At 58.8% G+C, this 43,084-nt stretch carries 35 protein-coding genes, 1 tRNA gene and 6 pseudogenes; 24 read left to right on the top strand and 18 right to left on the bottom strand.

Annotation, left to right across the window (positions count from 1 at the left end; all coding sequences use genetic code 11):
* The 3 genes from tnpC to tnpA form a co-directional block, all read right to left on the bottom strand.
* A partial coding sequence (gene tnpC / locus ACYP5B_RS53545) for an IS66 family transposase (protein ID WP_459575646.1) occupies window positions 1-1,378 on the bottom strand: 1,378 nt, incomplete at its 3' end.
* A 36-nt stretch (window positions 1,379-1,414) separates the two neighbouring features.
* On the bottom strand, window positions 1,415-1,762 hold the full coding sequence (gene tnpB, locus ACYP5B_RS53550) for an IS66 family insertion sequence element accessory protein TnpB (protein WP_459575647.1): 348 nt from the start codon (window positions 1,760-1,762) through the stop codon (window positions 1,415-1,417).
* Window positions 1,756-2,163, bottom strand: a complete 408-nt coding sequence (gene tnpA, locus ACYP5B_RS53555; RefSeq protein WP_459575650.1) for an IS66 family insertion sequence element accessory protein TnpA — start codon at window positions 2,161-2,163, stop codon at window positions 1,756-1,758. The genes tnpB and tnpA overlap by 7 nt, the downstream gene beginning before the upstream one ends.
* A gap of 16 nt (window positions 2,164-2,179) precedes the next feature.
* Here tnpA and istA point away from each other — a divergent pair, with 16 nt between their 5' ends.
* Both istA and istB read left to right on the top strand, forming a co-directional pair.
* Entirely contained in the window at window positions 2,180-3,679 is a 1,500-nt protein-coding gene (gene istA / locus ACYP5B_RS53560) for an IS21 family transposase (protein WP_459575676.1), read from the top strand.
* An 8-nt stretch (window positions 3,680-3,687) separates the two neighbouring features.
* Window positions 3,688-4,443, top strand: coding sequence for an IS21-like element helper ATPase IstB (istB, locus tag ACYP5B_RS53565; protein WP_447430023.1), 756 nt, complete (start codon window positions 3,688-3,690; stop codon window positions 4,441-4,443).
* Between the two features lie 102 nt (window positions 4,444-4,545).
* Here istB and ACYP5B_RS53570 read toward each other — a convergent pair.
* Window positions 4,546-5,157 (bottom strand): annotated as a pseudogene (locus ACYP5B_RS53570) (DUF4158 domain-containing protein); the annotation flags it as partial.
* A 1,096-nt stretch (window positions 5,158-6,253) separates the two neighbouring features.
* Here ACYP5B_RS53570 and ACYP5B_RS53575 point away from each other — a divergent pair.
* From ACYP5B_RS53575 to ACYP5B_RS53595, 5 genes are all read left to right on the top strand, one after another.
* Window positions 6,254-7,042 (top strand): DNA adenine methylase, encoded by a 789-nt coding sequence (locus ACYP5B_RS53575; RefSeq protein ID WP_459575651.1) that lies wholly within the window; start codon window positions 6,254-6,256, stop codon window positions 7,040-7,042.
* A gap of 9 nt (window positions 7,043-7,051) precedes the next feature.
* Window positions 7,052-8,242, top strand: coding sequence for a metallophosphoesterase family protein (locus ACYP5B_RS53580; RefSeq protein ID WP_459575652.1), 1,191 nt, complete (start codon window positions 7,052-7,054; stop codon window positions 8,240-8,242).
* Complete coding sequence (locus ACYP5B_RS53585) at window positions 8,239-10,140, top strand: ORC-CDC6 family AAA ATPase (protein WP_459575654.1); 1,902 nt, start codon at window positions 8,239-8,241, stop codon at window positions 10,138-10,140. Before ACYP5B_RS53580 ends, ACYP5B_RS53585 begins: the two co-directional genes overlap by 4 nt.
* Window positions 10,137-11,105 carry a hypothetical protein gene (locus ACYP5B_RS53590; RefSeq protein WP_459575656.1) on the top strand — a complete coding sequence of 323 codons (969 nt, stop codon included), beginning with the start codon at window positions 10,137-10,139 and terminating at the stop codon, window positions 11,103-11,105. The genes ACYP5B_RS53585 and ACYP5B_RS53590 overlap by 4 nt, the downstream gene beginning before the upstream one ends.
* A gap of 153 nt (window positions 11,106-11,258) precedes the next feature.
* Complete coding sequence (locus ACYP5B_RS53595; RefSeq protein WP_459575657.1) at window positions 11,259-12,071, top strand: TIR domain-containing protein; 813 nt, start codon at window positions 11,259-11,261, stop codon at window positions 12,069-12,071.
* Window positions 12,072-13,287: 1,216 nt separating this feature from the next.
* Here ACYP5B_RS53595 and ACYP5B_RS53600 read toward each other — a convergent pair.
* Entirely contained in the window at window positions 13,288-13,506 is a 219-nt protein-coding gene (locus tag ACYP5B_RS53600; protein ID WP_459575659.1) for a GIY-YIG nuclease family protein, read from the bottom strand.
* A gap of 120 nt (window positions 13,507-13,626) precedes the next feature.
* On the opposite strand from ACYP5B_RS53600, the gene ACYP5B_RS53605 reads away from it, so the two are divergent.
* Window positions 13,627-14,217, top strand: coding sequence for a reverse transcriptase domain-containing protein (locus ACYP5B_RS53605; protein ID WP_459575660.1), 591 nt, complete (start codon window positions 13,627-13,629; stop codon window positions 14,215-14,217).
* A gap of 618 nt (window positions 14,218-14,835) precedes the next feature.
* On the opposite strand, the gene ACYP5B_RS53610 is transcribed toward ACYP5B_RS53605, so the two are convergent.
* The 7 genes from ACYP5B_RS53610 to ACYP5B_RS53640 form a co-directional block, all read right to left on the bottom strand.
* Window positions 14,836-15,612: a DUF3800 domain-containing protein gene (locus tag ACYP5B_RS53610; RefSeq protein WP_459575663.1), complete on the bottom strand. Its 777-nt coding sequence runs from the start codon at window positions 15,610-15,612 to the stop codon at window positions 14,836-14,838.
* A gap of 108 nt (window positions 15,613-15,720) precedes the next feature.
* Window positions 15,721-15,909, bottom strand: a complete 189-nt coding sequence (locus ACYP5B_RS53615) for a hypothetical protein (protein WP_459575665.1) — start codon at window positions 15,907-15,909, stop codon at window positions 15,721-15,723.
* Window positions 15,910-15,963: 54 nt separating this feature from the next.
* Window positions 15,964-16,641, bottom strand: a complete 678-nt coding sequence (locus ACYP5B_RS53620; protein WP_459575666.1) for a hypothetical protein — start codon at window positions 16,639-16,641, stop codon at window positions 15,964-15,966.
* 94 nt (window positions 16,642-16,735) lie between these two features.
* Complete coding sequence (locus ACYP5B_RS53625; protein WP_459575667.1) at window positions 16,736-17,341, bottom strand: hypothetical protein; 606 nt, start codon at window positions 17,339-17,341, stop codon at window positions 16,736-16,738.
* A gap of 315 nt (window positions 17,342-17,656) precedes the next feature.
* On the bottom strand, window positions 17,657-17,869 hold the full coding sequence (locus tag ACYP5B_RS53630) for a hypothetical protein (protein WP_459575669.1): 213 nt from the start codon (window positions 17,867-17,869) through the stop codon (window positions 17,657-17,659).
* A gap of 368 nt (window positions 17,870-18,237) precedes the next feature.
* Window positions 18,238-18,606, bottom strand: a complete 369-nt coding sequence (locus tag ACYP5B_RS53635) for a hypothetical protein (protein WP_459575670.1) — start codon at window positions 18,604-18,606, stop codon at window positions 18,238-18,240.
* Window positions 18,607-18,823: 217 nt separating this feature from the next.
* On the bottom strand, window positions 18,824-19,069 hold the full coding sequence (locus tag ACYP5B_RS53640; RefSeq protein WP_035858884.1) for a hypothetical protein: 246 nt from the start codon (window positions 19,067-19,069) through the stop codon (window positions 18,824-18,826).
* Window positions 19,070-20,656: 1,587 nt separating this feature from the next.
* Between ACYP5B_RS53640 and ACYP5B_RS53645 the strand changes: the two genes are divergently transcribed.
* Complete coding sequence (locus ACYP5B_RS53645) at window positions 20,657-20,980, top strand: H-NS histone family protein (RefSeq protein WP_081861975.1); 324 nt, start codon at window positions 20,657-20,659, stop codon at window positions 20,978-20,980.
* Between the two features lie 204 nt (window positions 20,981-21,184).
* A tRNA-Gly gene (locus ACYP5B_RS53650) sits at window positions 21,185-21,258 on the top strand.
* Window positions 21,259-21,409: 151 nt separating this feature from the next.
* On the opposite strand, the gene ACYP5B_RS53655 is transcribed toward ACYP5B_RS53650, so the two are convergent.
* Window positions 21,410-22,069 carry an XpsR family transcriptional regulator gene (locus ACYP5B_RS53655; RefSeq protein ID WP_459575671.1) on the bottom strand — a complete coding sequence of 220 codons (660 nt, stop codon included), beginning with the start codon at window positions 22,067-22,069 and terminating at the stop codon, window positions 21,410-21,412.
* Window positions 22,070-22,480: 411 nt separating this feature from the next.
* Window positions 22,481-23,149 (bottom strand): PAS domain S-box protein, encoded by a 669-nt coding sequence (locus ACYP5B_RS53660; RefSeq protein ID WP_200876669.1) that lies wholly within the window; start codon window positions 23,147-23,149, stop codon window positions 22,481-22,483.
* Window positions 23,150-23,572: 423 nt separating this feature from the next.
* Here ACYP5B_RS53660 and ACYP5B_RS53665 point away from each other — a divergent pair.
* Window positions 23,573-23,822: pseudogene (locus tag ACYP5B_RS53665) on the top strand (DNA-binding protein); the annotation flags it as partial.
* 201 nt (window positions 23,823-24,023) lie between these two features.
* Here the strand turns inward: ACYP5B_RS53665 and ACYP5B_RS53670 are convergent.
* Window positions 24,024-24,308 carry a hypothetical protein gene (locus ACYP5B_RS53670; RefSeq protein WP_160172217.1) on the bottom strand — a complete coding sequence of 95 codons (285 nt, stop codon included), beginning with the start codon at window positions 24,306-24,308 and terminating at the stop codon, window positions 24,024-24,026.
* 140 nt (window positions 24,309-24,448) lie between these two features.
* Here ACYP5B_RS53670 and ACYP5B_RS53675 point away from each other — a divergent pair, with 140 nt between their 5' ends.
* The 3 genes and pseudogenes from ACYP5B_RS53675 to ACYP5B_RS53685 all read left to right on the top strand — a co-directional run.
* On the top strand, window positions 24,449-24,655 hold the full coding sequence (locus ACYP5B_RS53675; RefSeq protein WP_035858896.1) for a DUF2188 domain-containing protein: 207 nt from the start codon (window positions 24,449-24,451) through the stop codon (window positions 24,653-24,655).
* A 67-nt stretch (window positions 24,656-24,722) separates the two neighbouring features.
* Window positions 24,723-25,067, top strand: coding sequence for a DUF2188 domain-containing protein (locus ACYP5B_RS53680; RefSeq protein WP_081861970.1), 345 nt, complete (start codon window positions 24,723-24,725; stop codon window positions 25,065-25,067).
* Between the two features lie 118 nt (window positions 25,068-25,185).
* Window positions 25,186-25,618: pseudogene (locus ACYP5B_RS53685) on the top strand (ISKra4-like element ISBte2 family transposase); the annotation flags it as partial.
* A gap of 300 nt (window positions 25,619-25,918) precedes the next feature.
* On the opposite strand, the gene ACYP5B_RS53690 reads toward ACYP5B_RS53685, so the two are convergent.
* Window positions 25,919-26,767: an IclR family transcriptional regulator gene (locus ACYP5B_RS53690; protein ID WP_051647936.1), complete on the bottom strand. Its 849-nt coding sequence runs from the start codon at window positions 26,765-26,767 to the stop codon at window positions 25,919-25,921.
* Window positions 26,768-26,988: 221 nt separating this feature from the next.
* Here ACYP5B_RS53690 and ACYP5B_RS53695 point away from each other — a divergent pair, with 221 nt between their 5' ends.
* The 9 genes and pseudogenes from ACYP5B_RS53695 (at window position 26,989) to ACYP5B_RS53735 (ending at window position 37,758) form a co-directional block, all read left to right on the top strand.
* Window positions 26,989-29,049 (top strand): hydantoinase/oxoprolinase family protein, encoded by a 2,061-nt coding sequence (locus ACYP5B_RS53695; RefSeq protein WP_035858899.1) that lies wholly within the window; start codon window positions 26,989-26,991, stop codon window positions 29,047-29,049.
* A gap of 4 nt (window positions 29,050-29,053) precedes the next feature.
* Window positions 29,054-30,664, top strand: coding sequence for a hydantoinase B/oxoprolinase family protein (locus ACYP5B_RS53700; protein ID WP_051647938.1), 1,611 nt, complete (start codon window positions 29,054-29,056; stop codon window positions 30,662-30,664).
* Between the two features lie 107 nt (window positions 30,665-30,771).
* Window positions 30,772-32,085, top strand: a complete 1,314-nt coding sequence (locus ACYP5B_RS53705) for an MFS transporter (protein WP_035858901.1) — start codon at window positions 30,772-30,774, stop codon at window positions 32,083-32,085.
* A gap of 95 nt (window positions 32,086-32,180) precedes the next feature.
* Window positions 32,181-33,512 carry an NAD(P)/FAD-dependent oxidoreductase gene (locus ACYP5B_RS53710; protein ID WP_035858904.1) on the top strand — a complete coding sequence of 444 codons (1,332 nt, stop codon included), beginning with the start codon at window positions 32,181-32,183 and terminating at the stop codon, window positions 33,510-33,512.
* Window positions 33,513-33,746: 234 nt separating this feature from the next.
* Window positions 33,747-34,215, top strand: a pseudogene (locus ACYP5B_RS53715) (aminotransferase class III-fold pyridoxal phosphate-dependent enzyme); the annotation flags it as partial.
* 23 nt (window positions 34,216-34,238) lie between these two features.
* The gene (gene gabD, locus ACYP5B_RS53720; protein WP_035858906.1) at window positions 34,239-35,696 is read left to right on the top strand and encodes an NADP-dependent succinate-semialdehyde dehydrogenase; all 1,458 of its coding nucleotides are present in this window, start codon (window positions 34,239-34,241) and stop codon (window positions 35,694-35,696) included.
* A 222-nt stretch (window positions 35,697-35,918) separates the two neighbouring features.
* Window positions 35,919-36,527, top strand: coding sequence for a plasmid pRiA4b ORF-3 family protein (locus ACYP5B_RS53725; protein WP_081861971.1), 609 nt, complete (start codon window positions 35,919-35,921; stop codon window positions 36,525-36,527).
* A gap of 36 nt (window positions 36,528-36,563) precedes the next feature.
* Window positions 36,564-37,382 (top strand): annotated as a pseudogene (locus tag ACYP5B_RS53730) (ISKra4-like element ISBte1 family transposase); the annotation flags it as partial.
* Between the two features lie 43 nt (window positions 37,383-37,425).
* Window positions 37,426-37,758: an IS1096 element passenger TnpR family protein gene (locus ACYP5B_RS53735; RefSeq protein ID WP_459575678.1), complete on the top strand. Its 333-nt coding sequence runs from the start codon at window positions 37,426-37,428 to the stop codon at window positions 37,756-37,758.
* Between the two features lie 48 nt (window positions 37,759-37,806).
* Here ACYP5B_RS53735 and ACYP5B_RS53740 read toward each other — a convergent pair.
* A pseudogene (locus ACYP5B_RS53740) lies at window positions 37,807-38,091 on the bottom strand (SOS response-associated peptidase family protein); the annotation flags it as partial.
* 647 nt (window positions 38,092-38,738) lie between these two features.
* Window positions 38,739-39,158 (bottom strand): hypothetical protein, encoded by a 420-nt coding sequence (locus ACYP5B_RS53745; RefSeq protein ID WP_051647942.1) that lies wholly within the window; start codon window positions 39,156-39,158, stop codon window positions 38,739-38,741.
* An 836-nt stretch (window positions 39,159-39,994) separates the two neighbouring features.
* Here ACYP5B_RS53745 and ACYP5B_RS53750 point away from each other — a divergent pair.
* Window positions 39,995-43,084 (top strand): bifunctional diguanylate cyclase/phosphodiesterase (locus tag ACYP5B_RS53750; protein ID WP_459575675.1); only part of this gene is annotated, 3,090 nt, incomplete at its 3' end.

Raw genomic sequence — 43,084 nt, forward strand, 5'->3', positions numbered from 1 at the left:
CGGCGGCACGCCCGCCACGCGGCGAGCCCACGAACATAAAATTCGCTCTGCCAACGGCAATTGGGCGGATGGCGCGCTCGAGGCGATTGTTGTCCGGCTCCAGGATACCGCTTTCGGTGTAGCGCACGAGGGCCTGCCAATGTCGTAGTGCATAGCCGAAGGCCTGCTCCAACGGCTGCTTGGCCAGCAAGCCATGGGCATTGCCTAGCAGCCACTGGTGGAACTGGGCGAGCAGCGGCACGGATTGCGCCTGCCGCACGGCCAGTTTGTGATCCGGTGGCTTGTCCTTGATGCCGGCCTCGATGGCATACAACTGGGCGATCCACGCCAGCGCCTGCGCGGCCAACCCAAGCGCCTTCTGCACCTTGGCGATCTCAAAGAAGCGTCTCCTGCAATGCGCCCAGCAACCGACTTCGATGATGCGGCCGGTGCGATAGAGGGCATCGTGACCACTGTAGGCGTCGGCCTGCAGGTACCCCCGATAGTCGCGCAGGAAGGTGAGTGGATGGGTGGCGGCACGGGATTCGGCGAACTCGAACATGACCGCCGGCGGGTGATCGACCCACAGCCCGTTCTCCTGCCGCTGTCCGGCTCCGAGGTAGCCCCACAGGTGTGCCTGCTTGGTGGTGGCGCGCCCGCGTTCGAGCAATGGCAGCGTGGTGTCATCAAGGTGCAGGCGTGGTGCTTGTAGGATGTGAATGCGCAAGGATGGTAAGAGCGTCTGCAGCAACTCGGCCGACCCCAGCTTCCATTCGCACAGTGTGGCACGCGGCAGATGAATGCCCAGGCGGGCGTAGCCCATCTCCTGCCGGTGGATCGGCAAGTGGTCCACAAAGGTATTGACCTGGATGTTGGCGAGCAGGCCCGCGCTGGCGTTGCTCTTGGGTAACGGCGAGGGCTGCGCGGTGGCGGTCACGATGGTGGACTCACCATTCTTCATGGCCGCATACTTGAAGCGGATGTGCTCGATCACGCTGAGCTTTGCCGGCTCGTAGTGCAGCGTCTCGCTGCGCTCCTCGCCGATGCGCTGCAGTGAATCGAAGGCGGCCTTCTCTGCCGCGGACAGATCGTATTCGATCCGCGTGCGCGGCAGATCCTTGGGCAGTGCCGGGCGCCCCTTGCGGGTGTGGCCCGCCACCTTGATCTCTGCGGCGGTTGGCGGTGACGGCAGATCGAGCGGTACGGCAAAGAGTTCAGCCTGACACGGCAGACGCTCGGAACTGGCGCCGAACTGCGCGCGGTTAAGCTGCGCGATCTGGTGCTTCAATATCTCCAGTTGCTCCCACAGCGCTCGGGCGACCCGGTTCTGCTCCAGCGCGAGGGTACGTACCGCCTCGAGATCGGCTGGCAGGTCGGAGGGTGTCAGTACCGGAAGCATGGCGCCATGATGCGCCAGCGCCGGCAGGTTTACAAGTCACAAGATGCGCGTGGCCGTGACAGTGCGGTGGGGCCGAACCGCAGGGATCTCGATGCCTTCGAGCCAAGCGTTCAATTCGGCCAGCGTGAAGCCACGCTGGGCTAGCGTCGCCGGCGAAGGAAACCGGCCGCGCGAAAGCCGCTTGTACCACAACGCGAAGCCGGTGCGGTCCCAATACAGAATCTTGACCTTCGATCGATCGCGCCCGACGAAGACAAACAGGTGGCCCGACAGGGGACTCTTGGCCAGCAGCGGCTCCACCAGATATGATAGGCCGTCGATGGACTTGCGCATGTCGACCGCGTCACGGCAGATGAAAGCCTGCACATCGCCGCTGATCAGCACCGGCCTCCTCCCAACTGGCCCAGCACGAAGCGCACGATGCGTTCGGCATGCACCCCGGCCATCTCGATACGTGCGCCGCCGAGCGTGACGACCACTTGGTCGCGTGACTTCGATGGTGCCGGGTCGCTCGCCGGCAGGACATTCGGTAGCGCTGTCGTTGCCGCGGCGATGAACGCCGTATCCGGGGTCACTGCCATGGGCGGCGTCACCGGTGGCTCGTGGTTCAATCGCTTGCGCCACAGACCGAAGGTGCTAACGGCCAAGCCGTGCTGTCGGCAGAAGGCGCGGATGCTCCCGCCGCTGTTCCGCCATTGCGCCAGCAGATCGCGCCAGAAAGCCTCATCGTGGCGGTCATACCTTGCCCCGGCTCGTCCCCTCTTACCTTCCCGCTGATCGGCCATCGCTTCACTCCCAGAGATCGTGAAGCTCCTACCTTCTCATCGCCGCCCTCTACTCGCCAGACGGGTTCCGCTGACGGTTACGCAGTACGCGGCGATGGCGAAGGCGTCGGGACTGGATTGGCCGCTGGCAGAAAGTCTTGACGAGGACGCCCTGGAGCAGCGGCTGTTCGGCGCGCAGAAGCCGGCCAACAGCGCGGGCGGTCGAGTGACACCGGACTTCGCCTACTTGCATCGCGAGTTGCGCCGCAAGGGCGTGACGTTGCAGTTGCTCTGGGAGGAATACCTGGAGGCGAATCCAAGTGTCCCAATCTACCAGTACACACAGTTCTGCTGTCGCTACCGGGACTGGGCGGCGACGCTCAAGCGGTCCATGCGCCAGCATCACAATGCTGGCGAGAAGCTGTTCGCGGACTTCGCCGGCCCGATGGTTCCGATTCTCAACCCCGAAGGCGGCACTGCCTTCGAGGCCAGTATCTTCGTCGCTGTGCTGGGCGCGTCGAACTACACCTACGCGTGCGCCACCCGCGGCCAGACCACTGCCGACTGGATTGGCGGCATGGTTTGCGCCATGGAGTTCATCGGCGGCGTGCCGGAGTTGCTGGTGCCGGACAACCCGCGAGCGCTGGTCGCTCGGCCGGACCGGTACGAGCCTGTGCTATCCCGAACCGCCGAGGACTTCGTCCATCACTACAGCACGGCCATGCTGCCGGCACGGCCACGTAAGCCTCAGGATAAGGCCAAGGTCGAAACCGGTGTGTTGATCGTCGAGCGCTGGATCCTGGCACGGCTGCGCAACCACCGCTTCTACAGCTTGGCCGAGCTCAATAAGGCCATCAAGAAGCTCGTCGTCGACCTGAACAGCCGCCCCTTCAAGAAGCTGCTCGGCACGCGACGGGAATGGTTCGAACGGCTAGATCGCCCGGTGCTGCGCGCGCTGCCGGAGCGGCGCTATGAGGTGGCGACGTTCAAGCAGTGCCGGGTCAACGTCGACTACCACGTCGAGATCGACGGCCATTACTACAGCGTGCCACATGCCCTGGTGCGCAAGGCGGTGGAGGCTCGCGTGACGCGCCACACCATCGAGATCCTGTACGGCGGCAAGCGCGTGGCTCTGCACGCGCGCAATACCCGCAAGGGCAGCCACAGCACGGTCAAGGACCATATGCCGGCGGCGCACCGCGCCCACCTCGAATGGACGCCGGGCCGGCTGCTGAACTGGGCGGCTTCGATCGGTCCGAGTGTCGCCGTCATCGTCGAATACCAGCTCACCAGCAGGCCGCATCCCGAAATGGGCTACCGCGCCTGTCTGGGCCTGCTCAGCCTGGCGCGGAAGTACGGCAAGGACCGGCTGGAAGCGGCCAGCGCTCGCGCCGTCGCCATTGGCTCGCTCACACGCAAGTCGGTGCTATCCATCCTTGAAAACCATCTGGACCGGCAAGCCACTCTGCCGGGATCTCAGTCTGAGTGGCATTCCCCCATGCATGACAACGTGCGTGGCCCTGACTACTACCATTAGGAAAATACATGCTGATGCAACACACCGTTGGCCAACTCAAGGCACTCAAGCTCGACGGGATGGCCCGGGCCTTCGAAGAGCAGTCTGCTCTGACAGCCAGCACCAGCCTGCCATTCGAGGAACGCTTCTCGATGCTGGTCGATCGGGAGATCGCCTGGCGCGACACCCGGCGGCTGGAGCGCCTGCTGCGCGCGGCCAAACTCAAGCATACCCAGGCATGCGTCGAAGATGTGATCTATGACGGCAGCCGGGGCCTTGATCAGCGGCTCGTCGCCACCCTGGCCAGTTGCGACTGGATCCGTAACGCACAGAGCCTGATCCTGACCGGGCCGACCGGCGCCGGCAAGTCCTGGCTGGCTTGTGCGTTCGGTCAGCAGGCCTGTCGGCAAGGGTTCTCGGTGCTCTATCAGAGGGTGCCGAGGTTGTTTGAGGAACTGCAGATCGCCCACGGCGATGGCAGCTTTACCCGGCGCCTGGCGCAACTGGCGCGGATCGATGTGCTGATCCTTGACGATTGGGGCTTGCAGGAGCCTTCCGAGAGCGCACGCGGTGATCTGCTGGAAGTCCTCGATGACCGTGTCGGCACGCGTTCGACCATCGTGACCAGCCAGTTACCGATCGAGCATTGGCACCAATGGCTCAATGACCCGACGCTCGCCGACGCCATCCTGGACCGGCTAGTTCACCAGGCCCACAAGGTGCCGCTCAAGGGCGAGTCGATGCGCAAGCGGGCATCAACAGATACCAAGAAGCGGGGATCGTGATCACCTACGCTACAATCTCATGACCGCGCAGTACCACCTTCCTTCCCTGATCACGTTCACCGAAACGGCCGATCACCTTCACCGAAATCCGCACGTGTGATCGCCATGCGGGCGCGCAAGTGCTGTGCCCCAGGTGTCTAAGGAGGCAGCCCCGTAGGCGCGCACCAGAGCGACGGCAAGCGCCGTCTCGGCCGTGGCGACGGCCTGGCTAATCAGTCTTTTTAGTGCGCGGTCATGGGGTATCAGTATCCGATGCTCATACAGCCAGCGCTTCAGTTCATGGAACAGCTCGGTGCGGCTCGGCTGTCCCGTCAATCGTTCCTTGAGCCAGCGCGTGACGTAGCGGCGCTGGTGCTCAGCCATCGGACTGAAGCCGAGGGCTTGGTAGGCCAGCATCTGGTGATTTGACAGTGTATCGGTGCGCCCATCGTAGAGTGCGTTGAGCGTGCCCATGTCCGGCGGCGTCACACCAACCTGGACACCGACATGCGCCCAGAGAAATCTGGGCACCTGCTTGCAGGCGTCAAGCGTACGTCCCGTCATGCGGATAAAGCCGATGTGTACGGCAACGGCCAAGCGATACAAGGGACTGCGCCGAGCATCAATCAGTGCGCGTTCCTTGGAGGAGTAGGTGAAGAACGTGGCAAGCTCGAACTCGCTGAGTTCCCGTGGGATCTGCCGCATCCCGAGGTAGGCCAACCGCCAGTGATCCATCGCGCTTCTCCCACGCGTGAGACGGACTGCGGAGGGTAGCGGCAATGAGAGGTAGTCGCAACGTTCAACACTATAATATGCTGCTTGCGGCACTTCAAGGACTAGGGTGGGGCAGACAGCAACCTATTGATTTATTGGCATTTTCTTAGGTGGCAGGCCGGAAACCCGCATGGCTACAAGGGGCGGCTACCCCGGTAAACTGCAGCAAAAGCAAAGGGAGACCTGTTTCCGGCGTTTCATAATGCGAAGTCAGCCGGCGGAGCCCGTCGTACTGCGGCGTGACAGCGTCAGTTGCACATTGGATTTGGTCCAGCCGAGGGCTTGATGGCAGCTGTAGAGGCGTTGGAGGTGGGGCATTTCGCCGCAGCTTGATCGAACGCCGTGGCGAACGATGTGATGTCACGGGCGCTGCGTGCCGCGCTGGGCCGACCGCGACGAGGATCTGCGTGCCCGGCGAGATCCCGCCAAGAGCCTGCCTTGGTGCCCACCTGGATTGCCTAATCCACGTGCCGAAGGGCGCCAAACCTGAGTTGCACGTCCGGCGCAGCGAAACCGAGGACCAGTGGACCCGCGACACGGGCTGCCTCGCGTGCCTGCCTGCTTTTCCTCCGCTGACTGCTCGATGTCCAAGGTCTCAGCTGCCGAAGGAACCGAGAGGCCATGATTCGCCTAGTGGGCATTTTGAGGTGCATGCCGTGATCCGAGCTGGCACCGCCCCGTGCCACAGGTAAGCTGCCGGCTAAGCTGTCTAGCGATCCGGTACCGCCACGCTGGCGGCCTCTCAGAAACAGCGGCGGAAAGGCACGTAAGACTGCATCGAGCTTCAGTCAGAACGCCGATGCCAACCAGACTAACGTTGAGATATGACATAATCTCCGCGTGCCCTGCCTGCCTCGGCTCAAAGGGCCATATATGAGCGCGCGATGCAACGCTTCCCACCTCGCTACATCAGCCAAAGAATCATTACAATGATGCCCTGAATTTGCCGCTCGGATTGCTGCGTTCGGATGTGACCCGGACCTTCGCGACAACTGTCGCGGCAGGCTGCATCCACTTCCAATATGTTGCGGCGAAATAAAAGATAAACAGAGCGTTCATGAATCCAATATTACGGTGGGCAGGTAGTAAGCGCAAAGTCCTGTCTAACTTGCGTGGTCTGTCTCCCGCGTCATTCCAACGATATTTTGAGCCATTCGCAGGCTCAGCGGTCCTCTTTTTTGATCTCCTACCAAAGTCAGCGGTCTTAGGTGATTTGAATCCAGAGGTCATAGCGACATACACGGCGATCCGCGATACCCCTGAGGAAGTCTGCGATTATCTCTACTCTGTTCCGAAGACAAGGGAGGCATATTATACCCTTCGGGAACTTACGCCCGAAACCCTAACCAACACGCAACGCGCCGCCCGGTTAGTCTTTCTTATGAAGTCATGCTTCAACGGGGTATACCGAACAAACCGCCAAGGACGATTCAACGTTCCACTTGGCAGTCATTTTTTTTCCTTGCCTACACGTGATGATATCTACTCGGCATCGAATTTTCTCGCAGAGGTTGACCTGATTTGCGGTGATTTTTCTACTGCTATAAATAAAGCCCAGAGCGGAGATTTTGTCTATCTTGATCCTCCCTATAGCGATGGAAATAGATTTCGCGGAGAATATAGCTACCAGGGTTCATTTCAGTCGGCAGATCAGGAGAGACTTATCCTTGCTTGTCGGGACCTCACGGATCGCGGAGTGAAAGTGTTGTTGTCATTCAAGGAATGCGAAACACTATGTCACGGTCTAAATGACTGGTCGATGAGAAAGATAAACGTCACGAGGAGCGTAGCAGGATTTTCACACTCTCGGCGCCTTGCTAGAGAAATTCTGGCGTGCAATTACTGAACGAATGCCATGTCGAATAGTCGTGTACGCCTCGCCTTCCTTAGTGATCTGCACGCCTTCCATCCTGAGGCGAGTCGCTTAAGCGTATCGTATCTTCCAACCACCCCACGAGTTTCTGATCCAGATCCCTTTGGTAATCTACGTAAATTGATTCAACGGGAAGACTTGGAAGTTGATCTCGTCGTATGTGCTGGCGACATTTGCGATAAAGCGGATTTCCGTGGATTTCAATATGCTTGGGAGCAGTTGAACGACATAACGAAGGCATTGAATGCCAAGCAACTTATTGCGACTTGCGGCAATCACGACCTAAATTCACGCCATGTCGACTCGGCCGAGGATCCGGATCCAAAAGGAAATCTTCAAACTATTCGGCCTCAGTTTCCATTTGAATGTGATGATCTTTCAAATCATTTTTGGGCTCGGAATTTTGTACTTTTCCACCCTCTTCCTAGAGTACGTGTCTTAGTACTAAACACCAGCGCTTACCACGGCGGAAGCTCTGGCGAAGAGGTCCATGGGAGAGTATCAAAACGCACGATTGACGCAATCGAGCGTAAAATTTCTGATTCACCGAATGCGGATCTCAACATTCTGCTCTGCCATCATCACGTTCGTCCCCTCAAAGGACTCTGGGGTAATGCCCCTGACGCAGAGTTCATGCAAAAGGGCGGCGAACTATTGAGTATGCTAACTAACACGACAGTCTCTCCGTGGCTCGTCCTACATGGTCATCGTCACGTTCCCAATCTCGAACATTCGCGGGATCCCGATTGTGTGGTAGTAGGAGCCTCCAGCTTCTCAGCGCAAATTCCAGGTAAGCTTAACCAATTCCATGTTCTTGATGTTGTGGTCGACCATTCGTTGTCACAGCCACTAACTGGGACCATCGAAACGTGGAGTTGGACAATCACGGGTGGCTGGCAAAAGCGACCAGCTCAAAGCGACGAGGAGGGCTTCCCTCCCGAGTGTGGTTTTGGGTCCCAGTTTCAGCCTCGAGCCATTGCCGAGCAAATCGCACAGATGTTCACTTCCTCTCCGGACTATAAAAGCTGGAACGAAGTAATACAAAATGTTCCTGACGTTCAGCTCCTGACTCCAACACATCTGAGTCAGGTCGAGAAATTACTTGGAGCATCGAACATCAAGCTGCATCGCGATCGCGAAGGAATGCTGACGCAAGTAGGGAGGTCAGCGTGACCAAAGAGAATACCTCGTCTCCTTTCTTTGGAGCCTATAACGCACGGCATATCAATCCAGAAGAGGTTGCCCATCAATTCGTGCCTTCTGGAAAATTCTGGGAGTTGATTGAGCTACGTAATTCCCTCCTTATAGGCCCGAGAGGAAGTGGGAAAACACATCTTCTCAAAATGTTACAGCCCAAGGCACTGGCGGCATGGGATGGGGAAGAGGCTGAGCGAGCTCGAAAGAACATTGAATATTGGGGAGTTTTCACACCCGCCGATATCAATTGGAAGATACAAGTTGACCAGAAAGCCGAAAGCCTTGGAAATGGAAATGAATGGCGATTCACTAATGCAGTGTTTTTATCACATTTCAGAGAAGCATTTATTAATTCCATTTTGCAGATTACACGCGATCGACCGAGAGTCGACTTTGGTGGGTCCTCCAATAAAGTGGAAATATCAAAGGAAGATGAAGTTGCATTCTGCATTGCGCTTGCTGATGCGTGGCATTTACCGCTAGGCATTCCGTCCCTCGACGGGTTGAAGGTCGCAATTGTGGAAGAACTTGCGGAGCTTGGAGCCGCAGGATCACAAAACCAGCTATCACCGTATATAAAACGTCTATTGGGTATGAACCTTCTCGGCGTGGCCCGGGAAATTTCGGAACGATTCGTGGCGGTTACTGGCCTCTATTCCGCGAGATGGGCGTTGTGTTTTGATGAACTGGAAATTGCCCCCCAAAAGATCCAAGAAGACTTGTTCCAGTACTTGCGGTCAACTGATCAAAGATTTCTTTTCAAACTGGCAATTAGTCCATCGAATGATGCATCAGGCCTTCTAAATTCGGAAGGTGCGGCATCCGCGGGAAATGATTACGATGCAATTCCGCTATGGTTCATCGATCAGCGTGAACGCGAGCAATTTTGTTTGCGCTTGTGGGAGAAGCATGCTGTCGGCACTCCTGCGGAGCATCTACCTCCATATATCATACTTCAGCGGTCTCGATTTCAATACTCGAATCAAGAAAGTAGCCATGGTTCCAGGCGGTACAATAGTCCGAGTGGTTGGAAAAGCGACTTTCAGGAACTTGAGCGCAAGGATCCTTCCTTTGCAGAGTATCTGAGGCGGAATGGCATACGGACTGCTGCACTCGACGCCACTTCGCGGGATAAGATGAATTCCGTGGTTCGCAAGGTCGCTCCCTTAGTAGGCTTTCGAAACGCCTATCTTACCGTCTCTCGAAAAGAATCCGCAGGCAGCTCTCTCGTTCGGAAGAGCCTCAAGCGCGCGCCGCCAGATGTTTTTTCCGGTTGGGAGGCAATCTGCACGGCTACAGAAGGCAATCCTCGCTGGTTTAGCGGGATAGCCTCCCGATTGCTTCTTCGATGGAGGCAAAGCCCAAGTGGGAAGGAACTGACTCGTGAGCAGCAAGCTCACGAGCTTGAGATTTCGGCGAAGAAGTTCTTAGCTTGGATAAATGCGATACCTATAGAAAGGGCCGAGGATGTTGTTGCACAGCTTTGTCTGTATGACCTGATATCAACGGTAGCGAAATATTTCGAGCAGAGCGCGCTAGGAAAAGGCTTCACAGCTGATCCGGTGTTGGCGTTCACAGTGGACCAGGGAACGCCAGAGCCTATTCAGAAGTTGGTTATGGCGGCCTTGAACATCGGCGCGATCGTGATCTTCAATGACGAGGATATAAATTTAACTGCGGCATCTCCTGTAGGAAAGACTTTCCGACTTGTCCATCTTCTTGCGCCGCATTTCAATTTGCCCATGAGGCGAGGAAAGTCACGCAGCCTTTCAAGCATCCTGTCCAAGCAGTTTGGAGCTCTTCATAGGTATCGAGCCCCACTGAAGGCTCAAGATGGCCGAGAACGCCCGCAACAGTTAGGTCTATTCACATGAAATTCAAACGGCCGAGGTTTTATGATTTGTCTTCGGAAATATGGAAAGAGAAAGAATATGACGTTTCTATATTTGCGCTAGGATTCGAGTCACGAGCCGTTAGTATTTTGCCTTCAATTGTGGAACGAACAAAATCCAGCGTGGCCCTGGGTTTTAGCCATGGACATAAACTATCATATGAGCGAAACCAACAAGCTTTTAATGATGCAAAAACTCGAATAATTGATAATCTATCAGATCTAGAATTTGAAGAGGTCTTTCAAAATGAGATATGCTTGCTAAATGTGGAAGTTCCGACATCCATTTTTATCGATATCTCATGCTTCAGTCGTTTCAGACTTGCCGCGATCGTGCATGGACTATTCGATCGTGCGCACCGCTTCGAGGCCGGCTTAACGGTAGACTTTGCCTACTCACTGGCAAAGTTTGAGAAGCCGATCTCGAGCCGAAGACCTAACACTGTCGTGGGGCCGGCTCACCGCGCATTTGCGGGCTGGTCGCAGGGTGGGTACTCCTCAACAGCAGCAGTGCTTGGGCTGGGATATGAGCAAGATCAGGCGCTAGGGGTCGTGGAGTTTCTTCAAGCCGGGGAAGTTTGGGCATTTTCACCCAATTCCCCTGTAGAAGAGTATAAACCCGAGGTGGAGAAGGCTAACGAGTTATTGCTTTCCGAGATTCCTCGCAGTCGTGTCCTTGAGTATGACGTCTGCGCACCCACATCTGTCATCGCGAGATTGGAATCTGTTGTGCGGGGTCTTGGTGATGAACATAGCGTAGTTCTGGTGCCATTTGGCCCTAAAATCTTTGTTTTATGTTCTCTAATCGCAGCGGTTGTTCGGAGCGATGTCGCTGTCTGGCGCGTAAGCCAGGGAACCACAATCGAACCTAGTGATCGACAGGCTAGCGAAGTAAGCGTGGGACTCCGCTTGGTCTTCCCTGCTGAAGGAAGGGGCAAGCTCCCTTGAGGTTGCGGCGCGGAGCGTGAGTTTCAGATAAGCAATGGGAAGATCCAATTGGGGTACGCGCGCCTTGTTTCGTAAGCAGAACCTCTGCACTTAATGACTTCACTTCCGATAGGCGTGTGGTCGATAAAAAATAATCCAAATTCAAGATAATGTATGAAACCACTCATGTTCATTGGGTCTTCAGTTGAGGGCCTTCCGATTGCAGAGGCAATGCAACACAACTTGATGTATGCCGTCGATGCTGAACTTTGGTCCCAAGGTATCTTTGATTTATCGAAGAACACACTCGAATCACTGTTAGACAAAGCAAAGAAGTGCGATCTGGCCCTTTTTGTTTTATCCCCCGATGACATTACAAAACTCAGAAAGGAAGAATATAAAACAGCAAGAGATAATGTTCTGCTCGAACTCGGATTATTTGCGGGAACTCTTGGCAGAGAGCGGGTCTTCTTCGTCACACCATCGGATAATCAGTTCCACCTACCAACAGACTTGCTTGGGCTGACTGCTGCCTTGTACACTCCTGGCAGTCACGAGGGGAACATCAGCGCGTCGCTCGGCTCAGCAAGCACGCTCGTAAAACAGGCTATCGCGAAGCTAACAAGGCCCACACCCGCACACATCAATCTGAACGGGAAATGGCGTGGCGTTTGGGAGTTTTCCCGTGAGAGTTATCCAGCAAAGAATCCTTTCGAAGCTGAAATTTTGCATATCGGCGACCGGATTCGTACAGGTTTTCAATCAAACAACGAGCGATACGATGTTCGTGGCAACATTAATCGCGGACATTTTATTACCGGTATCTGGGGTAACCCAGACGCCGGCCCGTCATATTTTGGTCCATTCCAACTCGTAATCCACCCAGACGGGCGGACTCTATCTGGAAGATGGTCGGGATTCGGTCGCGATCTAAAAGTGGACTCTGGGGAATTCATTTGGGAGCGCATACAGGAACAATCTGCTTAGCTTCGCCAGCGGGTGGCCGGCTGTGCTGCTAGCTGGGGGAGCTTTGATTTCGGTGCAATATGCGACGGTTCGTGTTGCCGATAGGGCTGCCGGGATGTCTCTTAGCGGGTTTCAGTCCCGATCCGGACGCTCAGGCGGCAATGGCTCGCGGCTTGGCGCGGCATTGCGGAGCCGGATCATCACAAGAAAAAGGGCTTAGCGCGACATAGCCCTCAAGGCGTTCCCTTAGCGCTCTGGGGCCGCGCGAGGGCTTCTTGGGCACCGGCGCCTGGGGCTTAGGCATCGGCGTCGCTGCGGCCGCTGGCGCCATCCACGGTGCTCCTCGTCGTAGTCACCGAAGTCCGTGAGGTAGCGCAGCGCCTTTTCGGGCTCCGAGTTGTTCGGAAACGGGTAGAGGAGCCAGTGTTCTTCGAACGGTCCCGTTTGCTGCAAGGCTCTGATTGGGACCAACAAGAATTGTTGGCGACAGAAGAGTAGCCGACCACGGCAAATATGTCCGCCTGCTGATGGCATGCGAGGATGCATGTAGCCCCTAACAGCTTGAGGTGGAACTTCGCGCGTTAGGCGACTGCTGCCTGAGCCGTTGCGTTTCGCGTCCATTCGAAGCTCCCACATGCTGCGTGACCGCGCTAGTGAAGACCGAGGGCTCATCATCGGCGACTACTCGGCGACGTATGACCGGTCTCGTCGTTTTCACTGTGGGCTCACTATCCCCCGAATTAACGTCAGAGGCCGCACTGTCTCCTGAGTCAACCCTATTGGTTCGGCGTCACGTTGCGCAAGCACGGCGAGATAGTGCGGCGACCGAGTTTTCGACTCCCTCATCCAAATTTGCAAAATGAACCCCGGAACTGGACCGAGCATAAGCCCAAAGGCCATCTCCGCGACAGGCTCTCTAGGCCGCAGCATGTAGAAGATGACGGCGACTGCCAGCGCCGCAGTCCCCCAGAAAACAGTGAAGTGGGGAGTTTTCGCCAGAGCGGCGAGTTGCGCTTCGTACTTTCTATTAATTGCAGCGCGATTTTGGCCTTTATGTGCCTCGGCGCGTGCCTGTTGTTCAGCCGCGCGCCTATTGGCAGCCTTCGCTTCTCTTGTCTCCGCGCGCCATATTTGCCATTGCAGTTCGTTCTCGGCACGGGCATGTTCTTGTCGGCGCTCAGTACCCGCAGCCTTTCGAATGGCGGCTGTGGCTTGCGTACGCACTCGAGCACCTGAACTACTCCTTCCTTTCACGTTTGGCTCGCAGGCTTCTGTGAACCTCTTTCTCGACCGCCTTGGCATTGCTTACCAAGGCGAAGTACTCAACCACCGGTGGGTACGGGAAGTGTGTGCCGTCGAGTTCAGCGGCGCGCTCGTCCGGAGAACGCGTCGTGAAGCCGACCTTGACCAGGCCGGCCATCGCTTTGTTGGATATGACATAGACGTAGCCTTCCACCACGTTCTCCTTTTCGTTGTCCCAAACGCATGGCCACACTCGAGGCATGGTGGCGAATTCGTCGCTCCATCTTGCGGAAGATGTCAGCAAAAATCAGGGAAAGCAGAGGCGTGCGGGATCGTGCGATACGCCGATGACATTGTTGTCGGCTTCGCCTCGGCCTATGACGCCAAACGCTTCAAGCGGGACATGCAGCAAAGGCTGGAGCAATTCGCGCTCAAGCTACACCCGGAGAAAGCCCGCCTGATCGAGTTCGGCCGCTTCGCGGTGACGAACAGAGCCAGGCGTGGTCTGGGCAAGCCGGAGACCTTCAACTTCTTGGGGTTCACCCACATCTGCGGACGAGCCAGAAATGGCAAGTTCATGCTCAGGCGGCGCACCCGGCGTGACCGGATGCAAGCCAAGCTACGGGAAATCAGGGAGGAGTTGAGGCGCAGATTGCACCGGTCCATCTCGGAACAGGGCCGATGGTTGCGACGTGTGATGCAAGGGCACTTCAACTACTACGCCGTACCGACCAACACCCCGTCCATTCGCGGCTTCCGAGCACATGTGGTGGACCTATGGCGGCGTGCGCTCCGGCGACGCAGCCAGAAGGACAACACTACGTGGGCTTTGATCAAACGACTGGAAAGGGATTGGCTTCCACCTGCCCGAGTCCTTCATCCTTGGCCTGTTGTGCGGTTCGCCGCCAAGCACCCAAGGCAGTAGCCCGGTGCGCGAATCGCGCACGCCGGGATCTGTGCGGGGGGGGTGTCTAGTAATCGACATTCCTACCGCGACATTCACCTGTCTGGCACGCCGCTCAGTATCCTGCCCGCTCCACTCGCACACTCTTAGGAAGTGATTTGTAGGATCTTGCGCACTCCGCGAGAGTTGTTGTCACGTAACAATCGTAGAGGTCTATCGATGTCGAAGAGCCAAAGTGCTAACTTTTAGGCGCCTCGAAGGGGATAGCGTTTCGGTTATTTCTATTCCGTTTGTTTCGAATTGCACTGGCAACCGTTCGCAGGCGCGGAGAACCTCATGAATGTGGACCATCACAATACGTCGTTGCGTTCGGCAGATGAGAGCACCGTTGCCTGCGAATCCGACCGAAGCCTAGCGATGGTTCCTCAGTTTCCGAAGCAAGGAGCCGCATCCCCGCCTTCCGTAGTGAGATTCGGGAGGCACCCTGCCTACCGGCAGCCCCGGCAACCGTTGCGCAAAACGCAGCAGGCGCCTTATACTGCAGATGTTGCAGGCAAGCGCGGAGCTTGTAGAGGTCGTCGAAAGACGGCAGCCCGTATGGGTGGGTTCCTCGAATCCGGGGCCTGCAACCGTTCTTTCTTACTCGACGCGCACCGCGGCGAGCACTCGCTGGCGCTCCTCATCAGCGGCGCACCAGAACTTCAAGCCATACCCGTCTGCGTTTCCATTGCGCGCCCGGTACAGGTTGCGCGCAATGAGGCTTAGGTAGCGGTCTTCCGTCTCTCCATACTGACTCTTGTTAACTGCATAGAACGCGCTCGTCGCCACGGCGTCTGCAATCTGCAGGCCCGCGAGCTGGTCATGGTTCACCGCGCGCACACGATTCAGGTCCAGACTGGGCCAGTGAATACGGCATTCGTCCACACCCTGCAGCCGCACCATGTATTGCCGCAGATCGTCGTAGGACATGGCCGAGCGGTTGGAGAAGATCAGCTCGGCCGTGCCGTCCCCCTCACCGGCGCGCACCGTGTCCCTGCACAGCCAGCTCACGCGCTCTAGCAGCAGGCGGATCGTGTAGCGGTAGAGGGAGTACGCCTCCTGCTGGAATATCTCCGGGTCGGAAATCGACGGCTTGTGGACCAGCACGTGCGCATGCCGTAGCGGCGCTTCACCGATCAGGCGGGCCAACGGCACCCGATGCTCGTGGCGCAGGTGGCGAAAGTGCAAGGGCGCCTTCGGCTGTTTGTTCAGCAGCGCTCTGGCGTCCTTGACGAGCTGGACCATCGCCAGGTCATTGACCGTGCGCACCACCGTGGCGGACTGGATGAACCACCGCGAGCTGCCTTGCTCGTTGGGTAGGAATTTGAATCCTTCGTCGCCCGACTCGTCGATGTACGCGCGGAAGCTGGAGGTCATGCCCTGATGTGCTGGTGAAGTGAAGGCATCATTATGGGGCAGGTCAGCAGCACCTCCGCGCAGAGGTAGCATCTACTTCCAACTTCCAGCAAAGTTGGCTTTATTCCATTAAAGATGCGTCGAACTAGAGTTTTCGCGTTTATGCGCCTGAGCGTGGTAACCCGTGCGCTTGATCTTGCGCCAGTCGTCAGACACGCCGCCCGTGCAGAGGCTGCCCGCGTGCTCGGTCACAATGCCTTCGAGCTGGAGCGCGAGTATCTGCTGCCACAGCCATTCGCCGTCATCCGTGGCGATCACGTTGAGCAGACCCCCTCCACGCCTGAGCGGGGCCCGTCGGACACGCCCAATGACTCATAACTCAGCTCTGCCTGCCGTTTGGGCAACATTAGTGAATGCATGCTGCTCATCAACGTTGGTATCTCGTTTTCCGGATAGCTCTTCGCCCTGACTAAAGAGCTCTGGCACGAGAGCATTGTCTGCCTCAATTTTTTGGTTTCGCTCTAAATCTGCCTTCGCTTCCGCAAGTAAGGCACTGGCTTCGTTGCGCGCTTGCGAGATGATGGCTTGGCCCCAAAAAAATCCTCCGACCGCACCAGCTATGGCTCCGGCGACGCCGAAGATCAAATATCCCAAAGCGACAGCGCCAATACCGACAAGTGCAGCTTTTCCCCACGGCGGTTGTTGCAATTTGATGTTGGCAGCGATGACGCCTCGATTTGCATTCAAAATATCTTCTTTGAGACAGCGGCTCTTAAAATTCCCGACGTTCCGACACGCCGAGATCAGAATTTTTCGGAGATTTTCGTCGGTCACTGAAAAGTAAGCGTCTCTTGTCTTTTCCCGGCGAGCATCATATTCTTCGGCGAAATATTCCCGGCGAATAAATGGTTCGCCAAATGCGCCAAGAGGAAAGAAGCGGCCTTCACGGGATCGATTCATAATTTCCGATAAACCCGCTTGATCTTCAAGTTCCAGGCATACACGCTCAAGTCGTTCGAGTTCATTCTCAAATTCCTCGAAACTGTCCATCTTGAAGAGCCCTCCTCGCGTATAGACGTCGTTGGTTGCAATTCCAAGTTCATCGCAGGCGGAGATTTCATTCTCGAAGCAGCCGCAATACGGCTTAGTTTCGAGATTTAAACCATTTCAGTGCCTTCCTCCACAGGGCCTTAAGATCAACTGAGAAGCCATAGATGCTTGGCCTTAACTGCAGCACTTCGTCTTTCTTGTCCAGTCGCATCTTCTCGCCTTCGTGATCTGATAGCATGGCATAAACCGGGCATTCGGTATAATGCAGCGGATCAACATATTGCCAATTCCACCTCCAGTCGTTAGCACTTTGAGTCGGATCTGTGCTCAGCTGATTGAACGCTGCTTGACGATCTATTTCGTCAGGGAATCGATGCAAATAAGAGGCGAAGAGGTGGAATACGTCGAAGGAGATTTCTGGACAGAAATTGTGAAATCCAGAATGTTCGTTGTTTCGACTAGTAATTGACGTCGCGTGCTCTTCAACCACAGACCAATATTCACTGTTTTTCCAATAATCGAGCAGTGCTTGGTCCTTGTCCTTGGCTATAGACGTTGTAATGCCAGCACCACCAAGTAAAGAAAGGCTCTCATAGTATCGCGGGCATTTGTGCACGTTTGCAAGCGGACAGCGTATGGCAACAGAGCGCTCGGCGCTGATTGACTTGTTCCACTGATAATCTGGTTGTACTGTTGCCACCGCGCGTCACCATTCCGTATCCAATGGTCGAGTTGAAGTCGCGGCAGCAAGCAGTCGCCCCGCGAACTTTATGGTCATCCTACCGACCGTCAATTGCAACGCCCCGCTGCGTCAAACGCAACGCCCACCACGTGGCGGCAGCGTTGGGGGAAAGCAACGGACCGGGGTACTTATTTGAACTTCAGCTGGTAGTGCCAACCGTCCGTGTGCGGCAGGGTGCCGCGCTTGGGAAGCTGGCCATGTCCAGATGGGGCTTAGGCGTCGGGCGCCTTGCCAAAGTGCGCCCGATAGGTTTCGTGCACGGACGGCTCCTTGTCAGGCTACAGCTTGCTTGTCGATGGAGCGGGTCGTCTGCAGGCCGCGCAGGTTGGTGTGCTCGGTAATGGTGTACCTGGCGATCACCTTGCCATCCGGCGTGATCTCCTCGTACTCGTCGATTTCCGTTTGGCCCATTGTGCCCTTGGTGCGCGAGCCCGTCTTGAGCAATTCGTTGGCGGGGGCGACCCCCAGTTCATCCTTCAGACTCATGTTCGTAATCCTTGCTTATTTGAGGGATTGGCACGTTATCGCTTAATAAATCTATGCACACCGACGCCGCTCGTCGGTGTGCACAAATTTGTTCCCGCTGGTCGGACGCCAGCAAGCCGATTGCATGGCGATGGTAACAATTTTGCGTCGAGAAACGCTGCAAAAAACTGTTCCCCCGGCCAACACTTCAGGCAATTTTGTGCCTTCCCCCAACGTATCGGTCAGTCGTCTACCTGGATCTTGCCGACGGGGCAAGGCGACCCGATGGCGGGGATTCGGCTGTGCAAAGCGATGACGGTCGCTGCGAGGTGCGCCGCGCGAGCTAGCCGAGTCACGCTGGGGTGCCGCGCCTGCCACCGGCGCGCTTTTCAGCGCGTCAGCCAGGCATGCCCATGGGGGTTGGGAACAAAATGCTGCAAAAACCGGGAACAAATTTGTGCAAACCAACGACGCGAGTCGTTGGTTTGCATAATTTTGTTCCTGCTGGTCGCCCGCCAGCTGGCCGTTTCGGAGACATCGGGAACAATTCTATGCAAAGGGATTTTGCAGAATATTGTTCCTCCAGTCGACGTTTTGAGTAATTTTGTTCCTTTTCCCAACGGATCGGTCAGTCGCTGCCTGGCCCGCTGCGGCTTGCGAAGCTGCGGAAGCGCGCCGTCAGGGGCGCCGTGCGCGCCGCGCGCGATCACGGTGCCAAGCCGGCGGCACGCCGGTGAGACTGGAAGGGCGGCCGTCACGGGTCAGGCCTCCTTCCCGCGGGCGCTCCTTGGTCTGGCCCATGGGGCCAGGAACAGAATTCTGCAAAGTTCGGGAACAGTTTTATGCAAACCAACGCGAGTCGGACAGCGGTGGTGCGGATCCACCGGATTTGACATAACGCCCGGTCCGCGAAAAATCGACTCGACTGTTTGGAGGAGGCGAAACGTACCCCACGGCTTGGGGAACCGTCCGACCTCAGTTGTCCGCCGGCGAGCGGTTGATAGGAACCGGTGCAAAGTCGAAATGGGCGGCGGCATACACGGCATTGCACGCCCAGACTTCTTCCCCGTCCTTATAGAAGGTGACCCATTTGCCGTCGCTGAGGCATTGGGCGCCGGGAAACACCTCCTCGTGGCCGTTTGGACCGTCCAGCGGGAAGGGCGCGTGTGGCGTGGCCCAGTAGCGGCCGGTCGGTAAGGCCGTGATCGATTTTCGGGACATTCTCTTCAGTACCGCCATGCGCTGTCACGCAACGCGCGATCCGACCCGCCGCGGCGAAACGGATTGTGTCAATCCTGCGACGGCGTGGCACCGTCCCGAGACATCCTCGTGTAGCCTCACTGCCAGTCACCTCCAGCTATAGGTCCAATTTAGTCATGGGGCAATACCTCCAAATTGCAGTCCGAGCCTTCGGCGTCGGCGCCATCCTTGTGATCGTCGCCGTTGCCTCTCGGCAAGTATATCTGCGGGTCGCTGCTGAGGCTGGTAGTGCCGGCGGTGAAGAGGATCCTGCAGCAATGATGTTGATCCGATGCGAGGCCATGCACAGCCGCCTGCAGAATCGGCCTGTTTCCGAAGACACTGCGGATGCTGACGAGGCGCCGCGTGCCCGGTGTATGGAGTCCTGAACTCGCAGCAAATCTAAGCAGTCTTCAGTTCACGCTCCTTGTGTGACGCTAATGGGCCGTCCCGCGCGCCGGCCCTGGTTCGATTTGGCTCCGGAATCACGGTCGGCGCGTATGTGGCCGGCATGCGGCTCGGCCGGGACTTCCCCGCAAGCGCCCCTCGCACGCGCCCAGCCTTGGCGAATATCCTCCCCAAGGGGGCTTACCGCTGCGGGGCGACAAGGTGAACATCAGAGGCGCGTCATGCCGAGCGGCAAGCGCATGCTGCAACCCTGGCGCGGCTGGAGGCCTGGCGGGCAGAGCTGGAGGCAGCTGGCCGTCCGCTGGTGGAGCTACGTACCCAATTCTCGACCGAACAGGAACGGGCGCGCGGCGCATGGAAGCGATGCAGGCGGTGTGGGATGCGACAAGGGCGACTGATCGCTCGCCCCCAAATCGTTGCACCTTTCCGACTCCCAAAACCTTATACCTATGTCTCTTGAGATCGAGCGCGCCGCAGCTGGTGTGGATCCGTGTGCAGATGGTCAGGCACGGCCTGACCTTGACCAACCTGCAGGCACCCGGCTGCTTTTCCCTCGTGGCGCCGCCGCCGGCGGCACCCGAGCCGATGCGCACCTACCGCAACGCCGAAGGGCAGAAATGGGGGTGGGCAGGGCGAGATGCCGGCCCGCACGGATACGCGTGATGCGAATGTTGGATATGGGGCTTCATGGTGCGGCAGGTCAATACATTCTGTCTAGCACTTAAAACATAGACCATTCCTCGGTTGTCTACGCCAGTAAATTCTGCGCCGCACCACCCCAACGAATACGCCAGAACACAGATTATCAGGTGCTCTTCGCGATGCTATTAGAAATGAAAAGCCCGCCGTAGGAACGGGGAGAACCTTGGGCGGGCGAGATGCAGGCACACCTCCAGATTTGTAAATGCCAAACGATGTTGCCGGGCGGGCATGTTGACAATGTCGCAATTAAATTGCGACCGCCGTCTACGATATCCTCCGCGCCGTGGACTGGGCGGCTCAAATCTCCGTGTGTTATACCGTCACGAATATCGACACGCAGCCCAGAAAATTGAAGGCTAGGGCTACATTATTGGTATGGACGTCGATATACCGCTTGGACGTGTTGCAATCTTCGAAATAATGTACGATGCTGAAGTTACTATAGAGATGGAGAAAACAATGGCATCCTACAAACAGCTGCTCGCCGAAAAGGAAAAACTCGAGGCTCAGCTCGTCGAAGTGCGAGCAACGGAAGTCGCTGGCGTTATCGAACAGATTCAAGCCCTGATGGCGCAGTATGAGTTGACTGCCGACGACATCGCTCCAAAACGTCGCCGTGGTCGGCCCGCAGCAAGCGTGGCGGCAAAGGTTCCGACAAAACCCAAGACATCCCTGCCGCCAAAGTATCAAGACCCCAAGACGGGTGCAACTTGGACTGGCCGGGGCCGTGCACCGGCTTGGCTCGGTAAGAATCGCGACAAGTTCTTGATTCCGGAAGCGTGAACACTGGGCGACCCAACGACCGTTGTTTTGCCGCAGTAGTTGGCAGGTAGCCGCGCCGCGTGAGCCCCTGTGTGATGGATCGCTCGTGGCAAGCCCATTATCTTGGGACCGCAATTCGAGAGTGGCGCAGCACGATAGGGTTGTTTGCCCGAACAAATGGTGCCACGCCGATTGGCGTCGCTGCTATCATGCCGCGCATCGCGCGCGGGTGTAGCTCAATGGTAGATCAGAAGCCTTCCAAGCTTATGGCGAGGGTTCGATTCCCTTCACCCGCTCCATCGTGACTCTGGCTCATGCCTGGTTAGAGTCATGAGCCAGGGCCACTGGCATTGCCGCAGCCACGGCCGCTGACGACGCACTGGACCGGTGGTCAGAACCAGGTTTGTGCTGGGACCTCATCTGGCTCCCTACAGTGAAGGGCCGGTTCTTCTACTGGTGCATGATGCAGGATGCCAAGCCATTTCGGGTGGCCACCCATGCTTCGTTCAATGCGAGCGCTTCAGTTGCCGGCAGGGCCTTAGCAGCGGGCTGCGCAACGGAAGGCTCCTCGGCTACGCCCAAGCAGGGCGGAAAATCCGTCGGGCGAAGCCACTTCGCCAAGAAGGTCCCTAGCGCGTCGAGCAGCACGTCGGAACTCAGCCCTTGCGCACCGCCAAGGCGGGGACTCAGTACCAGCGCGGTCTGATCATGCTCGAAGACCTGCAAGCGCCGCACCGAATCGGCCGGCTGCAGGAGCACATCGGCTCCCTCCACGTCCTCGAAGCCGAACGCATGCAGATAGTCGCGCGCGTGGCGTTCACCGAGGCACAGTACTACGCGGGGCCGGTGCTGGCGGCGCAGCGACGATATGAAGCGGAAGCGCCCGCCAAGGCGACACAGGCGTAAATACTCCGACTTGACACCCAACACCTGCAGCTCGCGGAATACCTTGCTCCAGGGCAAAGTGTGATCTGTTCTCTCAGGCAGTGGGAAGAGATTCAGCTTGAACTCCCATCCATTCGGCACATAGAGATAGCGGTCAAAGTACTCACGTGCATTGATCGGAATGCGCCCCGGGGGCAAGGCGGCTGACCGCGCTGCAGCCAACATCCGTGCGATCCGGTAATGCGACTGCCAGCGCGGCAATAGGTGTGCATGGCGCGAACGGAACTCCCTATCCCATGCCCCGGGTGTCGGCTGCCCCTGCAACGCTACCGATAGCGGTACGCAGCTAGACAGCGGGGCCACGTCGCACACCCAGATGGCGGCGGCCGGGTTGCCGCCATCCATCCCCGCAAACGACGTAAATGCAAGGTCCAACTCCGCACGACTAAGTGCGGAGAGTCGAGGTTGCTGCATCCGATTCAAATCCTCATGGATCGCGCGAGAGGCAAGCTGACGATCGCCAGTCTGGCTATTGTTCAAAGCCAAAAGAATAAAAGCGCTGGTCCCCTCGCTGTCTGAGCAAATCTGAGCAAACTGGCAGCCCGCACCATGTGGCCTTGGTGTCAGACCCCGGCACTAGCCGTCGATCACGATCTTCTGGTAGACCCGGTAGCCCTCGCCCCGCACCGTCGACACGGGCAACCGCAGCCCGCCCACCTGCTCGACCTTGCGGCGCAGGCGGCGCATTTGGGTATCCAGTCGGCGCTGGTCGTAATGGAGGTAATCCTCGCCAAGCGCCCGCACGATGGCCTTGCGCGTCACGCATTCATCGCCGCTGGCGAGGGCATACAGGACCGTGAAATCCTGCGCAGACAGTGGAATGGGTGGGAACCCCGGCGGGGTCAGCGTAGGAGGCTTGGCCGACAGCCGCCAATGTGCTTCCACCGACGAGCCATCGGACAGCAACCGCTCCTCTGCCAGTGCGAGGGCCCAGTCAGAAATATCGCGGGCCACCGCCACCCGCTGGTTCTTGCACTCGGACAAGCGTGCCGACCACATGATGTGCGCGATACTGCCATCCTTGCGCACATAACGATTCTCGAAATGACGCTGCAGATAGCCAGCCTCGATCCGCTCGACGGCCTGCAGCGTTCTCGCCCGATCCTCGGGATGGACGAAGTCAATCATCGGCGTGCCCAGCATCTCCTCCGGCTGGTAGCCAAAGATGCTTTCGCAAGCGCCCGTGACGGACAGAAAACGGCCCTGGCGGTCGACGACGCAGATCGCGTCGAGCAGCAGGTCCATGACGTGCTTGGGGGGCAATGTCGCCATCTTTCTTTGTTTTTTCAGAGTGGGGTGAGGGCGAGTGCGCTACGCGCCGCTAAGCGTTGCAGGCGCGTCATGAGTGCCGATAGTAGCAAGAAGGCGGTTCGGCCGCAGGCGGCTTTTCTGTCACCCGCCTCCATGCCGATAACGCAGAAGATTGTTCGCCGCGCAGGCACTGCAGGATCACAACGCCACTTTGGCAAGGACTACGTTTATGGGCGACACTGCCTTTCCTGGCCCCCGGAATCCCTGTGCCATGCGGGGACAAGCAGCGGGAATCTGCGGATGCAGAGCGTCAGGACGCGAGCAAGAGCAAAGCCAAGGCTAAATGATCCCCACAGCGACACATGTCAGTACCTTTTCCCTTGAGTGCGCCCACCAGACAACCCTGGATCGAGCAAGCGGCAACTCGGGGAGCTGCGTACCCAATTCTCGACGGAGCTGGAGCCCAGCCGCGAGCAGGTGACCGTCGCTCAAGAGCGCGCCAGCGCTACCGAGCGCCGCGCGTTGTGCGAGATCGACCAGGACCGCACGCTACGGCAGAAGGCCGAGCAGGCGCACGGACCTGCGCACCGAGCTAGCGGCGGTGCAGGCGAGGGCGCAAGACGCGGCCGTGGCCGGCGCTGCGGAGCGGGCACGGCTGCAGGCCGAGCGCGACACGATCAGCCTGTTGGGGGGAGGCAGAACAGAGGGTTGGCCGCAATTCGCAAAAATCCGCCACATCTCCGCTAACCAACTAATTTTGATAGAAAATCAGCAGTTTCGGATGCGCGGGAACGGGTGCGGTGAGTGCGAAGGCAGGCCTGCGAAGCAAGCGTTGCCGCCGACAGCGAGAGCAGTGGCAGCGCCGACGCTAGAAAGGCATCATCTCATCGAAAACGGACGCAGGCGGTGCGAACCTGAAGGTCTTGAGCCAAGCCTTCAGATTCTTAATGTCTTCGAACGCCGCAAGGTCATGCTCAAGGGCTCGAATGTTGAGCCGGAGATCTTTGATATTAGCGGCAAGGTTGCGCAGGACGGTGTCGGGCGATAGAGCCTCGAAAGGCTCGATTCCATAGCTATGCCGAAACGCGGTTTCGACATGCAGGATCTCCTGATCCAGCTCGCGAATTTGCTCCTTCAGGATCTTCGATGGCATCGTCTGCTCCGCAAAGGATTTGGCCGCTCCCATGCCGACCAATTACTATCGGATGGCGCCATATGCCTGTCGGTTATAGCGCTCTTTTTCTCATTGACTCCTTACGCCTGCCATGACCTCTGTACGGTTAGGAAGTCACCATGACATGCAAGGCCAATGTCCACGTCATACCTCATGGCAAGGGCTGGGATGTCAGGCAGGACGGTGCCGCAGGCGCGCGATTCCACTACGACACCATGGAAGACGCGATCAAAGCTGGGACCGCGCTTGCCGAGCGCGAAAAAGTCGAGCTGATGGTGCATGGTATGAACGGTCAACTCCGCTTTAGTAGCAACATGAAGCATTGAAGTACTAACCCCAGCGGGCAGGGGAATCTCGCCAGAAGTTGGGGACAAACCGCTGCAGGAGACAATAATGAAAGGAGACATTCATGTGATGCCCGCAACTGGAAAGCGTTGGGCAGTTGACGTGGAGAGCACTGAGCAAAGCGTGGTCTTTTACGACACACAGCAGGAAGCCATCGACGCTGGCAAAGCGAAAGCCAGCCGTCACCAGGTCGAATTACTGATCCATGGCCTGGATGGCCGCGTTCGCGAGCGCAATACGTACGGCCGCAATCCACGAAACATCTGGAGCTACACTCTCAATACGCCCTCTAGTAACTATTTAGCAGCCGGGGATAGGCGAAGGTGGGCACCCAGGGGTCATCGTACTTTCCGTGAAAAAAATGGCGGTAGTGGACTGCAGACCCGCCTGTAGCAAGGCTTTCCGGCGCAATAAATCACGCGCCGCCGGAGTATTTGTAAGCTCTTGATAGATAAGCCATTTTCTGTGCATACCGCCAGAAAATGCACGGAAAGTACGATGACCCCAGCTCGAGGCCAAAAATCGGATGCAGGGCATCCTGACGATCTGTCGGGTGATCGTGCCTGAAACGCCTGGCGTTGCCGACAGCCTCGCGCAGCTGGACTACCGGGCCCGAGAGCTAGTTGCTTATGTCGATGCGAATGGCGGGGCGACGATCAATTACGGAGCACGACATCGTCAAGACAAGCCCATCTCAACCGCGCCGGTCGAATCTGCGGTCAATCAGATGCTGAACAAACGCATGTGCAAGCGTCAACAAATGCGCTGGTCGCCGAACGGTGTCCATTTGCTTGCCCAGGTCCGTTGTGCCGTGATCAACGGTGACCTCGTCGAGAGACTCGCTAGGTATGAGCCACCAACAGAACCGAGGTCAAAGGAAGTCGTTGAGTTCTTGGCGCAACTCGGGCTCTCGGAGTATGAACCCCAAGGTTTTTAACGCTCCCCCGGTGAATTGACAATATTGCTTGCACTCCCCGCGAAGCAAAGTCGTCAATTCGCATAACTTATGTGACGCCTGACGAAATCGGCCTCCCCAACTTTTGCACGCTCTCTACGTTTGGGTAGGTGGAATGGTCGCCTCCCGCCTCGGCCCATCGCCGACCGTGGACGGCCCGCTATGCCAGACTGAGCTCCCATGTGTGTCACAGTGGAGATTCTGTCGTCGCAGCCTGTCAAGGAGGATCCACATGGAACCGACCACAGTAGCCATCGACTTGGCCAAGCAAGTTTTCCAGGTCCGGTCGTTAGCGCCTTCGCGCGGTTTTCTGTCCTAACGCGTCATTTTTTCCATATCCCATATTGAAGGGTGAAAGCGCACTTGGTGTCGGCGGCTTCGTTGTGATGAGGTTCGCCGTCTCAAGCAACTGAGGTACCAATTGCTTCAAGGCCTCCTCAACCGTCCAATGGACGGTTGACACCGAAATGTTCACCGCTGCAACGGGTTCTCCGTGCAGATTCAGTAGCGGGACGCCGATGGCAATGTCACCGCGGTAGTACTCATCCACGCACAAAGCATATCCCTTCTCTCGAACGCCGTGCACGATGGCAAGCAGCTCGTCGAGATCAGTCACCGTCTTCTCGGTGTACTTGGGGCGAGGCGATCCGTCCAGAAGCCTGATGACTTCTGTATCCGGAAGCCCGGAGAGGTAAGCCCGTCCCGCCGACGTGCAGAACATTGGGAGGGGTCGGCCTATTGGCATGTGCACGATGCTCCGGACCGGGCTGGGGAAGCGGCCAATGTAGACCATGTTGCTGCCATCAGGCTCGGCGAGGTTGACTGTCTCGCCCGACGCACGATTCAGGTCGAGGAGATACGGATTCGCCCGCTCCAGCAGGCTGTGGGCTTGCAGGTATCTGCACCCCAGATCCAAAACCCTGGTCGCAAGCGAAAAACGCTTCGAGATCGGGTCTTTCCGCAACACACCAAGACGCTCGAACGTGTAAGCGAAGCGCTGCGCAGCACTTTTGCTGATGCCTGCCGCCGCAGCGATCTCCGCTAGGTTCATGGTCGGCTGTTGAGCCGAGAAAGCGAAAAGGACCGACATTCCGTTGGAAATCGATTGAATGAAAAGTGGAGACTCGTCTTGCGTCATAAATTTTCTTCTGCCCAGTGTCCGTGCCTCCTGCACGTCGTGGATGAAATTATACCGCTATACGATACGGACATCCCACTTCAGCAGCGCGGAGGAGGACAAAAGAGGCGTTATAGGCATATTTAGCGAGTTTTAGGGGTTTTACATTCTTGTCCTTCGCAGATTGATATTGTATAGTGGGATCAGCGTATCGCTACGCAATATTAATATCAGGAGCGGACATGAGAGACAGCTATCGCATCGGGGTGGATATTGGCGGGACGTTTACAGATGTCGTCGTCGAGGATCAGAAAGGGAGCATTCGGTATTTCAAGACACCCACGACGCGTAAGGACGAAAGCCAGGCGGTCGTAGCCGCGGTCAGCCGGCTCATCGAGGAGTGGGGAATGGAGCCTCGCGCCATCACGCGATTCGCGCATGGCACCACGGTCGGCACCAATGCCGTGCTGGAGCGCAAGGGTTCCAAGATCGGCCTCATCGCCACAAGAGGTTTTCGTGATGTCATCGAGATCGGCCGCCAGATGCGGCACGACCTGTATCGCGCCATCGTCAAGGAGGAAACACCGACATTCCTAGCCCCTCGCGAAATGCGAGTCGACGTCACTGGACGAATCGGCAGCAAGGGTGAGGAAGTGGAAGCGCTCGACGAGAAGCAGGTGGTCGCTGCAGCGGCTGACCTGTTGGCCGGCGGCGCCGAGGTCCTGGCTGTGTCGTTTCTGTTCTCTTTCGTCAATCCCGCGCACGAGCTCGCTGCACGCGCCGTGATCAGAAAGTACTTTCCCGACGTGACCGTGGTGCTGTCGCACGAGGTGGACCCGGTCTTCCGGGAATACGAGCGAACGGTTGTGACTGCATTCGATGCCTATGTGAAGCCTGTCATCGACCGCTACCTGACCCGCCTTGAAAACGGATTGCGTGACAAGGGCGTCGAGGCCTCGTTGCAGGTGATCCAGTCGCGCGGTGGCCTGACGAGTTCGGCGCACGCCCGACAACGTCCGGTGCGCCTCTTTTTGTCGGGGCCCGCCGCAGGCGTTATCGGGGCACAGCAGGTCGGAAAGAGCGCCGGGATCGTCGACCTCATCACGGTGGACGTCGGCGGCACCAGCAGCGATATCGCCCTGATTGCCAACGGGCAGGCGCTCGTGAGATCAGAAGGCTATGTCGATGGTTACACCATTCGCGTTCCGATGGTGGACGTGAATTCGATCGGGTCCGGCGGCGGCTCCATCGCGTGGATCGACAAGGGCGGGGCTTTGCGTGTGGGGCCGCAGTCCGCTGGCTCAGAACCGGGGCCGGCCTGCTATGGCCGGGGAGGCGAGCTGCCCACCGTCACCGACGCCTCCGTCGTACTCGGCTACATTGATCCTACATACTTTGCCGGCGGGGCGCTGACGCTCGATCCCAAGCTGGCTTACGAAGCGATCCGGCTGAATATCGCGGAGCCACTTGGTATCTCCGTGACGGCCGCCGCTCTAGGTATCCATCGCGTGGTCAATGCGCAGATGGCGGAAGGAACCCGGCTGGTCTCGGTGAAGCAAGGCGTGGATCCGCGCAAGTTCGCGCTGCTCCCGCTCGGCGGTGGTGGGGGCATCCACGCGGTCAGCATTGCCGAAGAACTCGGTATGACGCGCGTCCTGGTTCCAAAGAACCCTGGCGTGCTGGCGGCCTACGGACTGTTATCCGCGCCGATCGAGCATGAGTTTACGCAGGCAGTCAACGAGAACGCCGCGGATCTGTCGCTCGATCGCATCAAGGCCGTGCTCGAGACACTCGATACTCGCTGCGCGCACGTCATGGCGGAAGAGCCGACCGAGGGGCGTGCCGCCGAGCGTCGCCATTATGCCGATGTCTGCTATGTCGGTCAGTCGTACACGCTTGAAGTGCCGTTCGACACAGGGGCACCCGCGCCCCTGAAAACGATGACGGAAGCGTTCTATGCAGCGCACAAGCGTGTCTATGGACACAGCTATCAAGGCCCGCTCAGAATCGTCAATCTCCGCGCTATCCACAGCGTGGTCCCGCCACTACCAACTTACGCTGGCCTTTTGGGCAGCACGACCGGCGGCCAAGTGGAACGACGCAAGACGCGGGAGATCCATGTGCGAAACGGCAACTCCGCGTTGCAGGCCGAGATCATCCATCGCGAGAGCCTCAGTCCCGGCGACGTCTTCGACGGCCCAGCCATCCTCGAGCAACCCGATACGACGACCCTGGTGCCGGATGGCTGGCAGGGCAACGTCGATCCGGTCGGTAACGTCATTCTTACGTTTGTAAAGGGTTAAAGCGATGCAACAGATTCAGGAAACCGGTGCGGGTCGCGAGGCTGGGATTGATCCCATTGCGCTAGAGGTGCTGCGTCACAAGCTCGACGGCATCGCCAACGAGATGGAAACGACATTGTTGCGAAGTTCGTTTTCTCCGATCGTCAAAGAAGGACTTGATGCTTCCGCAAGCATTTTTACGCTGAGCGGTGAAACGCTTGCACAGGCTTGTGCAGTGCCGATTCACCTGGCCACGCTGATTCCAGTCGTCCAGGCAATGCTCAAGATCTTCCCCGTCGAAGCGATGCAGGATGGGGACATCTATCTGATGAACGATCCCTATCTGGGCGGCACCCACCTCCCCGATATTGCCGTGGTGGCACCTGTGTTCGGTGACGAGGGCAATCCGATCGCTATCGTCGCGACGATGACCCATCACCAGGACGTGGGCGGCATGTCGCCGGGTTCGATTCCGACGAATGCAACTGAGATCTTCCAAGAGGGTCTTCGCTTGCCGCCACTGCGTCTGTACCGTGCTGGCGTACTGAACCAAGACCTGGTTGACATCGTTCGCTTGAACGTCCGTATGCCTGACATGCTGATGGGCGACCTACATGCGCAGGTAGCCGCTTGCTCGATCGGCGCGCAGCGCCTGGCCGCCGCCCAGGCGAGCCTTGGTCCGGTCACGCTCCAGCAAGCATTCATGGCGCTTCTCGACCACTCGGAACGGATGACGGCCGACGCCCTGCGGATGCTGCCACAAGGCACATACCGGGCGACGGGCTGGCTGGACAACGATGGAGTGAATCTCGACGTGCGGGTAAAGATCGAGGTGGCCGTCACGGTGGGCGATGGCGTATTCCACGTCGACTTCACAGGGACCAGCAAGCAGGTCGACGGCCCATTTAACTGCGTGGCATCGGGTTCGCAAGCCGCGTCCTATTTTGCAATCCGTGCGCTGACCAGCCCGGACATTCCGACGAACGGCGGCTGCTTCCGGAATGTTACGCTGACGCTGCCGCCTCGCTCGATCGTCAATCCCGACCCGCCAGCTCCCGTGTGCTCGCGCACCGCGACAATCAAGCGAATCACGAACACCATCCTGTCTGCCTTTAACGCTGTCCTGCCTGACCGGGTCGGGGCAGATTCCGCAGCCACGTTGCTGGCGGTGGCGTTCGGCGGCGAGGATGCCGACGGCGAGCGGTTCGTGGTCGGGGAACTGATCGCGGGAGGCAGCGGCGCTAGTCAGTTCGGCCCCGGTGCGAGCTGTATCGAAACCGATGCCACCAACTGCATGAATTATCCGGTCGAGGCGCTTGAGCTGGCCGCTCCCATTCGTGTGAATCGTGTTGAGTTGCGGACGAACTCCGGCGGGGCGGGTCTGCATCGCGGTGGCATGGGTCTGCGCAAGGAGTTCGAGATCCTGGGCGACAGGGTAACCACGACGTATCGTGGCGAAGGACATTTCCACCAGGCCGCCGGCGCGTTCGGCGGCGAGGCTGGGGCCGTCGCTGAGGGTTACATCCTGCGCGGGGGGGATCGAGAAGATATCAAATCGAAAACCGTCATCACGCTTCGGAAGGGCGACCGCCTGGTCATAGAAACCCCAGGGGGCGGGGGGTGGGGCCGCGCTTAACGGGCATCACGCTGTTAGAAAAGGCAGGGCGGACGGGGTCCAATGCGGGCACGCCGATGTTCGCCGCCGCCTGCCGAAACACTCACATGGCAAATGGAGGACATGCAATGGACATATCAGCGGATAGGGCCGATGGCACGCAACCAGGCAAAGGCATAAGCGCGGTGCACAACGAACAGGGCGGGAAGCGGGCCGTCTGGGCCGCGACGGCGGGGCATGTGATGGAGTGGTACGACTTCGCCGTGTACGGGTTCATGGCAACGTTGCTGGCCAAGACGTTTTTTCCGGCGGGCGATACAGTGACGTCTATGCTCGCCACGTTCGCCGTGTTCGGCGTGGGGTTTGTGATGCGTCCAGTCGGTGGAATCGTCATGGGTCGGATCGCTGATGTACGCGGACGAAAAACCGCATTGTTGGTCACGATGATGCTGATGGCGGCGAGCACGGCAATGATTGGCCTGACGCCGTCGTATGCATCGATCGGCATCGCGGCACCGTTGTTGGTGGTCCTAGCCCGGCTGATCCAGGGCTTTTCCGCGGGCGGGGAGTGGGGCGGGGCGACCGCAATGATTGTCGAATGGGCGCCGAAAGGGAAGCGGGGTCTCTACGGCAGCTTCCAGCAGAGCAGCCTTGCGATTGGCATGCTGCTCGGCTCAGCCGTTTGCGCATTGTGCAGCTCGGTCCTGACAATCGACACGCTGGAGAGCTGGGGATGGCGCATTCCGTTCCTGCTCGGCAGTCTGCTCGGTCCCTTTGGACTATATCTGCGCCGGAACCTCGAAGACGCGCCCGTGTATCGCAAGGCGATTGCAAAGCCCACGCGACTGAGTAAGCCAGAGGGCTTTGCGCTGGCGTTTCGAGCGTTCGGCTTCGCGATTGTCTGGAACGTGGTCTATTACATGATGTTGGCATTTCTGCCGAACTTCATGCAGACCTATGCTGGCGTGCCGCGCGCCGATGCGCTGTGGTCCAACACCATCGGACTTATGGTGCTGGTGCTGGCGGTGCCGTTCATGGGCTATCTATCCGACAAGATTGGCCGAAAGCCGCTGCTCGTGGCGGCCTGCATGAGCTACATCATCATGCCGTACTTCCTGTGGAAGTATTTGATGAGCGGTGTGGGCTTCGGCGCTGTTGTCCTAGTCCAGACTGTATTCGCTATCGCGATCTCTTTCTTTTCCGGTCCCGGACCGGCGACGATCGCCGAGATGTTTCCGACGGAGTCCCGCTCGACGTGGATGTCGCTTGGTTATAGTGCTGCAGCCGTCCTATTTGGTGGTTTTTCACCGTTTATTTCGCAATACCTGATCGGCAAGACGGGGTCGCCTCTGTCGCCCACGCTATTTCTCGGGTGTGCCTCAGTCATTTCGTTAGTGTTCATCCTCCGGATGCGTGAAACGGCGCACCGCGAGCTCGACTAGCGCTCTCGCAGGGGACCACCCTGCCTTCTTCGGGCCGACAACGACCGGCAGTGTCGGCCCCGCCTATCCCTATGCCCAGATATTCCGAGAAATAGATGAAACAGCCGCTAGAAAGAATTGTTCCCGAAACAAGATTGCCTGAGGAGACGGATGTCGTGATTATCGGTGGCGGCATCGCCGGCTGCTGCACTGCCCTCTCATTAAGCCGCGAAGGGGTGCGAGTTACGTTGCTCGAGAAGGGACTGATTGGATGCGAGCAGTCCAGCCGCAACTGGGGGTGGTGCCGTCAACAGGGGAGAGACCCCAAGGAACTGGAATTGGCGAAGCTGAGCCTAGACATGTGGCCGGGGCTTGCGATGATCCTTGATCGCGACCCCGGCTTCCAGCGCAGCGGCGTGACTTTCCTGACGGACAAGGAAGCTGAGGTCGCGGCATGGCAAGACTGGCAGAAGCTCGCCGCGGAGAAGGGAATCGATAGCGTCCTTCTCAGCGCTGAGCAAGCGCGCAGCGCGGTGCTAGGAGGCACGTCGGGCAAATGGATCGCCGGATTGAGCACTCCCAGCGACGGCCGCGCAGAGCCGTCACGTACCGCGCCATTCGTCGCGCAGGCGGCGCAGCGTTTGGGTGCGAAGATCCTAGAGGGCTGCGCAGTGCATACGGTGGAAACGACGAACGGCCGGGTCAGTGCTGTCCATACCGAGCGGGGGACGATCCGCTGTCAATCAGTCGTGGTCGCGGCGGGAGCTTGGACGTCGCTCTTCCTGCGCAAGCTTGGTGTTCGTTTTCCGCAGGCCTATGTTCATGGGTCTGTATGCAGCACGCTACCGATCGACGCCAATGTCGAAGGCTGTATTTCCACGCCATATTTCTCGTTCCGGGCGCGCCAGGACGGTGGCCTGACCGTGGCGAAAAGCGGCAGGGGCACGGTCTACGTCACCCCTTCACTGCTGCGCTATGCGTATCAGTTTCTGCCTACCTATCTGCTGCGAAGGAAGAAAGTGAAGCTCCGACTTACGGCGCAGTTCTGGCGAGAACTGCGGCAGGAATATAACTATTTGAAGAGGAATGTATCACCATTCCACGACGAGCGGATCTTGGACCCTTCCCCGGACTCCGGACTGGTCGGAGAGGCCGTGCGCGATGTCGAGTCGATGTTTCCTGGTTTGGGGAAGCTGACGCTAGGTTCCGCGTGGGGTGGCGTCATCGACTCAACGCCCGACGCCGTTCCTGTCATTTCGGAAATTCGCGCGCTGCCCGGACTGGTGGTGGCCTCTGGTTTCAGCGGTCACGGATTTGGCTTAGGCCCCGGTGTCGGCCATGTCGTGGCCTGTCTGGTGCAAGGCCGGTCGGCCCCGATTGACATGACTCCCTTCCGATATGACCGGATGATCGATGGATCGAGGCTGGTGCCATACATCCATTTCTAGAGAGGTATGAGTCGCACATGGGATTGAGCCCGGAACTTTCTCCTACGCGAGTGCGAATGGGTGGCAATACAGCGACGTCATTGCTTTACGGAATCAGGTTCCTTGGCAGCCTCGTCATCGCCTAAGCCTAAGTTATGTTCTGCGGCCTGAATCCTGGTTCCTAACCAGATTCAGCAATCATCTCATCGAGCAAAAGCTCCTACTCAAAACGATTTTCTCATCCAGAGTGCTGCTATGTCGAAAAGCCTTGCCGGCGGCCTGTCCCTGTCTGCTGTCTGCGGCCGGGCCGAATTTATGGATGCGCCGGCCCCGGGCAGTCTGGGGGGGACCTATGCAGGCAACCCACTGGCTGTTACCTCCGCCTGGCGATGCTTGACGTGCGGGAAGGCGAGTATCCGGTTGAGCGAGGCGCTGTTCCGGGCAACCGTCTAAAGGAGAGGCTGGAAAGGCTTGAAGTCGCGCGTGCAGGAGATCGGCGAAGTGCGTGGCGTTGGTGCGATGATCGCGGTCGAACTGTGCGAAGCCGATGGCCGCCCGAATCCCGAGTTCACACGGCAGGTGCAAAGCCGTGCGCTGGGAAAGGCTTCTGCTCCTCTCGTGCGGCGTCTACGGGAATGTCATCCGCTTCCTGTTCCTGCTCACGATCACGGATGAGGTGTTGGAAGAGGGCTTGGGTATCGTCGCCGACGCCCTGACCCAATAAGTGTGCAACTCGTGGAGATCGACATGGAATTAAAGGATGCAAGCCTGCTGCGTGAGCAGGCGCTGATCGATGGCGTATGGACGGATGCGGATTCCGAGGAAGTATTCCCTGTTATCAATCCGGCCACTAGTGCGACCATTTGCACGGTGCCGAGAATGGGCGCCAATGAAGCCCGGAGGGCAGTCGAGTCCGCCCGTGCGGCGCAGGCCGGTTGGCGAGCGACGACAGCGCGAGGGCGCAGCGCGGTGCTGCGCCGATGGCACGAACTGATGCTGGCCAACATCGACGATCTGGCGCTGCTGTTGACGACCGAGCAGGGTAAGCCGTTGGCTGAAGCAAGGGGCGAAGTTGCCTATGCAGCATCGTTCCTTGAATGGTTTGCGGAAGAAGGCAAGCGTGTCGCCGGCGACGTACTGCAAACGCCTGCGAGCGACAAGCGCCTCCTCGTGGTAAAGGAACCTGTAGGCGTGTGTGCGGCGATTACGCCCTGGAATTTCCCGCTTGCGATGATTACCCGCAAGGCGGGTCCGGCGCTTGCTGCCGGCTGTGCCATGGTTATCAAGCCGGCGGAAGACACGCCGCTGTCCGCGCTAGCGCTGGCCTTGCTCGCAGAACGCGCAGGGGTCCCTGCGGGCGTCTTGAGTGTGATCACTGGCGACGCGAGGGCCATTGGTGAAGAACTGACCGCGAACCCAATCGTGCGCAAGCTGAGCTTTACAGGCTCGACGGAGGTGGGCCGCATCCTCATGCGCCAGTCAGCCGACACCATCAAGAAGCTGTCGCTTGAATTAGGCGGGAACGCGCCATTCATTGTGTTTGACGACGCGGACTTGGACGCCGCGGTGGAGGGAGCGATTGTCTCCAAGTACCGCAACGCCGGCCAGACCTGCGTGTGTACCAACCGCCTGTATGTCCACGACAAGATCTACGATGCTTTTACGGAGAAGCTAGTTGCTGCGGTGGCGAAGCTGAACGTTGGCCACGGCATCGAGCCGGGGGTACTGCAGGGACCACTTATTAACGACGACGCTGTCGCGAAGGTGGAGTCGCACATCGCCGATGCTGTTGGCAAGGGCGCTCGGGTGGTAGCCGGCGGTAAGCGCCACCGGCTGGGCGGGACCTTCTTCGAGCCCACTGTGTTGGCCGATGTCACGTCCTCGATGTTGGTGGCCAAAGAAGAGACTTTTGGGCCGCTGGCACCGCTTTTCCGCTTCTACGACGATGAAGAGGTAATTGCGATGGCCAACGATACCGAATTTGGCCTTGCCTCGTACTTCTTCAGCCGCGACATTGGCCGCATCTGGCGGGTAGCTGAAGCGCTGGAGTACGGCATGGTTGGTATCAATACGGGTCTTATCTCCAACGAAGTTGCGCCGTTCGGCGGTATGAAGCAGTCAGGCTTGGGGCGTGAGGGCTCCCGATACGGTATTGATGACTATCTCGAGGTCAAGTATCTCTGCATGGGGGGCGTGGATCGCTGAGAACCTCTGAGCAGGGAGCCCCTGTCGCTTTGTCGGAGGCCGTGCCGGGTGCGTCGCTGTTCACGCAGTACTTGCTGCTGACCACGACATTCGCAGTCTGCGCATTGATCTTGCACGCCTTCTACATGGCGCTGATCTTGCTGGTGAAGGAGACCGCGCCAAAGCGGGGGCTGACGTCCGGGACCTCTGCCGAGAGCCCAATGATGCACCTACAATGCGCGCATGGCTTCCGATCCTGGGCCGGCGATCTCCGTCCTTCAACTTCGAATTGCTCTGCGCGGTCTGAGCCCGCCGGTTTGGCGACGCGTCCTCGTTCCCGAGCACTTGACGCTCGGACAATTGCACCATGTCATCCAGGTCGTCATGGGCTGGGCCGACGAACATCTGCACACGTTCAGCATTCGTGGCAGGCGTTACGGCGAAGCTCGTGAGGGCGTCTTGCAACTCGCTACAGTGGCAAACGAACTGCCGCTGACCGCGTTTCATCTCCGCGAACACGAAGGCTTCATCTATGTGTATGACTTCAACGCGTGGTGGCACCACGAGATACGGATGGAGCGGCGTAGGCTGCGGCACCATCCTGGTCGGCTGCCACGTTGCGTGGCGGGTTGTGGGCCTTGTCCGCCAGAGGACATGGGCGGGATCGAGAGGTATCTGGAGGCCAGGGACGAACACAATGAGTATGAGTTCCTCGATTGGATCGAGTCGCTGCGCGAGGCGCCAATCGTGCTGGAAGACTTACGCGATGAGGTCGATCGGTGGCTGACTTGGCTCGATCGTCGCTTTGACCGTCAGATCGTCAATGATCGGTTGAGAGAGCTTGAAGGGTAGACTGGTCCCCGCAGCTTTCAAGGAAGGAGGGCTGCCATGCGTATCAGCTTGCAACTCGTAGTGCAGGACGATGGAGGCGTGCCAGCCACCGTCACCGAAATAGCCCAGTTCGAGAGAGACGGCCTTGATGTGGGCTCGCTGGGTCTGCATCTGGAGGAGGCGAAATCATTGCTGGGTCGGCTGCAGCGCACGATGGTCGCGGCACAGGTTGCTGAGGCCGTTGCTCGAACCAGCGTTTGTCCCACGTGCGGGGCGCAATTGGCTTGCAAGGGCCACCATCACTTGGTCTTCCGTAGCGCGTTCGGGCGGCTGTCGATTGACAGTCCCAGGCTGTACCCCTGCCGGCAGTGCCAGGGTGACGCACGGAGCTTCAGCCCGGTCGCCCGCTGTCTGCCTGAGCGGGTCAGTCCAGAACTGCAGTATCTCGAGGTCAAGTTTGCCTCGCTGATGTCGTATGGTCTGACCGTCAACGTCCTGCAAGAGGTGTTGCCGCTCGATCATGTGCTGGCAGCCAGCTCGATCCGGCGTCAGGTCACCACGCTCGGTCGCCGGCTGGAAGCGGAACAGGCCACTGACGCCCGGCAGCAGGCGGAGGTGGCCGCGAGCGTCGGTTCGCCCGAGATTCCGGAGCCCAGTCCGGTCCGCGCGGTCGGCATTGACGGCGGGTACCTCCGGCGGGCCGGCCACCAGCGCCGCCAGGACGGCTGGTTTGAAGTGATCGTCGGGAAGTCCCTGCGGGATCAGGGTGCCGGCCATAGCTTTGCCTACGTGCACAAGCTGGAGGGCCGACCGGCCGATCGTATGTGGAACTTCCTGCTACGAGAAGGAGACCGCGCCAAAGCGGGGGCTGACGAGCGGAGCGCTCCTGAGCGGCCAATGAGGCACCTACAATGCGCGCATGCCTTCCGATCCCGGGCCGGCGACCTCCGTCCTTCAACTTCAAATTGCTCTGCGCGGCCTGAGCCCGTCGGTTTGGCGACGCGTCCTCGTTCCCGAGCACTTGACGCTAGGGCAATTGCACAAGGTCTCGTCATGGGCTGGGCCGACGAACATCTGCACACGTTCAGCATTTGTGGCAGGCGTTACGGCGAAGCGACGGAGTGCGCCGGCTTACGGATCTGGCGGACGAGGTGCGGGCGCGCTGGCGGAAAAAAAGAAAGCACCCGCTGCCGGGAAGGAGTGGGTGCTGAAGGAAATACGGGGCAATCGCGTTTGCCCCGTGTCACTCTAGTGGAGCTAGGTCCGCAAGAACATAACTCTCTCGATAGGATGCGCAAGGCTATTCGGCAGCCCTCGGCGCGCGCGGCGCCGGGTCTGCATCCATCAACTCCGGAGGGTAAGGGCGCAAGAAACTCCTGGCGCGCTCTGGATCTCGGCACGTCAGCCAGTCATCCCATTCTGCCCGCGGCACAATCACGATCAGCCGTTTTTCCCTGCCCGGGGAGTGGAAGCGGTTCATGAGCGGATGCTTGTCGGAATTGATGGTCAGCATCGTGAAGCTGAACACCTCCGCGCCAGCCTCCCGCGGCCATGCCCGCCATAGCCCAGCGATCGCAAACTCGGGCTAGGGGTCCTCTTGATTCCGCTGAAATTTACCGGGGTAGGCGCGTCTAGCATCCATGCGGGTCTCCAGGTGGCGCCCCGCTCCAATCAAATCAGTCACTTGCTGACTGGTCCTTTTCCCCTGGTTTGCGCCGTCGTTTCGACGCCCCAGTCGGGTGCCGACCCGGCGTGGCGGCGCTTTGGCCTCGGTTTAGTCCAACTGGTAATACCCACATGCGCGCCACCTCTTGCTGTAGCCAGTCGCACGCCGTTGCCGGCGGCTAGCACCAACACAGGCTCGCAAGTTTCGTTGACGCGCCAATTTCCCGCGTGCGTGGCAAGGATCGCCTTTACGAGCCACTGATTTAGGATGTAGGCCGCCGATGGCCGAAGAATTGTGGCAAGGGCCCTCGATGTAGGCAAACCTGGCCGATGAACACGCCTCCGGCGTCGGTCATTACCCGATTGCAATCGGGATAGGCCGCCCCGTAGAAAGCGCACAGCAAGTTGATGTCCTTGCGTCGGATGTACTTGTCGCCACCGTCGCCGGCCCCGGTTGTGCGATGACCACGCCCGCGCTCTCGTATGGCACCAAGAGCTACGCGAGCGCTTGGTGGACGGCCTTGCCATTCCGCAGAACCGCGAGCTGCTGGGCCCGACGGAATGAGCTCAGATTTTCCTGTCCCACGACACTACGCGTCCGTTTTCAATTGTGACGCGGAGCCTACAACCTCCGCGAGGACCGGGGTTGTACTTCCAAACTTCGCGAACTTTTGATTTGAGAAATTTCTGGTCAATCGCGTACGGCTTGCCTCGGGAATCCACAAGTTGTTCGGTGGTCTGATCCACCCAAATGTGGGATTTCAGAATCTCACCCGCAATCTCTTCGCCGTACTTCGCAAGCAGCTCTTCTTCTCGCTGCTCCTTCTGAAATTTCTCTTTCGCGAAAGAGTCTACGAAGATATACAGTGCCGCTAGCACGGACAAAATGATGAAGCTGACGAACACTGGCCAGTACTTCTGGACCTGCTCTACGAGCGAAACTCCTCCGATGACTAGGGCAACTAACCAAAATCCGCCTCTGGCCATGGCTCCTCCCGCAAGTGCCGTGCTTAGCTCAGTTCTTGTGTCATTCTAGCCGTACCTCGAGTCAACAAATGTGTGGAACGGCACAATGGGGGCCACATGAGGAGCGTCGCGTGCAATTTTCGAAGGCTCAGTTCAGTGGAAGATGACGCTACATAAGATGGATGGAGAGGGGCGATTCAGAATCAGGCGAGCCGCCCCGCTTTAGACAGGACCACAGGTCGTGGCCCGACTTGGCCTCCGCCAACTCGTCCGCACCGCCGCGGCATTCGCCGAGGTCTGCGCTGACCGCGCTAGGAGGGCAGTGCTGCCGCCGTTATTGAACATAACGCCCGTTCGAAAAATTGCTTGGCTGTATTGTTCGATACGGAAGGTACCTCGGGCGGCTGTCGGAAGCGACCGCAGTTCAGTCGGCCGTCGACGAGCAGGCGCAGGGAAGGGGGGCCCAAAGTCGAAATGGGCGGCGACATCATTTGCCAGATTTGACGTTAGTTTCTCATCCCCGTCGCCTGTACCCAGTAATCGCCTCGCTCGCTCACATATCCGTGAGAAGTCAATGCACTATGCGCGCCGCGAGCTCAAAGTTCGGGCTAATTAGGAATGTCGCCGTCAGCACCAATGGGCGACCTTTAAACGCGCACGCGAGCGCCTGCAGCACGGCCGCCCCCCCTACTTTATGGGGGTGCCCATAATTGAACTTCTCGTATGCCGCGACATAAAACTGCGATACAGTTGTCTTAACATTTGAAAACAAGCCGCGAGATACCAACTACGTCGGATGTATCTCGGGCGATGGCTGTACAGCCGTACCAACGGCTGGTTGCTTTTGCAGGCGATTCATGGCCGGGGTCTCGGGGGAAGTTGGGGTGCGCCATAAGCTGACGCAATTTATTCGACCGCTGTGCCGTTTTGGATCTGTTACGGTCACGCTCTCTACGCTCTTGCTTGGGATTCTGAGCACAACCGTCGTGTATGCGGTCTGCACCGAGTTGCTGGAACGTGATGCCGAGCTACGCTTCACGAGCGATACGGACGACGTCATTCAGCAGATCGATACCCGCATTCGCCTTTACACCGACGTGTTGGTGACCATGCAGGCGCTCTTTGGAGCGAGCGACCACGTATCACGCGCTGAGTTTCGCGATTTCGTCAATGGCCTGAGCCTGCCGCAGCGCTATCCTGGCTTTCAGACCCTCAATTACGCCCAGTACGTGCCGGCTGCGGAATTGGCTGCGTTCGTGGCCAGCCAGCGCAAGGACCCTGTCCTGCACAAAGCCGGCGTGGACTTTGCCGTCCATCCTGCCGGCCGGCGCCCTGCCTACTTCGTGCTGACCTACGCCGAACCGCTCGGCGAAAATCGAACTTCGATCGGTATCGACATGGGGGCCGAACCGCACCGCCTCGGGGCACTCGAAAAAGCGCGCGATACCGGACAAGCCGTCAGCAGCGGACGCCTTATTTTCAGTGAATCCAGGAGACCCCACGTCGGCATTGCCTTGCGGCTGCCGGTCTACAGGAACGGTCTTCCGCTGGAGGACGTGGAAGCGCGTCGTCGCGCCTACGTCGGCTCGGTTGGCGCAGGCATACGGGTTGGCGACCTGCTGAGCAACCTGGCCAACCAGGAAATGCTGCGCAGGACTCGCTTCCGGCTTTACGATGCTGGCGATTCAGATATGGAAGCGATTTCGCCTTCACCGGCCACATTGCTCTATGACAGCCTCAACGGGCTGTCCGAAAACGCCGGAGGCCAGAAAATGCCGCCGGCCATCGCCGACCCGATCGACAAGATTGGCGCGAGCGAGTGGAAAGGTCCGATACAACGTGCAAACGTTGCGGCAAGTCGCCCGTATCTGAGCAAGACTGTCTATCAATCCTTTGGCGGGCGGCGCTGGTTGATCGAGTTTTCCTCAGCCACGATGGCGATCAGCGGTCCTCAGCGCTTCGTACCGGCCTTGATACTCGGATCCGGACTGATCATCAGCCTCTTGCTGAGTGGGTTGGCGTATGCGCTGTCGAGTTCTCGTACGCGCGCCCTCGCCGTGGCGGATGGCATGACGCGAAGCTTGCGCGAGAGCCAGGCCGCGCTTGCCGAAGCACAGCGCATTGCGCGCCTGGGTAACTGGCGCATCGACCTGGAAAGGAATTGGGCAGATTTCTCCGGCGAGATGGTGCGCCTGATCGGCGGCCAGGGAGCAAGGCCTACGCTCGACATGCTCTTGCATGCCCTCGATGCCGACTACCGCGCCACCCTCGTGGCGCGCATGCAGACCGCATTGGCCGACCGTGGGGCCTTCGAACTGGAATGCCCCTACCGCTCTTCGCGCGGGCGCAAGGGCTGGCTTCACCTGATCGGGAACGCGCATGGCCTCGCGGGCTCGCGCATCTTGCGTGGCACCGCTCAGGACATCACCCAGCGCAAGGCCGCCGAACAAGCGCGTGCCCAGGAACATCGGATCGCATTGCACTTGTCCACTGCGACCTGCGCAGCCAAAGTCCCGGAACAGATTGTCCGCACCCTGGTCGAGGGCATGGAATGGGAAGCGGGCGCATTCTGGCCTACCGAGGCAGGCCGTGCGATGCAACTGGCCCCGGTCTGCGTGACGCCGAGCAGGGAACTGGGATGCTGGCTGGCAAAGCGTATGACTTGGCCGCAAGCAACAGCGGCGCTCATGCCGGACGGACCACACTGGTATGCCAGCCGTAGTGCCATCGCCAGGATGCCGCAGCACGCGTGGCTGGGCGAGCAAGGCATCCTGACTGTTTTTATCTTCCTGCTGCGAAGGGGCACCGTCACCCTCGGCGAGGTCGAGCTGTACTCGCGCGACAGGCGTGCACGGGATCGATACGCACTCGCTATGGGGAGTGCGATCGCCTCCCAGACCAGCCACTTCTTGCTGCGCAAGGAAGCCGAAGAGAATCTGCGCTTCATCGCCAATCACGACGCGCTCACTGGGCTACCGAATCGGCTGATGTTCCGGGATCATCTGGAACGACGACTGGCGATACCGCAATCCCGCCAGGACGGCCTGAGCGTTCTCTTCGTCGATCTCGACCAGTTCAAGATCGTGAACGACACCATGGGCCACGACGCGGGAGATATCTTGTTGCGAGGCGTCGCGGACCGCCTGCGCGCAGCCCTGCCTGATGTGGAACTGATCGCGCGCCTTGGCGGTGACGAATTTGTCGTGCTGGTTGAGCCAAAGGGCGACCCGACCGTGTTGAGCCGGACCATTCGGAATATGCAGGCAGCGCTTGCGCCGGGTTTCGCCGTCAACGACAAGGAGTTGCGCATCACGGCGAGCATCGGCATCAGCTCCTTTCCGGAGGACGCGGCCGACGCGCAGACGCTGCTCAAGCATGCAGACCTGGCAATGTTTAGCGCAAAGCAACGCGGCAAGAATGCCCACCAGTTCTATGCCCGCGAGATGAGCGAATCCTTGCGGCGGCGCGTCGATATGGAAGCGCATCTGCGCCGCGCGCTAGAACGCAACGAGTTTGAACTCTACTACCAGCCCCGCATCTCCCTCACGACCAATGCCTGTACGGCCGTGGAGGCGCTCATCCGCTGGCACCATCCCGAGTTCGGGCTGGTTTTGCCGGGAGATTTCATTCCCTTTGCGGAGGAGTCGGGTGCCATTGTCCAGATCGGCGCGTGGGTCCTGCGCGAGGCTTGCCGTCAGAATGCACAATGGCTCGCGCAGGGATTGGCGTCTATGCGCGTCGCTGTCAACCTCTCGGCCCGGCAGTTTGCCGACAAGAGTCTCAGGCTCATCATCCTCGATGCCCTGCGGCAAGCGGGCCTGCCAGGGAATCTCCTGGAACTCGAACTGACTGAAAGCCTGGTCATGCGGGATGCCGAGCAAGCAGCGCGCTGGCTCTCGAAACTCAAGAGAACGGGTGTGCGACTGGCCATCGACGATTTTGGCACG

It is taken from the genome of Cupriavidus sp. 8B (assembly GCF_054589115.1).

Coding starts and splice junctions, on each gene's coding strand:
- tnpA (WP_459575650.1), bottom strand. CDS start 2,163: ATGGCCGATCAGCGGGAAGGTAAGAGGGGACGAGCCGGGGCAAGGTAT.
- istB (WP_447430023.1), top strand. CDS start 3,688: ATGCTGATGCAACACACCGTTGGCCAACTCAAGGCACTCAAGCTCGAC.
- ACYP5B_RS53575 (WP_459575651.1), top strand. CDS start 6,254: ATGAATCCAATATTACGGTGGGCAGGTAGTAAGCGCAAAGTCCTGTCT.
- ACYP5B_RS53580 (WP_459575652.1), top strand. CDS start 7,052: ATGTCGAATAGTCGTGTACGCCTCGCCTTCCTTAGTGATCTGCACGCC.
- ACYP5B_RS53590 (WP_459575656.1), top strand. CDS start 10,137: ATGAAATTCAAACGGCCGAGGTTTTATGATTTGTCTTCGGAAATATGG.
- ACYP5B_RS53595 (WP_459575657.1), top strand. CDS start 11,259: ATGAAACCACTCATGTTCATTGGGTCTTCAGTTGAGGGCCTTCCGATT.
- ACYP5B_RS53610 (WP_459575663.1), bottom strand. CDS start 15,612: ATGACCTCCAGCTTCCGCGCGTACATCGACGAGTCGGGCGACGAAGGA.
- ACYP5B_RS53620 (WP_459575666.1), bottom strand. CDS start 16,641: ATGGACAGTTTCGAGGAATTTGAGAATGAACTCGAACGACTTGAGCGT.
- ACYP5B_RS53630 (WP_459575669.1), bottom strand. CDS start 17,869: ATGAGTCTGAAGGATGAACTGGGGGTCGCCCCCGCCAACGAATTGCTC.
- ACYP5B_RS53640 (WP_035858884.1), bottom strand. CDS start 19,069: ATGTCCCGAAAATCGATCACGGCCTTACCGACCGGCCGCTACTGGGCC.
- ACYP5B_RS53645 (WP_081861975.1), top strand. CDS start 20,657: ATGGCATCCTACAAACAGCTGCTCGCCGAAAAGGAAAAACTCGAGGCT.
- ACYP5B_RS53655 (WP_459575671.1), bottom strand. CDS start 22,069: ATGTTGGCTGCAGCGCGGTCAGCCGCCTTGCCCCCGGGGCGCATTCCG.
- ACYP5B_RS53660 (WP_200876669.1), bottom strand. CDS start 23,149: ATGGACCTGCTGCTCGACGCGATCTGCGTCGTCGACCGCCAGGGCCGT.
- ACYP5B_RS53670 (WP_160172217.1), bottom strand. CDS start 24,308: ATGCCATCGAAGATCCTGAAGGAGCAAATTCGCGAGCTGGATCAGGAG.
- ACYP5B_RS53675 (WP_035858896.1), top strand. CDS start 24,449: ATGACATGCAAGGCCAATGTCCACGTCATACCTCATGGCAAGGGCTGG.
- ACYP5B_RS53680 (WP_081861970.1), top strand. CDS start 24,723: ATGAAAGGAGACATTCATGTGATGCCCGCAACTGGAAAGCGTTGGGCA.
- ACYP5B_RS53690 (WP_051647936.1), bottom strand. CDS start 26,767: ATGACGCAAGACGAGTCTCCACTTTTCATTCAATCGATTTCCAACGGA.
- ACYP5B_RS53695 (WP_035858899.1), top strand. CDS start 26,989: ATGAGAGACAGCTATCGCATCGGGGTGGATATTGGCGGGACGTTTACA.
- ACYP5B_RS53700 (WP_051647938.1), top strand. CDS start 29,054: ATGCAACAGATTCAGGAAACCGGTGCGGGTCGCGAGGCTGGGATTGAT.
- ACYP5B_RS53705 (WP_035858901.1), top strand. CDS start 30,772: ATGGACATATCAGCGGATAGGGCCGATGGCACGCAACCAGGCAAAGGC.
- ACYP5B_RS53710 (WP_035858904.1), top strand. CDS start 32,181: ATGAAACAGCCGCTAGAAAGAATTGTTCCCGAAACAAGATTGCCTGAG.
- gabD (WP_035858906.1), top strand. CDS start 34,239: ATGGAATTAAAGGATGCAAGCCTGCTGCGTGAGCAGGCGCTGATCGAT.
- ACYP5B_RS53725 (WP_081861971.1), top strand. CDS start 35,919: ATGGCTTCCGATCCTGGGCCGGCGATCTCCGTCCTTCAACTTCGAATT.
- ACYP5B_RS53735 (WP_459575678.1), top strand. CDS start 37,426: ATGCCTTCCGATCCCGGGCCGGCGACCTCCGTCCTTCAACTTCAAATT.
- ACYP5B_RS53745 (WP_051647942.1), bottom strand. CDS start 39,158: ATGGCCAGAGGCGGATTTTGGTTAGTTGCCCTAGTCATCGGAGGAGTT.